The 48,088-nt window shown below is 70.2% G+C and carries 42 protein-coding genes; 24 read left to right on the top strand and 18 right to left on the bottom strand.

Annotated elements, in window-relative coordinates:
- Positions 1-391: 391 nt before the first annotated feature.
- Positions 392-3,193: a LuxR C-terminal-related transcriptional regulator gene (locus ACFW0G_RS13310; RefSeq protein ID WP_378325348.1), complete on the top strand. Its 2,802-nt coding sequence runs from the start codon at positions 392-394 to the stop codon at positions 3,191-3,193.
- 142 nt (positions 3,194-3,335) lie between these two features.
- Positions 3,336-4,805, top strand: a complete 1,470-nt coding sequence (locus ACFW0G_RS13315) for an alpha/beta hydrolase (protein WP_378325349.1) — start codon at positions 3,336-3,338, stop codon at positions 4,803-4,805.
- Between the two features lie 6 nt (positions 4,806-4,811).
- Here ACFW0G_RS13315 and ACFW0G_RS13320 read toward each other — a convergent pair whose 3' ends face one another.
- Together ACFW0G_RS13320 and ACFW0G_RS13325 are read right to left on the bottom strand one after the other, a co-directional pair.
- Positions 4,812-5,288: a nuclear transport factor 2 family protein gene (locus ACFW0G_RS13320; RefSeq protein ID WP_378325351.1), complete on the bottom strand. Its 477-nt coding sequence runs from the start codon at positions 5,286-5,288 to the stop codon at positions 4,812-4,814.
- A 162-nt stretch (positions 5,289-5,450) separates the two neighbouring features.
- Positions 5,451-6,212, bottom strand: coding sequence for a GntR family transcriptional regulator (locus ACFW0G_RS13325; protein ID WP_378325352.1), 762 nt, complete (start codon positions 6,210-6,212; stop codon positions 5,451-5,453).
- A 98-nt stretch (positions 6,213-6,310) separates the two neighbouring features.
- On the opposite strand from ACFW0G_RS13325, the gene ACFW0G_RS13330 reads away from it, so the two are divergent.
- Complete coding sequence (locus ACFW0G_RS13330; protein ID WP_378325353.1) at positions 6,311-6,583, top strand: hypothetical protein; 273 nt, start codon at positions 6,311-6,313, stop codon at positions 6,581-6,583.
- Entirely contained in the window at positions 6,580-6,837 is a 258-nt protein-coding gene (locus tag ACFW0G_RS13335) for a hypothetical protein (RefSeq protein WP_378325354.1), read from the top strand. Before ACFW0G_RS13330 ends, ACFW0G_RS13335 begins: the two co-directional genes overlap by 4 nt.
- Positions 6,838-6,873: 36 nt before the next feature.
- Here ACFW0G_RS13335 and ACFW0G_RS13340 read toward each other — a convergent pair whose 3' ends face one another.
- Both ACFW0G_RS13340 and ACFW0G_RS13345 read right to left on the bottom strand, forming a co-directional pair.
- Entirely contained in the window at positions 6,874-7,638 is a 765-nt protein-coding gene (locus ACFW0G_RS13340) for a crotonase/enoyl-CoA hydratase family protein (protein WP_378325355.1), read from the bottom strand.
- Positions 7,639-7,653: 15 nt separating this feature from the next.
- Positions 7,654-8,505 carry a hypothetical protein gene (locus tag ACFW0G_RS13345; RefSeq protein WP_378325356.1) on the bottom strand — a complete coding sequence of 284 codons (852 nt, stop codon included), beginning with the start codon at positions 8,503-8,505 and terminating at the stop codon, positions 7,654-7,656.
- Positions 8,506-8,557: 52 nt separating this feature from the next.
- Here ACFW0G_RS13345 and ACFW0G_RS13350 point away from each other — a divergent pair, with 52 nt between their 5' ends.
- A complete protein-coding gene (locus tag ACFW0G_RS13350) occupies positions 8,558-9,997 on the top strand; it encodes a PLP-dependent aminotransferase family protein (protein ID WP_378325357.1) in 1,440 nt (479 codons plus the stop codon).
- A 16-nt stretch (positions 9,998-10,013) separates the two neighbouring features.
- On the top strand, positions 10,014-10,997 hold the full coding sequence (locus tag ACFW0G_RS13355) for a zinc-binding alcohol dehydrogenase family protein (RefSeq protein ID WP_378325404.1): 984 nt from the start codon (positions 10,014-10,016) through the stop codon (positions 10,995-10,997).
- A 2-nt stretch (positions 10,998-10,999) separates the two neighbouring features.
- Here the strand turns inward: ACFW0G_RS13355 and ACFW0G_RS13360 are convergent, their stop codons facing one another.
- The 3 genes from ACFW0G_RS13360 to ACFW0G_RS13370 all read right to left on the bottom strand — a co-directional run bounded on the left by ACFW0G_RS13360 (position 11,000) and on the right by ACFW0G_RS13370 (position 13,476).
- Complete coding sequence (locus ACFW0G_RS13360; RefSeq protein WP_378325358.1) at positions 11,000-11,806, bottom strand: hypothetical protein; 807 nt, start codon at positions 11,804-11,806, stop codon at positions 11,000-11,002.
- A gap of 87 nt (positions 11,807-11,893) precedes the next feature.
- Positions 11,894-12,832, bottom strand: coding sequence for an NADP-dependent oxidoreductase (locus tag ACFW0G_RS13365; RefSeq protein WP_378325360.1), 939 nt, complete (start codon positions 12,830-12,832; stop codon positions 11,894-11,896).
- A 56-nt stretch (positions 12,833-12,888) separates the two neighbouring features.
- Positions 12,889-13,476, bottom strand: coding sequence for a TetR/AcrR family transcriptional regulator (locus ACFW0G_RS13370; protein WP_378325361.1), 588 nt, complete (start codon positions 13,474-13,476; stop codon positions 12,889-12,891).
- An 85-nt stretch (positions 13,477-13,561) separates the two neighbouring features.
- Here ACFW0G_RS13370 and ACFW0G_RS13375 point away from each other — a divergent pair, with 85 nt between their 5' ends.
- Both ACFW0G_RS13375 and ACFW0G_RS13380 read left to right on the top strand, forming a co-directional pair.
- Positions 13,562-14,494 carry an aldo/keto reductase gene (locus tag ACFW0G_RS13375; protein ID WP_378325362.1) on the top strand — a complete coding sequence of 311 codons (933 nt, stop codon included), beginning with the start codon at positions 13,562-13,564 and terminating at the stop codon, positions 14,492-14,494.
- 40 nt (positions 14,495-14,534) lie between these two features.
- Complete coding sequence (locus tag ACFW0G_RS13380; RefSeq protein ID WP_378325364.1) at positions 14,535-15,200, top strand: class I SAM-dependent methyltransferase; 666 nt, start codon at positions 14,535-14,537, stop codon at positions 15,198-15,200.
- On the opposite strand, the gene ACFW0G_RS13385 is transcribed toward ACFW0G_RS13380, so the two are convergent.
- A complete protein-coding gene (locus ACFW0G_RS13385; RefSeq protein WP_378325366.1) occupies positions 15,201-16,019 on the bottom strand; it encodes a maleylpyruvate isomerase family mycothiol-dependent enzyme in 819 nt (272 codons plus the stop codon).
- Between the two features lie 64 nt (positions 16,020-16,083).
- On the bottom strand, positions 16,084-16,797 hold the full coding sequence (locus ACFW0G_RS13390) for a TetR/AcrR family transcriptional regulator (protein WP_378325367.1): 714 nt from the start codon (positions 16,795-16,797) through the stop codon (positions 16,084-16,086).
- Positions 16,798-16,925: 128 nt separating this feature from the next.
- On the opposite strand from ACFW0G_RS13390, the gene ACFW0G_RS13395 reads away from it, so the two are divergent.
- The 4 genes from ACFW0G_RS13395 (at position 16,926) to fdhD (ending at position 21,350) form a co-directional block, all read left to right on the top strand.
- Complete coding sequence (locus tag ACFW0G_RS13395; protein WP_378325368.1) at positions 16,926-17,213, top strand: hypothetical protein; 288 nt, start codon at positions 16,926-16,928, stop codon at positions 17,211-17,213.
- Between the two features lie 72 nt (positions 17,214-17,285).
- Positions 17,286-19,010 (top strand): IlvD/Edd family dehydratase, encoded by a 1,725-nt coding sequence (locus ACFW0G_RS13400; RefSeq protein ID WP_378325369.1) that lies wholly within the window; start codon positions 17,286-17,288, stop codon positions 19,008-19,010.
- A gap of 107 nt (positions 19,011-19,117) precedes the next feature.
- Positions 19,118-20,470: an OFA family MFS transporter gene (locus tag ACFW0G_RS13405; RefSeq protein WP_378325371.1), complete on the top strand. Its 1,353-nt coding sequence runs from the start codon at positions 19,118-19,120 to the stop codon at positions 20,468-20,470.
- Between the two features lie 22 nt (positions 20,471-20,492).
- A complete protein-coding gene (gene fdhD / locus ACFW0G_RS13410; RefSeq protein ID WP_378325372.1) occupies positions 20,493-21,350 on the top strand; it encodes a formate dehydrogenase accessory sulfurtransferase FdhD in 858 nt (285 codons plus the stop codon).
- A 56-nt stretch (positions 21,351-21,406) separates the two neighbouring features.
- Here the strand turns inward: fdhD and ACFW0G_RS13415 are convergent, their stop codons facing one another.
- From ACFW0G_RS13415 to sucC, 5 genes are all read right to left on the bottom strand, one after another.
- Complete coding sequence (locus ACFW0G_RS13415; RefSeq protein ID WP_378325373.1) at positions 21,407-22,222, bottom strand: Asp23/Gls24 family envelope stress response protein; 816 nt, start codon at positions 22,220-22,222, stop codon at positions 21,407-21,409.
- 254 nt (positions 22,223-22,476) lie between these two features.
- Entirely contained in the window at positions 22,477-23,337 is an 861-nt protein-coding gene (locus ACFW0G_RS13420) for a LysR family transcriptional regulator (protein WP_378325374.1), read from the bottom strand.
- 94 nt (positions 23,338-23,431) lie between these two features.
- Entirely contained in the window at positions 23,432-23,926 is a 495-nt protein-coding gene (locus ACFW0G_RS13425) for a beta-class carbonic anhydrase (protein WP_378325375.1), read from the bottom strand.
- 4 nt (positions 23,927-23,930) lie between these two features.
- Positions 23,931-24,815 carry a succinate--CoA ligase subunit alpha gene (gene sucD, locus ACFW0G_RS13430; protein ID WP_378325377.1) on the bottom strand — a complete coding sequence of 295 codons (885 nt, stop codon included), beginning with the start codon at positions 24,813-24,815 and terminating at the stop codon, positions 23,931-23,933.
- A 3-nt stretch (positions 24,816-24,818) separates the two neighbouring features.
- Complete coding sequence (sucC, locus tag ACFW0G_RS13435; RefSeq protein WP_378325378.1) at positions 24,819-26,006, bottom strand: ADP-forming succinate--CoA ligase subunit beta; 1,188 nt, start codon at positions 26,004-26,006, stop codon at positions 24,819-24,821.
- A gap of 283 nt (positions 26,007-26,289) precedes the next feature.
- Here sucC and ACFW0G_RS13440 point away from each other — a divergent pair, with 283 nt between their 5' ends.
- From ACFW0G_RS13440 to ACFW0G_RS13455, 4 genes are all read left to right on the top strand, one after another.
- Positions 26,290-28,035 carry a thiamine pyrophosphate-binding protein gene (locus tag ACFW0G_RS13440; RefSeq protein ID WP_378325379.1) on the top strand — a complete coding sequence of 582 codons (1,746 nt, stop codon included), beginning with the start codon at positions 26,290-26,292 and terminating at the stop codon, positions 28,033-28,035.
- Positions 28,036-28,062: 27 nt separating this feature from the next.
- Positions 28,063-29,292 (top strand): formyl-CoA transferase, encoded by a 1,230-nt coding sequence (gene frc / locus ACFW0G_RS13445; RefSeq protein WP_378325381.1) that lies wholly within the window; start codon positions 28,063-28,065, stop codon positions 29,290-29,292.
- A gap of 13 nt (positions 29,293-29,305) precedes the next feature.
- Positions 29,306-31,444: an acetate--CoA ligase family protein gene (locus tag ACFW0G_RS13450; RefSeq protein ID WP_378325382.1), complete on the top strand. Its 2,139-nt coding sequence runs from the start codon at positions 29,306-29,308 to the stop codon at positions 31,442-31,444.
- 215 nt (positions 31,445-31,659) lie between these two features.
- A complete protein-coding gene (locus ACFW0G_RS13455; RefSeq protein ID WP_378325383.1) occupies positions 31,660-33,051 on the top strand; it encodes an OFA family MFS transporter in 1,392 nt (463 codons plus the stop codon).
- A 39-nt stretch (positions 33,052-33,090) separates the two neighbouring features.
- Here ACFW0G_RS13455 and ACFW0G_RS13460 read toward each other — a convergent pair whose 3' ends face one another.
- The gene (locus ACFW0G_RS13460; protein WP_378325384.1) at positions 33,091-33,831 is read right to left on the bottom strand and encodes a GntR family transcriptional regulator; all 741 of its coding nucleotides are present in this window, start codon (positions 33,829-33,831) and stop codon (positions 33,091-33,093) included.
- Positions 33,832-34,122: 291 nt separating this feature from the next.
- Here ACFW0G_RS13460 and ACFW0G_RS13465 point away from each other — a divergent pair, with 291 nt between their 5' ends.
- Both ACFW0G_RS13465 and ACFW0G_RS13470 read left to right on the top strand, forming a co-directional pair.
- Positions 34,123-35,121, top strand: coding sequence for a 2-dehydropantoate 2-reductase (locus tag ACFW0G_RS13465; RefSeq protein ID WP_378325386.1), 999 nt, complete (start codon positions 34,123-34,125; stop codon positions 35,119-35,121).
- A 24-nt stretch (positions 35,122-35,145) separates the two neighbouring features.
- Positions 35,146-36,366, top strand: coding sequence for an acyl-CoA dehydrogenase family protein (locus ACFW0G_RS13470; RefSeq protein ID WP_378325387.1), 1,221 nt, complete (start codon positions 35,146-35,148; stop codon positions 36,364-36,366).
- Between the two features lie 7 nt (positions 36,367-36,373).
- Here the strand turns inward: ACFW0G_RS13470 and ACFW0G_RS13475 are convergent, their stop codons facing one another.
- On the bottom strand, positions 36,374-36,832 hold the full coding sequence (locus ACFW0G_RS13475) for a DoxX family protein (RefSeq protein WP_378325388.1): 459 nt from the start codon (positions 36,830-36,832) through the stop codon (positions 36,374-36,376).
- 306 nt (positions 36,833-37,138) lie between these two features.
- On the opposite strand from ACFW0G_RS13475, the gene ACFW0G_RS13480 reads away from it, so the two are divergent.
- From ACFW0G_RS13480 to ACFW0G_RS13495, 4 genes are all read left to right on the top strand, one after another.
- A complete protein-coding gene (locus ACFW0G_RS13480) occupies positions 37,139-37,966 on the top strand; it encodes a hydroxypyruvate isomerase family protein (RefSeq protein WP_378325390.1) in 828 nt (275 codons plus the stop codon).
- Entirely contained in the window at positions 37,963-38,853 is an 891-nt protein-coding gene (locus ACFW0G_RS13485) for a 2-hydroxy-3-oxopropionate reductase (RefSeq protein ID WP_378325391.1), read from the top strand. The genes ACFW0G_RS13480 and ACFW0G_RS13485 overlap by 4 nt, the downstream gene beginning before the upstream one ends.
- A gap of 1 nt (position 38,854) precedes the next feature.
- Positions 38,855-40,546, top strand: a complete 1,692-nt coding sequence (gene gcl / locus ACFW0G_RS13490; RefSeq protein ID WP_378325393.1) for a glyoxylate carboligase — start codon at positions 38,855-38,857, stop codon at positions 40,544-40,546.
- A 169-nt stretch (positions 40,547-40,715) separates the two neighbouring features.
- Positions 40,716-42,380 (top strand): sulfatase, encoded by a 1,665-nt coding sequence (locus tag ACFW0G_RS13495; RefSeq protein ID WP_378325394.1) that lies wholly within the window; start codon positions 40,716-40,718, stop codon positions 42,378-42,380.
- A gap of 77 nt (positions 42,381-42,457) precedes the next feature.
- Here the strand turns inward: ACFW0G_RS13495 and ACFW0G_RS13500 are convergent, their stop codons facing one another.
- Positions 42,458-44,131, bottom strand: a complete 1,674-nt coding sequence (locus ACFW0G_RS13500; RefSeq protein ID WP_378325395.1) for a TIGR03086 family metal-binding protein — start codon at positions 44,129-44,131, stop codon at positions 42,458-42,460.
- An 85-nt stretch (positions 44,132-44,216) separates the two neighbouring features.
- On the opposite strand from ACFW0G_RS13500, the gene ACFW0G_RS13505 reads away from it, so the two are divergent.
- Positions 44,217-44,846 carry a TetR/AcrR family transcriptional regulator gene (locus ACFW0G_RS13505; protein WP_378325396.1) on the top strand — a complete coding sequence of 210 codons (630 nt, stop codon included), beginning with the start codon at positions 44,217-44,219 and terminating at the stop codon, positions 44,844-44,846.
- 266 nt (positions 44,847-45,112) lie between these two features.
- Here the strand turns inward: ACFW0G_RS13505 and ACFW0G_RS13510 are convergent, their stop codons facing one another.
- Positions 45,113-46,528, bottom strand: coding sequence for an amino acid permease (locus ACFW0G_RS13510; protein WP_378325397.1), 1,416 nt, complete (start codon positions 46,526-46,528; stop codon positions 45,113-45,115).
- Positions 46,529-46,855: 327 nt separating this feature from the next.
- On the opposite strand from ACFW0G_RS13510, the gene ACFW0G_RS13515 reads away from it, so the two are divergent.
- Complete coding sequence (locus tag ACFW0G_RS13515) at positions 46,856-48,058, top strand: cytochrome P450 (protein WP_378325398.1); 1,203 nt, start codon at positions 46,856-46,858, stop codon at positions 48,056-48,058.
- Positions 48,059-48,088: the final 30 nt, after the last annotated feature.

Consider the following 48,088-nt stretch of genomic DNA (forward strand, 5'->3'; position numbering starts at 1 on the left):
CACTGGCGGTGCTGTTGGTCGCGTTGGGATCACCCAACGCACCGAAGGCGTCCTTCAGCCGACACGTTTCATGGTCGGATGATCCTATCGGCCGCCCGAATTCATCCCCGCCTCACAAAAGGCCGCCACCGTCGTTCCGGTTTCCCGCCCTTTCGGCCGTAAGAGGTAAAAAGTGGCCGCCGCGGGAGTGGTCCGACTTCCAGGTCTTGACTTTTCCGCGTCGCTCCCGAGATCCTGCTCCGTGCACCTTCCGCCGGAACCCCGGATTGTCGCGGTGACCGGCGGATTTTTCTCGTTCGAGGCCGATACGGCCTGTGCGCTAGGGGAGGGTTCGGCTGGTTTCGGCTGCGCGTGAACGACGAGCGTCAGCAGCGATAACCGAAGGTTCATCATGGCGAACGCAGGGCGGGAATCGAATTCGTCGCGGCCGGTGCGCGGCCGCGCGGCGCAGCTGGCACAGATCACGGCGGCAGTGCGGGCCACGGCCCAGGACGCACGGGGCCGGATCCTCCTGATGGACTCCCCGGCGGGGAGCGGAAAAACCCGGCTGCTGCGCGAAGCGGTGCACCTCGCGGAGAGGCAAGGATTCTCCGTGGTCGACCGCATCGCTTACGAGCCGCCGAAGGGCGGGGCACCTCCGCGACCGGCGGAAACCCGCACGACGGCGCGGGAGATCGACCGGCTGGCCCGGCACAGCGCGCGGCTGCGTGGCCTCGTGCGGGACCGGGTGCGCCAGGGGCCGGTCGCGGTCGTCGTCGACGACCTCCACGAGCTGGACGCGCTCACGTTGTCGACGCTCGGGAGCGTGATCGGCGAACTCGCCACCAGCCCGGTCGTCTGGCTCCTCGCCGCCCGCCCCGGCGACGGGCGGTCGCCACACGGTCTGCTGCTCAAGGCGCTGGCACGGGCCGGGCACGCGGAATGGATCCAGCCACTCGACGCGCTGCCCATCGCTGTGGTGGCGGAGATCGCGGGCGATCTGCTCGGTGCCCGTCCCGACCCGGACCTGGTGGCGCTGAGTGCGTGCCTCGACGGCTCACCCGGCGCGGTGGTGGCGTTGTTCGAGGGACTGCGGGCGGATCGGGCCGTCGAGTTCGACGGCGGGGTCGCGCGGCTCGCGGCAGGGGAGCTGACCACGCCGTCCTCGGTCGCGGACGCGGGCACGCGGCTGCCGGACCGGTTCCTCGCGCTGATGCGTGAGCAGTTCGGCCGGTTGTCGATGGCGAGCAGGCAGTTGGTGCAGGTGGCGGCGGTGCTCGGCCGGTCGTTCACCACGCGGGACCTGGCGGAGATGCTCGACGAACCGCCGGCGGCCTTGCTGCGTCCGCTGTGGGAGGCGCAGGCCGAGGGGATCCTCACCGGCCGGGGCGCGGGATTCACCTTCCGCGCGGATCTGCTCTGGCGGGCCGCGGTGGCGATGGTGCCCGCGCAGCTGCTCGCACTGCTGCACCGGCAAGCGGCGACGATGCACCTGGCCCGCGGTGGCGAGTCCGCCGACGAAGCGGCGGCGGCCTGTCATCTGGTCCGCTGCGCCGAGCCCGGTGACACCGAGGCGATCGCGACCATCGCCGAGGCCGCGAACCGGCTGCTGGCCGCCGCACCCGAAACGGCGGCCACGCTGGCACTGCGCGGCATGGAGATCACCGAACGCGGGGCGCCGGAGCACTTCGCGCTGGCCACAACGGCGATGACGGCGCTGATGCGGTCGGGCAGTCTCGACCGGGCCGCCGAGGTCGCCGACCGGGTCGTCGGCGGTGTCCCCGCCGGAGTGCAGGAGCAGTCGGTGCGCGCGAACCTGGCCACGATCATGGTGCTGCGCGGGGAGACACGGAAGGCGTTGTCGCTCGCGCCGGAACCGCGCCGGGCCCCGGACGACGAGCACGACTGCGGGCGGCCCTGCCCGGACGTGGTCCGGCTGACCGCACTGTCCTTTTCGGACTCGGAGGTCGCGGAGCGGACGGCGGACAGGCTGCTCGCCGAGCCGGGCGGCCCGCGGTGCGACGATCTGGTGGCGACCGCGCTGGCGGTCCGGGCGACGGCGTGCTGGAACGAGGGCCGGATCGGGGACGCGTTCCGCGCGATGGAGCGGTCCGTCGAGCGCTGGCGGCGTCTTTCCGGCGCTCTGACGGCGTATCCGTTGTGGCAGAAGGCCTGGATGCTCGTGCGGGCGCACCAGCTCGACGAGGCCGACGCGGTGATCGCCGAGATGAACGACGTCATCTCGGCGGCGGGCGTGAAGGTGGTGGCGTCGGTGCCGCTGGTCCTGCGCGCCTGGGTCCGGCTGCTGCGCGGCGATCTGGACGGCGCGGAGTCCGCCGCCGCCGAAGCGGTGGCGCACTTCCACGAAACGCAGATGCTGCTGACCCTGCCCACGTTGCACGCCGTGCGGGTGCTGGTGGCGTTGCGGCGGGGCGATGTCGCCGTCGCGGGCAGGCGTGTCCGGTCGCTCGAGGAATCCGTGCCGAGGGAAGCGGTCCATCCACTGTGGACATTGCGCTGCCGCGTCGCGGCCCAGGTGCCCGCCGTCGGCGGTGACGCCGCGGCGGCGCTGGAAATCCTGCTCGGCGCGGGGGAACGTCGTGGGCTGATCCTGGCGGATCCGGCGGCCGCGGCGTGGTACGTCCGGACAGCGCTCACGGCGAACCGCCCCGACATCGGCCGCGAGTTCGCCGAAGCGGCCGAGCAGGTCAGCGCGGCCAATCCCGGGTATCCGGTGTTCGGCGTCGCCGCGAGCCATGCACGGGCGCTGCTGGCCAGGGACGCCGCGGCGATCGCGGAGGTCGCCGGGCAGTACCCGGACCCGTGGGTCCGCGCTTCCGCGATCGAGGACGCCGGTGTGCTCCGCTGCGGCACCGACCGCGCGGCGGGCATCGCCGAACTCGCCAGGGCGATGGCCGCCTACGAAACCGTCGGCGCGGCCTGGGACGCCGCGCGGGTCCGGCGGCGGCTGCGCGGCCTCGGGGTGCGGCGGCGGCACTGGAACCACGCGCCGCGACCCGAAACCGGCTGGGCGAGCCTGACCGACACCGAGGAGAAGGTGGCGCGGCTGGTGGCGCGGGGGTTGACCAACCGCCAAGTGGCCAGCGAGCTGTTCGTGTCCCCGCACACCGTGGGCTTCCATCTGCGGCAGATCTACCGCAAGCTCGGGATCCAGTCCCGGGTCGATCTCGCCAGGATCGCGCCCGGCCGCTGAAGTGCCGGACGCTACTCCGTTCGGCCTAAGCCGTGAGGATGAGGTGAACCGGCCTGATGGCCGATGAATCGCTCTCGCCGCTGTGGATAGTGTCGGTTTCTCCCTGACAGGCACCAAAGCCCGTCAGGGGGAAGGGAATCTCATGCGACGTTCTCTGCTTTCCGGTGCGGCCGCGCTGGCGCTCGCCGCACCACTGCTGATCGCCGCTCCGGCGTCGGCGAGTCCACCGGCCATCGACTGGAAACCCTGTGCCGACGCGCCCGGCGTGGACTGTGCGCGGCTCGCCGTCCCCCTCGACTGGGCCAGACCCGGTGGCGAGCAGATCGAGCTGTCCCTGGCCCGGCGCAAGGGGACCGGTGCCGGGGAGAAACTGGGCACGCTGATGTACGGGCCCGGCGGGCCCGGCGGAGCGGGCGCGAAGGGCCTGAAACACGGCAAGATCCTCGCCGATCCGGTCTACGACCATTACGACGTCGTCAGCTACGACTCGCGGGGGATCGGCGAGAGCAAGCCGATCGCCTGCCCGGACGGCCCCGAGCCACGGGAGTGGCCCACCACCGAGGAGCAGTTCCGGGACCTGACGGCCAAGAGCAAGCAGTACATCGCCGACTGCCGCAAGCTCAGTGGCCCGATCTACGACCACGTCGACACGCGCAGCGACGTCCGGGACATGGACGCCATCCGCGCGGCGATCGGCGAGCGCAAGCTCAACTACTACGGCGTCTCGTACGGGACTCTGCGGGGCCAGCAGTACGCGGAGTTCTTCCCCCGCAACGTCGGGCGCCTGGTCCTCGACTCGACGATGGACCACAGCATGACCAGCAACTGGGACTTCGTCCGCACCGAAAGCGTCGCGCGCGAAGAAGTCTTCCAGCAGTTCGTGCGGTGGTGCGCCGACAAGCCGGAGTGCGCGCTGCACGGCCAGGACGTCGAGAAGCTGGTGCGGGAGCTCTACGACCGGGCCGACGCGGGCACGTTGCCGGATCCGGATGATCCGGCGCAGAAGTACGACGGGCCCCGTCTGGCGGCGCACATCGAGAGTTACACGCTGTCCGAGGAGTTCGCCGTTCTCGGGACCTTCCTGAAGACCCTCCGTGACAGCGGGACCAAGCCGGAGCTGCTGGCCGCGGCGCCGACCGCGCCGAACCCGACCAGGGCCATCTGGTGCAACGACTGGGCATACCGGGTGTCCGGATACGAGGAGTTCAAGAAGCTGGACGACGGTCTGCGCAAGGTTTCGCCGAACATCCGCTTCAACGGCTACAACCCGTGGGCGCTGGTGTGCGCGGGCCAGCCCGCGCCGGTCAATCCGCCGCACAAGCTCACGCTGAGCCGGGATGTGCCGCCGCTGCTGATCACCAACGCGCGGCACGACCCCGCGACGGCCTACCCGTGGGCGAAGTCGATGGAGAAGCAGACCGGGATGACGCTGGTGACATACGACGGTGGCGGGCACGGGATGTACTTCGTGAGCAAGTGTGAGCGGGAGTACATCCATCAGTACCTGTTCACCGGCGCGGTACCGCCGCGCGGGACGCACTGCGCGGTCGAACCCCGTCCGTCGTCGGCGCGGGCGGAACTGCCGGTGCCGCCGGACGTGGCGACGTTCTGATCCTTGTCAGGCTGCTCGGCGCTCCCGCGATTCCGCGGGGGCGCCGAGTACGTGATCGCGGGCTTCGGGGCCACCGAAGGCGTCCAGCACGACCAGCGGATTCCAGAAGTCGCGAAGCAGGGTGATCCGGGACTTCCTGATATATGCCACGGAAAGGTAGGTCTGGGTGAACGCGCGCCGGGTCGTGACCGCGACGCCGCGGCTGTGGTATTCGGCGATCACCAGCTCGGGGTCCTCCGTGGCGTGGAACGTGGGCGGGGAGAAGCGAGCTTTGGCGTGTTGCCGGATGTACCGCGGATATTCGTGAAGGTCGCGGTGCCCGGCGTAGCGCCAGGGGATGCCAGGCGGGCAGAAGGCGAGTTCCAGGGCGCCGTCCTCGTCGAACAGCTCCACCCACTCACGGACCCGCCCGGCCGCGAGAAGCCGGAGGTGCCGGGTGAAGAGCGCTCTGGCGTTTTGGCGGACCTTGTGCGTGCTGCTCATGGCTGCGGTCTTCCTCGCGGGCGCGCCGGGCTGACCGTCGTGGGGCGGCCCCGGCCGGGATACGCACCAGTGTCCCGGGGCGGGGCGCGCGCGGACTACCTCCGGGCTGCGCACTGTCCCGCACCGTCCATAAGCGACGGACAGGGGAAAGCGCCGGACCGATCAGTCCGCGGGCCACTCGTATGACAGTTCGTATCGGTCAGCGGCGAGCACCATGTCGTTCATCTCCACCGGCTTGCCGTCCTCGGTGTAGGCCACCCTGGTCACGGTGATGACCGGAACTCCTTCCGCCACCTGCAACAGCGTCGCCTCATCCGGCGTCGGCATCCGAGCGCCGACGTGCTCCACGAACGAACCGAGCCGATGACCGGATTCCTCAAGGCGCGCGTACGCACCGCCGGGTCCGGTGTCGACGTCCTCGATCGCGGTGCCGCGCGTCAGCTCGCGCGGAAGGCGCGACACCGCCAGTTGGACCACCAGCCCGTCGGCTCGCATCACCCGATCTCTCACCGTGATCTCGGCGCCTTCGTCGATGGCGAGATGGGTGGCTGCGCGTTCGTCGGCCTGCTCGAAGCGGATCTTCACGGAGGTGGACGGCGTGAAGCCGCGCGCGGCGGCATCGGCGAGGAACGCGCCACGGTTCCGCTCGCGAGCGGCGCGGGAGAGCCTGGAGCGGGCGATCCGCTGGATGCTGGCCGGTGGTCGCACGAAGACACCTCGGCCGTGTTCGGAAGTGACGAGCCCTTCCGATCGCAGCATGTTGACGGCGTCTCGGACCGTCGGACGCGAGACGCCGTAGGTGTCGACGAGTTCGCGTTCGCTGGGTAGTTGCTCGCCGGGTGGATAGTCCCCGGCGACGATCTTCTGCCGGATGTCCGCTGCCACCTGGCGAAACGCGGGTACACCGCTTCTCCGATCGACCATGCGCGCCAGTATCGCACTTGTCAGCTTGTCTTGACCAGTTGGCCTTTTCGTGCCACGGTACTTGTCAGGACGTGCTGGCCAGTTGGGTGGGAGTGGACATGGCAGGACGCGGCTGGCGCAAAGAGTGCATCTCGCGGACCGTCGACATGACGGGCCGCGAAATCGAAATAACGACTGGTGTGACCCGAAGCCCTATCGACGGCCAGTTCGTCGCGGTGATCGCATTCGACGACCGCCCGACGCTCCTCCTTGATGAGCGGTTGCTCGACCTGCTGGATGCGAGCGGCAGGCATTCGATCCAGGACGCTTTGAACGAACGACTGAAGGAGGCCGTCGAGCGGCGGCGCGCACAACGCGGCGGCTCGCGATGAACGCGCTGATCTACGTCAATCTCGACGCGGTCCATCCGGTCGTCGACGGGATATGGCACCGCGCGCGGTTCAGCCACGTACCGCGGCCTGGCGAGGCGATCACGATGCTGTGTGGCGTGTCCGCCGTCGCTGAGTTCGACCAGGGTTGTCAGCGGGACACACACGGCGTGCCCCGCCAATGCTGGGATTGCGATCTCGTGTACCGCCGCGAGCATGGCATCGATCCGCCACCGAGGCACCTGCTGCCCCGATGACTCCTGGGCAGCACCGTCCACAAGCGACAGACGAACCTACCGGCGAGTGAGGAAGCGCTCGACGCCGCTGGGCACGCCGTGGTCCGGCAGGGTCGCGGCGAACCACGCGGCTTCGACGCCGAGGCCCTCGTCGATCGGCAGGTTGATCCCGCGCGTCACCGCGGCCAGGCATGCCCGGACGGCGGCGGGGGAGTGGCGGACGACGCGCCCGGCGAGTTCACGCGCGGCGGGCAGTAGGTCGTCGTGGGGGACGACGGTGTTGACGAGGCCGAGTTCCGCGGCGCGGTCGGCGTCGATCGGGTCGCCGGTGAGGATGAGTTCGAGGCCCCGCTTGCGCCCGACATGCCGGGGCAGCCGCTGCGTCCCGCCGAACGGAGGCGGAAAGCCCAGTGTGATCTCGGGTTTCGCGAAGGTGGCGCGTTCGCTGGCGATGGCCAGCGGAGCGGCTTCGGTGACCTCGCAGCCGCCACCGTAGGCCAGCCCGTTGACCGCCACGATGACCGGCTTGGGGAACTCCTCGATACGGCGGGTGAGTCCCTGTCCGCGGCGCACGATCTCTCGTAGTGCCGCCTCGGCGCCGCGCCCGATGCTGCCCGCGAGATCACCGATGTCGGCCCCCGCGCTGAACGCGCGATCCCCGGCGCCGGTCAGGATGACCGCGCGGATCGCGGCGTCCGATTCGAGTTCGTCGAGAGTGCGTACGAGGCGGTCGATCGTGGCGTAGTCGAGGGCGTTGAGCTTCGCGGGCCGGTCGATGGTGATCGTGGCGACGGCGTCGTCGCGGTCGAGTGCGATGGTCATGGCTTCCTGCCGGGGTCAGGGGCGCGGTGCGCCGATCGGGTTCGGGACGGGGATGACGCCGGTGTCGACGAGGTGGCGGCTCAGCGGCGCGGCCAGCCGGATGACTTCGTCCACACCGGACTCGCCGAGGGTGGCCACCGGATCGGCGGCGAGCCGGTCGGTGGTGTCCTCGACCTGCCTGCGCAGCACGCCACCGCTCTTGGTGAGCCTGCCGGTGCGGTCGAGCAGCCCGCGCGCCACGAGCCTGCGGCGGCTCTCGTCCCAGTCGGCGTCGCTCCAGCCACGGTTGGGCTGGATGATCTCGCGGGTGACGTTCCCGGTCGCGATGTGCGTGAGCGTCGCGTCGAGGCCACGCAGCCCGGCGTGCACCGCGGCGATGACGTGCCCGTCGCCGCGGTGTTCCCGCAGCACGGTCGCCGCGAGCCAGAGCCTGCCCGTCACACTCTCCGGGCGCCGGACCCGCGACCAGCCCGCCGCGAGCGGACGGCCCTCGTAGCGGCAGCCGTCGACGGCGCGTTCGAGGAGTTCGACGAGCCGGTCGTGACCACCTGGCGGCAAGAGCCGGTCGAGGGCTGCGGTGACGGCGTCGATCCGGCTCGCGAGCACGGCGTCCGGCGCCGCGTACGCCCACGCGTCGGGCAGCGCCCGCTCGACCATGCCCGGCGCGAAACCGAAGAACATCGACGTCACCGGGGCGGCGCCGAGCGGGCCGAGCGGGGCGATCCGGCCGGCGAAGTAGCCCATCCACCAGCCGCGGAGGCCGAGCGCCCTGGCGACTTCGGCGGGTTCGGGTGCGAAGTACACGGTCGCGTGCAGGGGTTCGAGCGCTTCCCAGAAGCGCCGGGCGAGGGTCGGGCTGGGGTCCATGTGCTCAGCGTGCCGGTTGCGGTGGCCGCCGAGACAGGGCCAATCTGAGAAAATGGACCAGGATCTGGGGTGGTGGGTGCGCGTCGCGCTCGACGGCTGGGACGCTCGTCCCGGTCCGCGCTATCGCCGGGTGGCCGAGGGCGTCGCCGCCGCGATCGAACGCGGGCTGCTCTCCGCGGGCGACCGGCTGCCCGCGGAACGGATCCTCGCCGAGGGCCTCGGGCTGGGCCGGGGCACGGTGGTCCGCTGTTTCGACGAACTCGCCGACGCCGGGCTGGTCGAGCGCAGGCAGGGCGCGGGAACCTACGTCCGCGCGCGGACGGCCTGGACCCAGGCGCCGAAGCAGAGCCCGGCTTCCGCACTGCTGCAACGAAGACTGGACGAGGATCGCGAGACGATCGACCTCTCGCTTTCCGTCCCCGCGGGCACCGAACACCTGCCCGAGGTCGCCGCCGGTGTTCAGGCGGACTGGCGGGGCCATGGCCTGCATCCGGCGGGGCTGCCGGCACTCCGGGCCGCGCTGGCCACGCACCTGACCCGGCGGCTCGGCCTGCCCACCACCGCCGATCAGCTCATCGTGACGTCGGGAGCGCAGCACGCGTTGACGCTCGTGGCCGCCGCGGCGGTGTCCCCGGACCGGACCGTCATCACCGCGTGCCCCACCTATCCCGGGCTCGCCGGGGCGCTCGCGGGCCGGGGCGGCAGGCTGCTCGGCGTCGGAGTGGACTCGCTCGGGATCGACGTCAACGCCGTACGCCGCGCGGCGGGCCGCCTCGCCGCGCCGGTGATCTACGTCGATCCGTGCGGGCACAACCCGACCGGTGCCGTGCTGACGCGGTCGCGGCATGAGCCGCTGCTCGCCGCGGCGCGTTCCAGCGACGGGCTCCTCGTCGAGGATCTCGCCCAAGCGGGCCTCGCCCTCGACGAGGACGCCGAACCGGTGCCGCCGCTCGCCGCGTCCGACGACTCCGTGGTCGCGATCGGCTCGCTGTCGAAGATGTTCTGGGCGGGACTGCGGATCGGCTGGATCCGCGCGCCCGCCGCGTTGCGCGGGCATCTGCTGCGCCTGCGATCGGCCAACGACCTCGCACCGGGTGTCCCGGGGCAACTGTTCGCCGCCCGGCTGCTGGACGCCGTCGACGACGCTTGGTACGGACAGCTCCGCGCCGCGCTGGCGGCACGCCGGGACCTGCTGGTGAACGCGATCAGGCAGCGGCTGCCCGCCTGGGCTGTCGAGCCGCCGGCGGCGGGCCTGTCGCTGTACGCGCGATTGCCGTTGGCGGACAGCGAAACCTACGCGCATCGGGCGGCGCGGTACGGCGTGCTGGTCACCCCGGGCGCCGCGTGCTGCGTCGACCGGCGGCACTTCGCCGGTGTCCGGCTTTCGATAGCGGAATCCCCGCACACCCTCGAAACCGCGGTGGACCGCCTCGCCGCGGCCTGGGAGGACCACAGCCGCGACGTCGCCGCCACCCGCCCGCCGGGCGGATAATGCCGGGATGGCGGAGATGACCGCGTGGCGTGTGGACCGTCCGGGGCCGATGGCGTCGGGGCCGCTGGTGCGGACTCGTGAGCCCGTACCAGCACCGGGCGAGGGCGAACTGCTGGTGCGGGTCCTGGCCAGCGGTGTCTGCCGGACGGATCTGCACGTGGCGGAGGGCGATCTGCCCGTGCGCCGCCGGGGCGTCGTACCGGGACATGAGGTCGTGGGCCAGGTCGTGCATGCTTCGGCGGGCTTCGCGGTGGGGGACCGGGTCGGCGTTGCGTGGCTGCGGGGGACCTGTGGCACCTGCCGGTTTTGCGCGCGGGGCGCGGAAAACCTGTGCCCCGGCTCGGTGTACACCGGCTGGGACGCCGATGGCGGGTACGCCGAGTACTGCGTGGTGTCCGCCGCCTACGCACATCAGCTGCCCGCCGGGTATTTCGACGTCGAACTCGCTCCGCTGCTGTGCGCGGGCATCATCGGCTACCGCGCGCTGGAACGCGCCGGGCTGCCCGAAGGCGGACGGCTCGGGATCTACGGCTTCGGCGGGAGCGCGCACCTCGCCGCGCAGGTGGCGCTCGCCCGCGGCGCGCGGGTGCACGTCATGACGCGGAGCCCGCGCGCCCAGGAACTCGCCCGCGACCTCGGCGTGGCCTCGGCACAGGCGGGCACGCCACCCGAACCACTGGACGCGGCGATCCTGTTCGCCCCGGCCGGTGATCTCGTGCCGCCCGCGCTCGCGGCGCTCGACCGCGGGGGAGTGCTGTCGATCGCCGGGATCCACCTCTCCGAAATCCCGGCACTCGACTACCAGCGGCATTTGTTCCAGGAGCGGGAAATTCGCAGCGTCACGGCCAACACACGGCAGGACGCGACAGATTTCCTGCGCTTGGCCGGCGAACACCGGCTGCGAGTCAGCACGATGCCGTATCCGCTCGCCGAAGCCGACCGGGCGCTCGCCGATCTCGCCGGAGGCCGGGTCACCGGTGCCGCGGTGCTGGTGCCGTAACGTCACGTGTTCCGGTCGTGGCGCCCCGCGATGAGCTCCTGGACCCAGATCTTCGCCTTGACCACCGGGATGCGCAGCCGCTGTTCGCGCCACAGCGCGCGTTTCGCCTTCGCGCCCGACGCGGGATAACGCCAGCGTGCCCAAGGCGAGTTCGGCCGGGCGAGCCGCACTGCCCCGACGAACAGCAGGACCGGCACGAAAAGGCCGATGAGCCCGCTCCAGATCTTGCCCTTCAGCAGGGTCACGATGGCCAGCCCGAGGTCGCCGGCGATCACCAGCGTCCGGGTCAGATTGCCCTCTTCGGGACCGATCTCGACGAAGATGTCCACCACGCCCGGCCGGAACCCGAGCAGCAGCAGCCCGGCCAGCGCGATCGCGACGAAGACGGCGTCGACCGAGACCCGGCCCTTCTCCGACCAGTAGACGTCCTTGAGGTGCAGGATCAAGGCGAACTCGTCGAGCACCAGTGCCGAGCCGACGCCGAACAGCCCCGCCATGACCGCGCGCCAGACCGTCGATTCGTCCGGGATCGCGTACCCGGCGACGCCGCCGATCAGCATGAAAACGACCCCGAACACGACGTGGTGCAGGTGCAGCCCGCCCGGGGTGATGTTCTTCGGCCACCACCGCACGTTCGCGCGGATGAGCCGGACCGAGAGCCGGATGAACCCGAACGCCAGCACCATGCTGACGAAGAAGCAGAGCAGCTGGAGCCGGTGGGAATCGACGATGGTGTGCTGGAACCACGTGCCCGCGGCGCTCGATTCGGCCGGGGTGCGGGCGGTGATCCGGAGGGCGGCGCTGTCCACACACCACGGTAGACCGGGCGGCTCCGCCGGTGCCAACCCGCCCCGCACCCCGCTCGATCAGTCCGGAGTGGACGGTCCGGCGCGCCGTCAGAACTCGAAGACGAGACGGCCGCGCAGCCCGCCACGTTCGAAGGCCCGATGGGCCTCGGCGGCTTCCTCCGGCCGGTACGTCCGTGCCACGCGCAGGCGCAGCACGCCTTGTTCGGCCAGGTCACGGAGCCGCTCGAGGGCCGCGGTGACCCGGACGTCGTCGCTCACCCGGACGCGGTGCACCGTGATCCCGCGTTCCGGCTCGCCCTCGAACGGGCGGACCACGGCAAGCACCCCGCCGTCGCGGATCGCGGGCAGGATCGACGGCCCGACCAGCGCCGCGTCGACCACCCCGGCCACGCCGCCGGGCGCCACCTCACGGATGCGCGCGGCGAGGTCGTCTCCGCGCGCGACGACCTCGTCCGCGCCGAACTCGCGCACGAGCGGTTCGTCCGCGGGAGAGGCCACCGCGATCACCCGGAGGCCCGCCTCCTTGGCCAATGGGATCACGTATCCGCCGACCGCGCCGGCGGCTCCCGTTACGGCCACCGTCCGCCCCGGCGCCGGTTTCAGCACGTCGATCGCCTGCCGTGCGGTGAGCCCGTTCATCAGCAGCGTCGACGCCGCGACGTCGTCCACTTCGGACGGTGCGCGGACGACCGATTCGGCCGGTACCACCACGTACTCGGCGTATCCGCCGCGACGTTCGCCTATCGGGACGACGACCGCGATGACCCGCTCACCGAGCGCGATCGGCGTCGTGACCCCCTCGCCGATTTCGTCGAGCACCCCCGCGACGTCCATTCCCGGCACGTACGGCGGCGCGAACTCGAACCGCTCGGCGAGTCCGCCCTCGCGCAGCACGATGTCGGCGGGATTGACCGCCGCGGCCCGCACCTGCACGCGGACCTCGCCCGGACCGGCGTGCGGCTCCGGGAGGTCGAGTACCCGCAACACCTCTGGCCCGCCGTAACGCGTGACCGCGATTGCCTTCATCCGTCCCCAGCTTTCGTCGGCGTTCGTCTTCAACGACGACAACGGAGGCGTCCCGGCTATTCCGCTCGCGGGCGGACCGCGTCGACGACGAGGTCGAGCAGGCGGCGGATCTGCTCCGGCGTGTTGGTGGCCGACGTGGAGAGGAACACGCCGAGCAGCATCGCCGTGACGTCGTCGGGTTCGACGTCCGGGCGGAAAACGCCGGTGGTCACCCCGGCCGCGAGGATCTTCCCGATCGCCCCGGTGATGCGCTCCCGGGTCGTCGGCGTCGGCGGGCCGGACAGGCCCCAGCCGGTGCGGAGCGTCGCGATCATCCCGCGCTTGGCCGCGCTGAACTCCGCGTACCGGTCCATCCACGCGCGGAGCGCGTCCTCGGGCGGGTGCCGGTCGAGGAGTGTGGAGGCGCTCGTGACGACGTCGTCGAGTTCGGCGGCGTACACGGCTTCGACGAGGGCTTCGCGGGTGGGGAAGTGGCGGTAGAGCGTGCCGATCCCGACACCGGCGTCGCGGGCGATGCCTTCCAGCGGGACGGAGTCGTCGGCCGCTGTGAAGGCAGCGCGGGCGACCGCTATGAGCTTCTCGCGGTTGCGCCGCGCGTCGGCGCGGACGGGCCGGCCGGCGTCCGGCGGTTCGGGTGGAGTCAAAGCGGAGGCACCTCCGGTTGTGTTACCGTCGACTGAGCGGAGGGTCCTCCGCTTTGCTCATTCTCGCACGAAGGACGGAGCGTCCATGTCTTCTTCCCCCGAGGTCACCGCCACCGGCGCACCACGCCCCGGTGGCGCGGGCCTGCTCGCGGGCCACATCGTCTCCCGCGTCGGCTATGGCGCGATGCAGCTCGAACGCCTGCGTGGCGACCGCACAGCCGCCGTCGCGCTCCTGCGCCGCGCGGTCGAACTCGGCGTCGATCACGTAGACACCGCCGAGTTCTACGGCGACGGCCTGGTCAACGGTCTCATCCGGGAGGCGATCCGCCCCGAGGACGGCGTCGTGGTCGTGAGCAAGGTCGGTGCCGATCCCCATCCGGGCGGTCCGATCCCGCTGCGTCCCGCGCAGCGGCCCGAACAGCTCCGGGCGAGTGTCGAGGCCAACCTGGAAAGCCTGGGGACGGAACAGATCCCGGTGGTGAACCTGCGCCGTCTCGACACCAGGCCGGGGCTGCTCGCCGAGGGCGACCAGGTCGTCGACGTCGACGACCAGCTCGCCGTGCTGACGGCGATGCGGGACGAAGGCAAGATCGGCGCGATCGGGCTGAGCGCGGTGACCCTCGACGTGCTGCGCCGCGCGCTTCCGGCGAGCATCGCCTGCGTGCAGAACTGCTACAGCCTGGTCACGCGTGAGGACGAGGAGATGCTGCGGCTGTGTGTCGCCGAGGGAATCGCGTGGGTGCCGTTCTTCCCGCTCGGCGGCGCGTTCCCCGGCGTCCCGAAGGTGAGTGACGAGCCCGCGGTTCTCGCCACGGCGCGGTCTCTCGACGTCACTGCCGCCCAGATCGGACTCGCCTGGCTGCTGCACCACGCCCCGAACGTGCTCCTCATGCCGGGCACGGCGGACGCCGGTCACCTCGAGGCGAACCTCGCGGCGGGCGCGATCCGGTTCGACGACGCCACGCTCGCGTCGCTGGACGCCGTCCCGTCGCGCTCGGCGGACGTGCTGCTCGGCTGACCCTCGTGTCCTCAGTGGACAGCCGTGCGACGATGGGACGATGTCCGAGCGACCAGGAATTCCCGCCGAGGATCCGTTCGGCGGCAGGGAACCGACGAGTCACGAGCGACAGGCGGGCCAGCCCTGGGACACTTCGTACCACGACGGCCCCGCGCCCTGGGACGTCGGCGAGCCGCAACCGGCGATCGTGCGCCTGGCCGCCGAAGGGGTCTTCACCGGCGCGGTTCTCGACGCCGGCTGCGGCACTGGCGAAAATGCCCTGCACATCGCCTCGCTCGGCTTGCCGGTTCTGGGCGTCGACGTGGCCGAAACCGCGCTGGCGATCGCGCGGGAAAAGGCCGGAGCCCGTGGTCTCGGGGCCGAGTTCCTGGCGGCCGACGCCTTCCGATTGAACCGCCTGGGCCGCGTATTCGACACAGTGGTGGATTGCGGCCTGTTCCACACCTGCGACGCCGACGAGAAGCGGGACTACGTGACAAGCCTGGCGTCGGTGACCGAGCCTGGTGCGACCCTGTATGTGCTGTGCTTCAGCGACGTCGGCCCCGCCGAGAGCCGCGGCCCGCATCCCGTCGGCAGGGAAGAGCTGACAGCGGCGTTCGGCCGGGACACCGGTTGGCACGTCACGGCGATCGAGCCGGAGCGGATCAAGACGCGGTTCGATCCGGACGGCCCACCGGCCTGGCTGGCGAGAATCGAGCGAAGCTAGCTACGCCACGATCGCGAGCCAGGTCGTCACGGCCGTCGTCAATTCGGCGTCGCCGCTCAGCTCGGCGCGACGCCGTGCTTCGGCGACCGTGATGCCCCGGGTCGCGAGCCGCCATGCCGTGTCCTGGTCCATGACCACGGTCGCGGCGGGGTCGCCGTCATCCGCGTCGGCCAGCTGCCACGCGGTGTCCTCGCGCAGACATACCCACAGGCCGCCCGCGGGGCCGGTGACCTCCACCAGGACGGTGGTGCCCGGCGGCCTGTCCTGAGCGCGCAGTGCGGTGGGAAGAGCGTGCGCGAACGCGGCGAGGACGGGGTGCAGCAGCGTGGGTTCGTCGGCGCCGGGCCGGGACACGGCGTCGCGGATCTGCTGCTGGTGCACCCAGAATTCGGTGTAGTCGCGGGCGATGTCCAGCCAGGCCGGGCTTTCGCCGGGCCCCGCCCACGAAACGTTGAGGTGGGCCGGGCCCCTGAGGTCGGTGTCGGCCCAGACGGCGTCGAGCTGCGGGCCGAGATGGGCGAGCAGGGCGATCATCGTCCGCGGGCTGCACTGCCGTGCGGCGCGGACGAATTCCTCGTTGGTGCGGGCGAGATAGGCGGGCAGCGTCTCGTCGTCGGCGAACACCGCGCCGGGGTGGCCGTCGCGGCTGCCCGAGATGCGCCGCAGGTAGTCGTTGAGGATGTGCGCGGTGACGTCGTGCACGTCCCAGCCGGGACATACGGTCGGCTTCGCCCAGTCGGCCGCGTCGAGCGAGGCCAGCAGGTCGAGCAGCGCCTGCCGTTCGAGCGGATACAGCGGCCGGATGTCCAGAACGGTCATGAGCACAGTGAACCGGCAGGGCCGGATCGGCGCCATTCGTTTTCCCGTATGTCCACTGTGGACGCTACGGCAGGGAAGCCGGGAAGATCCGGTCGAGGTGGTAGCCGAGCAGGTGCCGGACCTCCTCGACACTCCGCCGTTCGTGCAGGATGTCGATGCTCAGGCCGATGACACCGGATACGAGCAGATCCGCCTCGTAGCCGGGGTCGAGCTCGCGACCGGCCAGCCCGGTGCGCCGGCCCTGCCGGATGAGGCCGGCGACGAGGTCCTCCAGTGGATGCTGGTTGTGCAGGAACACCGCCGCCAGTGCGGGATCGGTGAGGCTGCGCGCGTAGTAGGCGCTCAGGACGCGCAACGACGTCCGGCGTTGTTCGTCGAGAGGCAGGAACTCGTCGAGGACGGCCGCCAGCAGGGCGCGCGGTCCGAGCGCCTCGGTACCGGCTCGCTCGCGGCCGCGGGCGTTGTTCTCTTCGTGCAGCATTTCCAGCGCCGACACGAGCAGCTGGTGCTTGCTCTCGAAGTGGTACTGGACCACGCGGAGGGAAACGCCCGCCTCGGCGGCGATCTCACGCATGCTCGCCGCTTCCAGCCCTCGTTCGGCGGCGATACGCCACACCGCTTCGGCGATCTGATGCCGTCGCGGCGATCGGGTGTCCCGTTCCGGAGGCGCCGGGACGGGCGGGTTCTTCCGCTGCCGGTACGCCTTGGCCTGACAGGAACGAGAGCAGTACGTGGGTGGCCTGCCGCGCTCCCCGGTCGGCAGCGGGGTCCGGCACACCGAGCAGCGCCGCCGCTTTTCGTCACGTGAAGGCCGGGAAGCCGTGACGGAAATTGTGTGACGTAAAGGCACTTTCACCTGCTTCTAATCCAGAATTCGCGATATCCGAATGATACGTTCGTAACGTAATGATCGACAACAGGGGAGCGGACGAAATGGACGAGGGCTGGTACCGGCTCGGGATGGCGGTGGTGGGCATCGCCGGGTTCTGGGAAGGCGTGATGGCGATCATCTTCCGGCTGTTCACCGACAAGGAGCCGTCGGTGATGTCGGCGGCCAACTACCTGCCCGCGCCGTGGTGCTACGTCGTGGCGGGCGGCATCGTGGTCGTCGCGTTCGCGATCGTCGCGGCACTGGACTCGGCGCACAAGAAGGTGTTGGCGCGCAAGGGTTCCCGGGAGAACAGCCAGGCCTGACGGGCGGTGCTGTCCCGGTGCCGATCTTCGTGGTTGACTGGCGGTGGTGTTCCCTTCGGGAGGAGAACGACAGTGCCGTCGCCGACGTCGCCACGCAGCGCCCAGTGGTTTGCCGCGGAAGGGCGCAACGGGTTCATCCACCGGTCCTGGATGCGCAACCAGGGTTTCGCCGACGACGTCTTCGACGGGCGGCCGGTGATCGGCATCGCGAACAGCTGGTCCGAGCTGACCCCGTGCAACGCCCATCTGCGCGAACTGGCCGAAGCGGTCAAACGCGGGGTGTGGGAGGCGGGCGGCCTGCCGCTCGAATTCCCCACGATGTCGCTCGGTGAGCCGCTGATGCGGCCCACCACGATGTTGTTCCGGAACCTGATGGCGATGGAGGTCGAGGAGACCATCCGGGCCAACCCGCTCGACGGCGTCGTGCTGCTTTCCGGCTGTGACAAGACGACGCCCGCCCAGCTGATGGGCGCCGCGAGCGTCGGCCTGCCCGCGATCATGCTGACCGGCGGCCCGATGCTGAACGGGAAGTTCCACGGCGCGGACATCGGCTCTGGCACCGACGTCTGGCGGTTCCACGAGGAGGCGAGGGCGGGCCGGATGAGCGGTGCCGACCTCGCCGAGGCCGAGTCGTGCATGTCCCGGAGCCGCGGGCACTGCATGACGATGGGCACCGCGTCGACGATGGCGTGTCTCGCCGAAGCGCTGGGTATGCAGCTCACCGGCGCGGCCGCGATCCCCGCGGTCGACTCCCGGCGGTTCGCGCTCGCCCAGGCCACCGGACGCCGCGCGGTCGGGCTCGTGGCCGAAGACCTCCGGCCGGCCACGATCCTGACGCGCGCGGCGTTCGAGAACGCGATCCGGGTGAACGCGGCGCTGGGCGGTTCGACCAACGCCGTCGTGCACCTGCTCGCGCTGGCTCGGCGGCTCGGCGTCGAACTCACCCTCGACGATTTCGACGCGCTCGCCCGCGACGTCCCGGTGCTCGTCGACCTGATGCCGTCGGGTCGCTTCCTGATGGAGGATTTCGCTTACGCGGGCGGGCTTCCAGCCGTGCTGGACCGGCTGCGGGACGTACTGCACACCGACGCGCAGACCGTGACCGGGCGCAGCCTCGGCGAGAACGTCGAAGGCGCGCGGTGCTGGAACGACGAGGTCATCCGCACCAGGGAGCAACCGTTCCGGCCCGCCGGTTCGGGCACGGTGGTGCTGCGCGGCAGCCTGTGCCCGCGCGGTGCGGTGCTCAAGATCTCCGCCGCGTCCCCGCGGCTGCTCCGGCACCGCGGGCAGGCGCTGGTGTTCGACCGCATCGAGGATTACGTCGCGGTGTGCGAGGACCCGGGCCTGCCGGTGGGCGAGTCCACCGTGCTGGTGGTCCGCAACGCAGGCCCGCGTGGCTATCCGGGTTTCCCCGAGGTCGGGAACATGCCGATGCCGCGGGTGCTGCTCGAGGCCGGGATCGACGACATGGTCCGGATTTCCGACGCGCGGATGAGCGGCACCGGCTACGGCACCTGCGTGCTGCACACCGCACCCGAGGCGGCGATCGGCGGGCCGCTGGCGCTGGTCCGGACCGGTGACTGGATCTCACTCGACGCCGAGGCGCGCAGGCTGGATCTCGAAGTCGGCGACGAGGAACTCGCGCGGCGGCGGGCGGAATGGCAACCGCCACCGCCCGCCGCCACCCGCGGCTGGGTCCGGCTCTATCTCGACCACGTGCTGCAGGCCGACGAGGGCGCGGACCTGGACTTCCTGGCAGGGAGCAGTGGGGACGCCGTCGGCCGTCACTCGCACTGAGCGGCCACGACGACTGTGGACAGGGCGCGGGCTGGGTGCTATAACCGGACTACTCCATACTGCATACAACATTCAATGCAGGACTTCCAGGTAGGGAAGTGATGGCCATGTCCGAGCCCCAGACCCGGCCGCCGGTGCGCGAACTCCTCGACGTCTACGGGCGGCGGTACCGGATCGGCGAGAGCGACCGCGCCCTGCTCGGCCGGTCGCGGACCTGGATGGGCTGGCTGGCCACCGCCGCGATGTTCGCCGCCGGGGTCCAGCAATACGGTTTCGGCGCCATCGCCCCGGTGCTGACGCGGGGCCACGGCTGGACGTTCACCGAGGTGGTCCTGGCGTTCGGGCTGTGGGCGGTGTGCCAGTCGAGCGTGGCGTTCCCGGTGGCGTGGCTACGCGACCGGCGGCTGCTGAGCCCGGCCGCGGCGGTCGTGCTCGGCGGTGTGCTGTGCACCGCCGGGCTCGTCACGCTCGGCCACGCGAGCAGTCTGCCCGCGGTGTTCCTCGGCTACTCCGTCGCGGGCGGGATCGGCACCGGCCTGGTCTACGCGACCTGCGTCGGCGCGGTGATGCGGTGGTTCCCCGATCGCACCGCCGCGCGGGCCGGCGTGGTCAGCGGTGCCTTCGCGTTCGGGAGCGTGCCGTTCCTGCTGATCGCCGGCTACGTGCTTTCGGTGGACAACCGCGCGATGCTGCTCGACGTGACCGCGGCGCTGGTGCTGGCGGTGATCATCGGATCCGGCCTGCTGCTGCGCTACCCGCCGGAACACTGGTGGCCGGAGCGTCCGGACCCGCGGGAGTGGGCGCTGGACAAGGCACACAACCGGAGTGTCGCGGCGAACCGCCCGGCGCTCCGGCATTTCCGGCCGGGTGAGGTGCTTCGCTGCCGGAAGGCGCTTCCGTTGTATCTCACCGTCGCGCTCGCGGGGGCCGTCCTGTTGTTCGACATCGGCTACCTCGCGACGTTCGTCGCCGCACGGGGCGGCGGCCCGGTGCTCGCCGCGTTCGCCCTCGCCGTCCTCGCACTGGTCACCGGTGGCGGCAGGGTGCTGCTGGGCTGGCTCTCGGACCGGCTGGGCAGGCGGCGGATCCTCCGGCTCGCGCTCGCGACGGGCGGCGTGGCGCAGTTCGTGTTGTTCTACTCCGGGGAACACCGTGACGCGGTGGGACTTCTGGTGGGTGTCGCGCTCGCCGGGCTCGGCAACGGGTGCTGCTACACGCTGCTGGTCAGCCTGGTCCGGGAGTACTTCGGGGAGGAATCGGCCTTGCAGAACTTCGGGGTGCTGTACGCCGCGAAGGCCGTCGGCGCGGTGCTCGGGATCGGGCTCGCCGCGTTCGTGGTGACCGCACACGGCTACTCCGGCGCGTTCGCCGCGGCGGGGATCCTGAGCCTGGCCGGCGCCGTGCTCGCCGGACGCGTCGCACAGCCCGGACGCCCGAAGTCGTTGCTGCCCACCGCGTAACGAGAAATCCGGAGGTGCCCGGATGGGCCGGACGACGAGCCGACGACGCGTGTTCCGGGTGGTGGAGGGCGCGCCGACAGTACGTCCGGACACCCTGACCGTCGAGGAGCCCCTGGAGATCAGGGTCGGCGGGAAGCCGCTCTCGGTCACCATGCGTACCCCGGGCAGCGACTTCGACCTGGCCGTCGGGTTCCTGGTCAGCGAGGGTGTGGTCCGGAATCCGGCGGACGTGTCCGGCATCCGGTACTGCGCGGGGGCCACTGTGGACAGTGGGAACACCTACAACGTCCTGGACGTCGCACTCGCGGACGGCGTGCCCCCGCCCGACCCTTCGGTGGAGCGCGCGTTCTACACGACCTCGTCCTGTGGGCTGTGCGGCAAGGCCGGCCTGGACGCGGTCCGGACCACGGCGACCTGGCCGATCGACGCCGACCCGCTCGCGCTCGGCCCGGCGACGCTGGCCGGGTTCCCGGACGAACTCCGCGCGGCGCAACGGGTTTTCGACCGCACCGGCGGCCTGCACGCGGCCGGGCTGTTCGACGAGTCCGGAGAACTGCTCTGCCCGCGGGAGGACGTGGGGCGGCACAACGCCGTGGACAAGGTGATCGGCTGGGCGACTCGTGCGGGGAAGCTGCCGCTGTCAGGGATGTCGCTCATGGTGAGCGGACGCGCGTCGTTCGAGCTCGTCCAGAAGGCCGTGATGGCCGGAATTCCCTTGCTGGCGGCGGTTTCCGCGCCCTCGTCACTCGCCGTGGACCTCGCCGCCGAGCTGGGCCTGACGCTGGTCGGATTCCTGCGCGGCGCGTCGATGAACGTCTACACCCGCGCCGATCGCCTCGGCCTGCGCGACCCCGCCGCACTGGCGGCCGCGTGCGACTGAGAACCTCGGTCCGGGGCGCGCGTCCGCACCCCGGACCGAAGGTCCCGGCGATTCGGTCAGGAAGCGTCCGGCAGGTGGATACCGGCGACGTGGACGTCCACCACCGCGACATCCAGGCCGAGGAACTCTTCGACGGCTTCGATCACGCTGACCCGGATCCGCTCGGCCAGCCCCTTGACCGCGTGCCCGAACTCGACCACCAAGCTGACCTTGATCGTGGCGACATCGCCGTCGAGCCCGGCCGAGACGCCCTCGGTGCCGAGGTCGTGCACGCCCTCGGTCCTGCGGGTCAGCATGGTGACGAGCTGCGCGACGACCTCGTCGCCGACGGTCGTGCTGCCGCGAACGCCCGCGGCGGGCCGAGCCTCGGCGGTGTCCGGCTCCACGTCCGTTTCGTCAGTCTCGCCGGTCTCCTCTGCGACCTCGGAAGCCACAGCTCCCGGCGCGTCGTCGGATTCGGCTTCCTCCGTGATCGCCTCGTCCTCGTCCTCGGTCGCTTCGTCGGAGTCCTCGTCGGTGGTCTCCTCCTCGACGGCCTCGTCGTCCTCGGGCTCGGCGTCGTCGGTGTCGTCTTCGTCGTCGCCGTCTTCAGCGTCGTCGTCCTCGGGCTCGGTTTCGTCGGGTTCGGCGACGACGTCCTCGGCCGGAGCGGCCTCGGCCGCCTCGTCCTCGTCGGTGGTCGAGGCGGCGACCTCCTCGGTCTCGGCGGCGCTGTCCGCCGGTGCTACCGGCTCGGCCTCGATCGCTGGGGTGTCAACGGTTTCGGGAGTGCTGGCGGGGGTGGCGGGCTGGTCGAGGGAGGAAGTGACACCGTACTCACCGGGTGTCTCGTTCTTGGAGCGGCCGAAGATGCTGTTGATGACGTCGGACATGGGGTCCCCTTTTCGGGAGCGACGACTTCGGGAGGAGGCGAGCAGCCGGCGCCATGATAGGGCCATGTCCATGATCCGGATCGCGTGCCCCGGACTTTGAAATCTTCTTGTGTCCCAACGAATACTTCGGTCGAGACCACGGCTTCGGGCGGTTGGCCGCACCTCGGCCGTCGCCGAGCCTTCCCGAGATGTTCGCCAAGGATTCACCGTGCGCCTCGGTCCTCAAGATCGAACCGCCGCACGGTGAGACGCTGTCAGCCGAGCTGCCGGAGGACGGCGGCGACGACGGGTGAGACGTCGCCGCCGGAGCGGGCGACCAACACCCGCCAGCTCGGCGCTTGCTCCGCGAAACGCCGCACCACGAGATCGGGGAACCACGCGGCGATCGACTCGGGAAGGACGCACCCGCCGAGGCCGTGCCGGACCAGTTCGGCGGCGGCGGCGATGTCGTCGACCTCGACGGTCACCGTGCGGTCCAGCAGCGCGGCGCGGAAGGCGTGATCGACCGCCTCGCGGATCGCCCAGCCCGCCGGAAAGTCCACAAGGGACAGGTCGGCCGCATCGGCGAGGCTCACAGGGCCGGGCTTCGGCGGGCTCGCCGACGGCGGCGCCACCAGCACCATGTCCTCGTGGGCGAGCAGCCGGGTGACCAGGCCGTACCGCTGCCGCTTGTCCAGTACCGCGAGCGCGAGGTCCACAGTGGACTCCCGAACGGCCTGGCAGAGCTGTCCGGCCGGTGCCTGCCGGACGCGGACGTCGATGCCGGGGTGTTCGCGGCGCAGACCGGCGAGGGCGTGGTGAAGCCGGGAACCGAGGCCCGGCATCGCGCCGATGGTGACTTCGCCCCGCAGCCGCCATCGGCTGAGATCGACGGTCGCCCGTGCCTCGTCGGCGGCCCGCAGCGCCGCGCGAGCCGCGGGGAGGAAGGCTTCTCCGGCGGGCGTGAGCGCGACCCGGTGGGTGGTGCGCTCGAACAGCGGCGTCCCGAGGTCCCGTTCGAGCGCCCGGACCGTGGTGGACACGGTGGACTGAACGGTGCGCAGCCGGCGCGCCGCGGCGGTGAAGCCGCCTTCCTCGGCGACGGCGACGACGATCTCCAGCTGACGCAGATCCATGGGTCCTCCTGGGCGCGGTCGCGTGGTCATCGGGAGAACCCGGGAGGTCCGGGCGGCTCGGCGACCGTCCACGATCCCGCGCCGAGAACCCGGTTCATCGCTCCACCTCCCGCATGAGGCCGGACCGCTCGTCGTAGACGAAGCCGCGTATCGCGTCGGTGTGTGGGAGGAACGGGCACACCCGCAAGCGGGCCATGCACTGGCGGACGTCCTGCACCGGATCGGCGAACGTCTCGGCCGCCCACGCGGGCCGGATCCCGGTGCTCGCCTCGATCCGGCGGGCGAAGTCCGTGTCGGTGAACATCCGCATCCCGCAGTCTTCGTGGTGTACCAGGACGATTTCCCGGGTGCCGAGCAGCCGCTGGCTGACGGTGAGCGAGCGGATCGCGTCCTCGGTGACGGCGCCGCCGGCGTTGCGGATGACGTGGGCGTCGCCCTCGCGGAGTCCGAGCAGCCGGTACACGCTGATCCGTGCGTCCATGCAGGCGACGACCGCCACCCGGCGGCGAGGGCGTTTGGTGAGCCGCTCGCCGTCGAGGAGCTGCCAGTAGGTGCGCGCGTGGGAGACCAGCGCGTCGGTCTGGTCCACGGCGCTACCCGGCGAGGATTTCCCGTGCCAGGGCGGCGGTTTCGCTGGGGGTGCGGCCCACACGGATACCCGCCGCTTCGAGCGCCGCCTTCTTCGCCGCGGCCGTCCCGGACGAGCCGGAGACGATCGCGCCCGCGTGGCCCATGGTCTTCCCTTCGGGCGCGGTGAATCCGGCGACGTAGCCGACGACGGGTTTGGTGACGTGCTCGGCGACGTGCCCGGCGGCGCGTTCCTCCGCGTCACCGCCGATTTCGCCGATGAGCACGATCAGTTCGGTTTCGGGGTCCTGCTCGAACGCTTCCAGCGCGTCGATGTGCGTGGTGCCGATGACCGGGTCGCCGCCGATGCCGACGCAGGTCGAGAACCCGATGTCGGACAGCTCGTGCATGAGCTGGTAGGTGAGCGTGCCCGATTTGGAGACCAGCCCGATCCGGCCGGGGCCGGTGATGTCGGCGGGGATGATGCCGGCGTTCGACTTGCCGGGGGAGATCACGCCGGGACAGTTCGGCCCGATGATCCGCGTCTTGGCGTTCTTTGCGGCGGCATGGGCCCAGAAGGCCGCGGCGTCGTGGACCGGGACGCCCTCGGTGATGACGACGGCGAGCGGGATCCCGGCGTCGACCGCTTCGATCACCGCGTCCTTGACGAACGGCGGCGGCACGAACAACACCGCGACGTCGGCACCCGCCTTCTCGACCGATTCGCCGATCGAGCCGAACACGGGGAGCGAAAGGTCGCCGATCTCGGCGCGCTGTCCCGCCTTGCGCGGGTTGACCCCGCCGACGACCGTGCTGCCCGCGGCGAGCATCCGGCCGGTGTGCTTGGTGCCTTCGGCGCCGGTCATCCCGGACACCACGATCCGGCTGGTCTTGTCGAGGAAGATCGCCATGCCTCACACCTCCGCGTTCGCCGCGGCGGGGACGGCCGCGAGTTTCGCCGCTTCGCGCGCGGCGTCGTCCATGGTGTCGACCACGGTGATCAGGGGATGCGCGGCGGCGGCGAGGATCCGCCTGCCCTCGGCGACGTTGTTGCCGTCCAGCCGGACGACGAGTGGCTTGGCCGCCTCGGCACCCAGGATTTCCAGCGCCCGCACGATCCCGGACGCCACCGCGTCGCAGGCGGTGATGCCGCCGAAGACATTGACGAACACGCTGCGCACGTCCGGATCGGCGAGGATCACGCCGAGCCCGGCGGCCATCACTTCGGCCGACGCGCCGCCGCCGATGTCGAGGAAGTCGGCGGGCCCGATGGCTCCCGCTTCGGCGGCCGCCGAAGCGACGACGTCCAAAGTGGACATGACGAGCCCGGCGCCGTTGCCGATGACGCCGATGTCGCCGTCCAGCTTGACGTAGTTGAGCCCCTTTTCCCGCGCCTGCCGTTCGAGCGGATCGCCCGCGGCGGGATCGGCCAGCTCCGCGTGGCCGGGATGCCGGAAGGTGGCGTTGTCGTCGAGCGTGATCTTGCCGTCCAGCGCGACGATCCTCCCGTCGCGGGTGCGGGCCAGGGGGTTCACCTCGACCAGCGTGGCGTCTTCGGTGGCGAAGACGGTCCACAGGCGGACGAGCACGTCCGCGACCTGTGCGGCGATCTCGGCGGGAAAACGCGCCGCGGCGACGATCCCGGCGGCCTCGGCATGGCCGACACCGGTGAGCGGATCGATCGGGATCTTCGCCAGCGCCCAGGGTTTCGTGGCGGCGACCTCTTCGATCTCCATCCCGCCCTCGACCGAGGCCATCGCGAGAAACGTGCGTTCGGCGCGGTCGAGGAGGAACGAGACGTAGTACTCCTCGGCGATCTCGCTCGCCTCGGTGACGAGGACCTTGTGGACGGTGTGGCCCTTGATGTCCATGCCGAGGATGTCGTCGGCGAGCTGCTCCGCGTCGTCGGCCGTAGTGGCCGGTTTCACGCCGCCCGCTTTGCCACGCCCGCCGGTCTTGACCTGAGCCTTGACCACGACCGGCCCGCCGATCGCCACGGCGGCGCGCCGGGCCTGGTCGGGGCTGACGGCGACCTCGCCGCGGGGGACCGGCACGGCATGCCGGGCGAAGAGCTCGCGCGCCTGATGTTCGAAGAGATCCATGGGGGAAGTCCTTCCTGCGGGGCCGTCCGGCACCCGCGGCGGCCGTGTTCCGGGCACGGCGGACCGGCTCGTCGCGCTCCGGGCCTCGGGGCTTAACCCCGGTGAATCACCGCTGGACAGCGAGCCGTTCGGAGAGTCAGTATATGGCTACCTCATACGGTATGCAATCTACAGTCTGCCGTGAAGGTGGCCTTGACCTCGGAGGACTCGCCCGGGGCGGGCAGGGAGACCGACAGCGAGCGCACGGATCAGAGAGGTCCGGCGTGAGACAAGAGGAGCGGACATGGCGCCAGCAACGACCGGAACGACGGCGGGCGAAGGGGTGGCGCGGGCAGCGCGGAGCGCCAATGGCGCCGAGCCTGCCCCGGAGACGATCTCCGGCGGGCACCTGGTGGCGAAGGCGCTCAAGGCGGAGGGCGTGGACACGATCTTCACCCTGTGCGGCGGGCACATCATCGACATCTACGACGGCTGTGTCGACGAGGGCATCGAGGTCATCGACGTCCGGCACGAGCAGGTCGCGGCACACGCGGCGGACGGGTACGCGCGGATCACCGGCCGCCCGGGGTGCGCGGTCGTGACGGCGGGCCCCGGCACGACCGACGCGGTGACCGGTGTCGCCAACGCGTTGCGGGCGGAAAGCCCGATGCTGCTGATCGGCGGCCAGGGCGCGCTGACGCAGCACAAGATGGGGTCCCTGCAGGACCTGCCGCACGTGGACATGATGACGCCGATCACCAAGTTCGCCGCCACCGTGCCGCACACCGCCCGCGCGGCCGACCTGGTCTCGATGGCGTTCCGCGAGTGCTTCCACGGCGCGCCCGGACCGTCCTTTTTGGAGATTCCCCGGGACGTGCTGGACGCGTCGGTGCCGCTGGAGCAGGCTCGGATCCCTTCGGCGGGCCGGTATCGTGCGTCCACCCGCAACGCCGGTGACCCCGCCGACGTCGAGAAGCTCGCGGACCTGCTGGTGAACGCGAAGAAGCCGGCGATCCTGCTGGGCAGCCAGGTCTGGACGACCCGGGCCACCGACCAGGCGACGGACCTGGTGCGCACCCTCAACATCCCGGCGTACATGAACGGCGCCGGCCGCGGGACGCTGCCGCCGGGCGACCCGCACCACTTCCAGCTCTCCCGCCGCTACGCGTTCACCAACGCCGACGTGATCGTCATCGTCGGGACCCCGTTCGACTTCCGGATGGGCTACGGCAAGCGGCTTTCCCCCGACGCGACGGTGGTGCAGATCGACCTGGACTACCGGACCGTCGGCAAGAACCGCGACATCGATCTGGGCATCGTCGGTGACGCCGGGCAGGTGCTGGCCGCCGTCGCCGAGGCCGCTTCGCGCCGGGACAACGGCGCGGTGTCGCGCAAGGCGTGGCTCGAAGAACTGCGGGCCGCGGAGGACAAGGCGTACCAGAAGCGCCTGCCGCTGCAGCACTCCGACGCCAACCCGATCCACCCGTACCGGCTGGTGCACGAGATCAACGAGTTCCTCACCGAGGACTCGATCTACATCGGCGACGGCGGCGACATCGTCACCTTCTCCGGGCAGGTCGTGCAGCCGAAGTCGCCGGGCCACTGGATGGACCCCGGTCCACTGGGGACACTCGGCGTCGGCATCCCGTTCGTGCTGGCGGCCAAGCACGCCCGTCCGGACAAGGAGGTCGTGGCGCTCTTCGGCGACGGCGCGTTCAGCCTCACCGGCTGGGACTTCGAGACGCTGGTGCGGTTCGACCTGCCGTTCGTCGGCATCGTCGGCAACAACTCGTCGATGAACCAGATCCGCTACGGCCAGGCCGCGAAGTACGGCCTGCCCCGCGAGCGCGTCGGCAACACGCTCGGCGACGTCCGCTACGACGAGTTCGCGCGGATGCTCGGCGGTTACGGCGAAGAAGTCCGCGACCCCCAGGACATCGCTCCGGCGCTGCGACGCGCGCGGGAGTCCGGGAAGCCGTCGCTGATCAACGTCTGGGTCGACCCCGACGTGTACGCGCCCGGAACCATGAACCAGACGATGTACAAGTGACCCGGCTCGCGAGTGGAGGAAAATCCCATGGGAAAAGCACTTGAGGGCATTCGTGTCCTGGACATGACGCACGTGCAGTCGGGTCCGTCGGCCACGCAGATGCTGGCCTGGCTCGGCGCGGACGTCGTCAAGCTGGAAACCCCCGGCCGCGGCGACATCACCCGCGGCCAGCTGCGTGACCTGCCCGGAGTGGACAGTCTCTACTTCACGATGCTCAATGGCAACAAGCGCAGCATCACGCTCAACATGAAGAGCGAGCAGGGCAAGAAGCTGTTCAGCGAGCTGGTGTCCCAAGTGGACGTCCTGGTGGAGAACTTCGGCCCCGGCGTCGTGGACCGGTTCGGCTTCTCGTGGGAGCGGCTGGAAGAGCTCAACCCGCGGCTGGTCTACGCCTCGATCAAGGGTTTCGGGCCCGGCCGGTACGCCGATTTCAAGGCCTACGAGGTGATCGCGCAGGCCATGGGCGGCGCGATGAGCACCACGGGGTTCGAGGAAGGCCCGCCGACCGCGACCGGCGCGCAGATCGGCGATTCCGGGACCGGGATGCACCTGGTGGCGGGCATTCTCGCCGCGCTGTACCAGCGCACCCACTCCGGGCGCGGGCAGCGCGTCCAGGTCGCCATGCAGGACGCCGTGCTGAACCTGTGCCGGGTCAAGCTGCGTGATCAGCAGCGGCTCGCGCACGGTCCGCTGAACGAGTACCCGAACGAGAACTTCGGCGACGAGGTGCCGCGCTCGGGCAACGCCTCGGGCGGCGGGCAGCCGGGCTGGGCGGTGCGCTGCGCGCCCGGCGGGCCGAACGACTACATCTACGTCATCATCCAGCCGGTCGGGTGGAAGCCGATCACCGAGCTGATCGGCAAACCGGAGCTGGCCGAGGACCCGGAATGGGCGACCCCGGAGGCACGGCTGTCCAAATTGGACAAGGCGTTCGCGTTGATCGAGGACTGGACCTCGCGGCACTCCAAGTGGGAAGTGATGGAGAAGCTCAACGCGCACAACGTCCCGTGTGGCCCGATCCTCTCCACCAAGGAACTGGCCGAGGACGAGACCCTGGCCGAACTGGGCACCGTCGTCGAGGTCCCGCATCCGGAACGCGGCAGTTACAAGACCGTCGGCTGCCCGCTGAAGCTGTCCGACTCGCCGGTCGAGATCGGCCGGTCCCCGTTGCTGGGCGAGCACAACGACCAGATCCTCGGCGAACTCGGCTACAGCCCCGAACAGCTCGAAGAACTCCGTACCGCAGGCGTGATCTAAAGGAGACTGGCAGATGGCAAGCGGTAAGGACCGCGCCGCGGTCGAGAAGATCCTCGAAGCCGTGGCGGCGGAAGGGCGCACGTCGTTGACGGCGCCCGAAGGCAGGCAGGTCTGCGAGGCCTACGGCATCCCGACCCCGCAGGAGCGTCTCGCGACGAGCGCCGACGAGGCCGTCGCCCAGGCACGGGAGATCGGCCTGCCGGTCGTGCTCAAGATCGTGTCACCGGACATCCTGCACAAGACGGACGCCGGCGGTGTGCTCGTCGGCCTCGACACCGCCGAGAAGGTGGCCGCGGGCTACGCGCGGATCATCGCGAACGCCAAGGCGTACCGGGCGGACGCGCACATCGTCGGCGTCCAGGTGCAGCAGATGCTCACCACCGGCCAGGAGGTGATCATCGGCTCGGTCACCGATCCGACGTTCGGCAAGGTCGTCGCGTTCGGCCTGGGCGGCGTGCTGGTGGAGGTGCTCAAGGATGTCACGTTCCGGCTGGCGCCGACCTCGACCGGGGAAGCGCTTTCGATGATCGACGGGATCGCGGCGGCCGAGGTGCTGCGGGGCGTGCGCGGTGCCGAGCCGGTCGACCGCGACGCGCTGGCCGGGGTGATCCACGCGCTCGGCGAGCTGGTCACCGACTTCCCGCAGCTGGCCGAGGTCGACCTGAACCCGGTGCTGGCGACCCCGGGCGGGGCCACCGCGGTGGACGTACGGATCCTGATCGACCCGGACGCGGCGAAGGAGCCGCCGCGGTTCTCGCAGGAGGAGATCCTCTCCGCGATGAACCGCATCATGAAGCCCACGTCGATCGCGGTGATCGGAGCTTCGGCCGAGACCGGGAAAATCGGCAACTCGGTGATGAAGAACCTGGTCAACGGCGGCTACGCGGGGGAGATCTTCCCGATCAACCCCAAGGCTTCGGAGATCCTGGATCGCAAGGCGTACGCGAGCATCGCCGACGTACCGTCCGATGTGGACGTCGCGGTGTTCGCCATCCCCGCCAGGTTCGTCCCCGCCGCGCTGGAAGAGGCGGGCGCGAAGGGGGTCGCGGGAGCGATCCTGATCCCGTCCGGATTCGGCGAGACCGGCAACATCGAGCTGCAGAACGAGGTCGTGGCGATCGCGCGCAAGCACGGTGTGCGGATCCTCGGCCCGAACATCTACGGCTACTACTACACGCCGGAGAACCTGTCCGCGACGTTCTGCACGCCGTACGACGTCAAGGGCGGTGTCGCGCTTTCCTCGCAGAGCGGCGGAATCGGGATGGCGATCCTCGGGTTCAGCCGCTCGGCGAAGATGGGCGTGTCGTCGATCGTCGGCGTGGGCAACAAGGCCGACATCGACGAGGACGATCTGCTCACCTTCTTCGAGCACGACGAGAACACCGAGCTCATCGCGATGCACCTCGAAGACCTCAAGGACGGCCGGTCGTTCGCGGAGACGGCCAAGCGGGTCTCCGTGCGCAAGCCGGTCGTGGTGCTCAAGGCGGGCCGGACCTCGCAGGGCGCCAAGGCCGCCAGCTCGCACACCGGCGCGCTCGCCGGGAACGACAAGGTCTACGACGACATCCTGCGCCAGAGCGGGGTGATCCGCGCACCCGGCCTGAACGACATGCTGGAGTACGCGCGGGGTATCCCGCTGCTGCCGGCACCGAAGGGCGAGAACGTCGTCATCATCACCGGCGCCGGCGGCTCGGGCGTGCTGCTCTCGGACGCCTGTGTGGACAACGGCCTGAAGCTGATGGAGATCCCGTCCGATTTGGACACGGCGTTCCGGAAGTTCATCCCGCCGTTCGGCGCGGCGGGGAACCCGGTGGACATCACCGGTGGTGAGCCCCCGTCGACGTACCGCAACACGATCGCGCTGGGACTGGCGGACGAGCGGATCCACGCGCTGATCCTCGGCTACTGGCACACCATCGTCACGCCGCCGATGGTGTTCGCGAAGCTGGTGTCCGAAGTGGTCGCGGAGTATCGCGAGAAGGGTATCGAAAAGCCCGTCGTCGCCTCGCTTTCCGGCGACGTCGAGGTCGAAGAGGCCAGCGACTACCTGTACCAGCACGGGGTCGTGGCCTACCCGTACACCACCGAGAAGCCGGTGGCGGTGCTCGGCGCGAAGTACCGGTGGGCGCGTTCGGCCGGGTTGCTCGGCTGAGTCCTCCGGCCGTGGGGCGGGCCGTCGAGGGCTCGCCCCACGGTTTCGCGGCCCGCTCGGGCCCTTCCCGGAGCAGGAAGGAGGAGGTATGTTGCCGGACATTTGACGCGCGCTGCGGAGAAAAGGAGTCGTGGTCGCACGCGGGCGGGGTGTGCGGCGGGCAGGACACGAAACGTAAGGGAATGAGTAGTCAACGGTGACGAAAGAGAACTCTTATGACCGCAGCCGCACCGACTTATCAGGAGATAGCCGACGATAACGGAAGGATCTACCGGGTGGGGGAGAGTCCCCACGACATCATGGGCCGTTCCCGCGGGTGGATGGTCTGGTTGCCCTGGGTCGCCATGATGGCGGTCAGTGTCTTCGAATACGGCTGGGGCGCAGTGGAAGACACCCTCGAACAGAAATACGGCTGGTCGCTGGCCGACGCGTTCTGGCTGGCCAGTATCTGGGCGGTGTTCCAGGCCGGGGTGGCGTTCCCGGCGGGACGCCTGCGTGAGAAGAACATCGTCTCGGCGAAGACGGCGATGCTCGCCGGCGCGGTCTGCAGCGGGATCGGCTATTTCACGATCGCGCACAGCGGGAACCTGGCACTCGCGTTCATCGGGTACTCGGTTCTCGGCGGTACCGGCGCGGGACTCGTGTACGCGACCTGTATCAACATGGTCGGCAAATGGTATCCGGAGAAACGCGGGGCGCGGACCGGTTTTGTCAACGGCGGATTCGCCTATGGCGCGGTTCCGTTCATCTATCTGTTCAGCGCGTTCCTGACCCACGACAACTACTCGGTGGTGCTCGACGTCATCGGCGGCTACATGCTGATCGTGGTCGCGCTGTGCGGATTCCTCTTCAAGGACCCGCCGAAGAGCTGGTGGCCGAAGGAGGTCGACCCGATCGCCTGGGCCAGGAACAGGAGCGGGGCCAAGGGACTGGCCAAGAACCCGCCCGCGGTCCGGCAGTACACCCCGATGGAGGCGATCCGGACCGGGATGCTGCCGCTCATGTGGCTCAGCCTGGTGATCATCGGCGGCGTCTCGTTGTTCGGGATCAACTTCCAGGTCGACTTCGCGAAGGAGAGCCATTTCGGCCCGTTCGTCGCGGCGTCTTCGGCCGGGGTGTTGTCCATTGTGAACGGTACCGGCCGCGCGGTGGTGGGCTGGGTCTCCGACCGGATCGGACGGCGGCAGACGCTGACCATCGTGCTGGTGATCGCGGCGGCCGCGCAGTTCGGCGTGCTCTACAGCGGCAACACGCATAACCTCCCGTTGTTCATGGTGTTCGCGTTCCTGACCGGGTTCGGCGGCGGTGCCTTCTATCCGCTGTTCGCCTCCCTGGTGCCGGATTACTTCGGCGAGAACAACAACGCCTCGAACTACGGTCTGGTGTACAGCGCGAAACTCGTCGGCGGTGTCGGCGGGGGCGGCTTGGCTGCCGCGGTGATCAGCGCGTGGGGCTACAACGGCGCGTACATCCTGGCGGGAGGTATCGCGTTGCTTTCCGCCGTGCTGACGCTGTTCCTGCGACAGCCAGGCCGCCCACGCCACGGAACGGATCCGGCGGGGCGTCCTGACTTCCTCGCTCGTCCGTCCGCGGCGGCGGGGTCCTGACCGGCCTGAACTCCATCCAGGACCCCACCCTTCGGTATCTCAGGACTGAGGTCCCTCCTGGGGCCTCTCGTGGAATGCCTGCCGGGTGCGCTCGGTGTGCCGGGTCATGATCTCCTCCGCGACGACAGCGTCCTTCGCCGCGATGGCCTCGATCAGCTGAGCGTGCTCGTGCCAGGCGTCCTGCCCCCGTGGCCGGGCGATGGGGGTGTAGTACCAGCGCACCCGCCGGTCCACGAGCCCGATCATCTCCGCCAGCACCGAGTTGCCGGACAGTTCGGTGATGAACGCGTGGAGGGCGGAGTTGGCGGCCACGACACCCTCGATGTCGTCGGCGTCCAGCGCCGCGAGCCCCTCCTTGTGCAGTTCCCACAGGCGTTTCACGTCGTCGGGGCCGGCTTCACCGGCGGCCAGCCGTGCGGAGTAGGCCTCCAGTACGGTACGTACGCCGAGCAGGTGGTCGGCCTCCTCGTCGGTGGGCAGGTGCACGAACGCGCCCTGCGCGGGACGGAGGTCCACCCAGCCCTCGGTCTGAAGCCGTTGCAGCGCCTCGCGAACCGGCTGCCTGCTGACTCCGAGGTACTCGGCGAGGTCGGCTTCGACGAGGTGCTGGCCCGGCTCGAGGGTGCGGTTGACGATCAGCTCCGCCAGCGCCTCGTACACGACCTGGCGCAGCGGGGCCGGACGCTCGACACGGCGGGCCGCGGACCCGCTGAGGGATCCTTTCGCCGTGCGGCGTCCGGTCGGCCCTCGGTCGGGCAGGGGCGAGACGGGCTGGGTCACGGTGCACCTCGTTCGGGAATGAAGAGCGGAATGCCCTCAGAATACAACCTTTGGTATGCAAAATCCCGGAAGTTGGTCCGGATCGTCCCGAGTCAACCAAAACGGACCAATCAGAAACGCGGTCCGTAATCGCCGGAAACGCCCGGGATGACCGGGCTGGTGGATCTCTGCCGCCGTGGTGGTTCCGCGCGGCCGCGGCCCGGCGACCTGGAGCGATTCCGCGTTCGGCGGTATGGAAAACGTAGCGTCGACGGGATACTGTATGCAATCACTTGTGACGGGAGGCTCATCATGAAGGTGGCTGTTCTCGGTGCCGGTGCGATCGGCGCGTACGTGGGTGCGGCACTGCACCGCGGTGGGGTCGAGGTCCATCTCATCGCGCGGGGACTCCATCTGGACGCGATGCGCAGGCACGGGGTACGCGTGCGCAGTCCACGTGGTGACTTCTCGGCCACGCCGCACGTCACCGACGATCCGGCGGAGGTCGGCCAGGCCGACTACGTCCTCCTTGGCCTGAAAGCACATTCCTACGCCACGGCGGGACCGCTGCTCGCCCCGCTCCTCGGCCCCGGGACGGCGCTGGTGGCCGCGCAGAACGGCATTCCGTGGTGGTACTTCCACGGCCTGGCCGGACATCCGCTGGAAGACCGCCGCGTCGAGACCGTCGATCCCGGCGGCGCGGTGAGCGCGGTCCTCGAACTCCGGCGCGCGATCGGCTGTGTCGTCTACTGCTCGACGGTGATCGAGCGTCCCGGCGTGATCCGGCATCTGGAGGGGACCCGGTTCTCGCTCGGGGAACCGGCCGGTGGCGTTTCCGAGCGCTGTACCGCCTTGAGCGAGGCGATGATCGCGGGCGGGCTGAAGGCCCCGGTAGAACCCCGCATCCGCGACGACATCTGGATCAAGCTCATGGGCAATGTCGCGTTCAACCCGCTGAGCGCGCTGACGAGGGCGACGATGGCGCAGATGTGCGAGCACGCCGACACCCGCGCGCTGGTCGCCACGATGATGACCGAAACGCTGGAGATCGCCCACGCCGCCGGGAGCGATCCGCGGGTCTCGGTGGAGAAACGCATCGACGGCGCGTGGCGCGTCGGGCACCACAAGACGTCGATGTTGCAGGACCTGGAGGCGGGAAAGCCACTCGAGATCGACGCGATCATCGGTGCCGTCGTCGAGCTGGCCGGGCTCACCGGCGTGCCCGCCCCTGCATTGCGTCACGTGCACGCGGCGATCGGACTGCTCAACCGGACCACGATCGCCGAGCCCGTCCCGGCCGGCTCGCACTGAACCGCTCTCCACAAGGAGTGTCCGATGTCCCTGTCCGAGGAGGTCGCCAGGATCGTCGCGAGCGCCGTCGACCCGGCGGCGGCGACCGCGGACCAGCTGGCCCGGTTCCCGCGCGGCGCCGTCACCACGTTGGGCCGTAAGGGAGTGCTCGGCATGCCCGCGGCCCGCAGGCTCGGTGGCGGCGGGCACGGCCTGGCCGAGACGGCGCGGGTGGTGGAGCGGGTCGCGGTGTCGTGCGCCGGGACCGCGACCGTGCTCCGGTCGCATTTCGCGGCGGCCGCGGTGCTCGACGTCCACGGCACCCCCGAGGTGCGTGCCGACCTCGCGGCGGGGCGGCATTTGTCCACTCTCGCCGTGTTCGACGCGGGGCCGGACCGGTTGTTCCTGAGCCCGGAGGGCACGGCCCGCGGGCACGGCGGTGTCGTCGACCTGTACGCGCGCAAGGCGTGGGTGATCTCCGCCGGCGAGGCGGACAGTTACGTCTGGTCGAGCCGCCCGTCCGGCGGGCGGGGCGCTTCGACGTTGTGGTTCGTGCCGGGCCAGGCGCCGGGGCTGTTGGTCCCCGCCGACCGCGGCGGGATCGGCTTGCGCGCGAGCGCGGCCACCACGGTGCGGGCCGATCCGGTGCGGGTGCCGGAGACGAACCGGCTCGGCGAGAGCGGGGCGGGCGCCGACCTCGTGCTCGATCTCGCGTTACCGTGGTTCCTCGGGCTCGGCTCGGCGGTCGCCCTCGGGATCATGGAAGGCGTGCTCGCGGCGGTGTCGGCCGAGTTGCGGGGGGGGCCCCCGCGGACCGCGGGCGGGCCCGCCGGGGGGGCCCCGGTTGGGGGGCGGGGGGCCGCCCGGCCCGGGCAGCACCGCGGGGGGGGGGGCACGGAGTCTTTTGTGGGGGTGCGGGGGGGGGGGGGGGGGGGGTGGGGGGTCGGCCCCGGGCCCGGGGGGCCCGCCCCCGCGGAGCTGACCCGGATGCGGCTGCGGGCGAACGCCGTCCGCGTCCTGCACGACGAGGCGCTGTCCACGTTCGGCTGGGATCCCGCGCGGGCCCTGCCGAAACTGTTCCACCTGTGCCTCGCCTCGGCGGAAGCGGTGATCGCGGTGACCGACCAGGCGATGAAACTGTGCGATCAGGCCGCGTTCCGGGGCGACGTCGGGATCGAGCGGCGGTTCCGCGACGCGCGGGCGCACTGTGCGGTCGAGCCCACGGTCGACACCGTGCTCGCGGTCGCGGCAGCGCTTTCCCGGTAGCGCTTCCTCAGCGAGGCCGCAGGAGCGGGGAGCGCTGGGCACCGGGCCCCGCCGCGTGGGCGTCGTTCTCGGATGCGCGGCGCGCGCCGAGGACATTGCCCAGTGCGAACCGGCCGGGGCCGAGGAACACCAGGAGCAAAAGCGTCCAGCAGAACATGGCCGACGCTTCGCCGCCGTTCTGGATGGGGAAGACGGCTTGGGGCAGGTGCACGGTGAAATACGCGTACGCCATCGAGCCGGAGCTGACGAACGCGGCGATCCGGGTACCGAGCCCGAGGCAGATCAGCGTGCCGCCGACGAGCTGGATCACCGCCGCCCACCAGCCCGGCCACTGGCCGATGGCGGCGGGAGCCTTGGCGCCCAGGACACCGAAGACGGTTTTCGCGCCGTGACAGGCGAACAGGAATCCGATGACGATGCGAAAGAGCCCGAGGACGTGTTCGCGGGCTGAATCGAGCCGGTGCATGGTTCCTCCACGGGGGACGAGACGGGTGTGGTCGATCCGTGCGGGTGGTGGGCGGCAGTACCGGGTCGGGCGATTGGTTCAGACCTTTTAGCCGTGTTGCGCAAGCGTATACCGGCGGCCGGGGCGTGCTGATACCTCCGAAAGTCCGGTCCTGGAAGCCGCTCTCGCTATGTGCGAGATGCCGCCGCCTGCTCCCGAGCGTTGACCCGCGCTCTCAAGGCGAGCTAGAATACCGATATACGAAAAAGAGTTTCCGCATTACGGAATACGAGCGGAACGCACTCCGAGTCTGCGACGAGGTAACCGATGGCCGAACTTGCCGGTGCACGTCATTCCCTGGCGTACGTCGCCAATCTGTCCACCCTGTTCAAGGAACTGCCGCTGCCGGAACGGCCGAAGGCGGCGCGTGACGCCGGCTTCACCGCGGTCGAGTTCTGGTGGCCGTTCGAGGTCGCCGTCCCGTCCCGGGACGAGGTGGACGCGTTCGTGGCGGCGATCGAGGGGGCGGGGGTCCGGCTGACCGGGTTGAACTTCTTCGCGGGCGACATGCCCGCCGGGGATCGTGGCGTGGTGTCCTGGCCAGGACGGGAAACCGAGTTCGCCGAGAGCCTCGTCGTCGCGCTCGGCATCGCCGAACGCCTCGGCTGCCGCAGCTTCAATGCGTTGTACGGCAACCGGATCGAGGGCGTCGAACCCGGACGGCAGGACGAACTGGCGCTCGTCAATCTGGCGACGGCCGCGGAGGCGGCGGCCAGGATCGGCGCGCAGCTCGTGCTCGAACCGCTGTCCGGGGCGGAGCGCTACCCGCTGAAGACGACGGCCGACGCCGTCAAGATCCTCGACGAGCTGGGCCGGGACAACGTCCGGCTGCTCGCCGATCTCTACCACCTCGCGACGAACGGCGATGATCTCGACGCGCTCGTCGCGGTGCACACCCCGCGGATCGGGCACGTCCAGATCGCCGACGTACCGGGCAGGCACGAGCCCGGCACCGGCTCGCTGGACATCGAGGGATACCTCGAAAAGCTCGAGGCCGCGGGCTATCGCGGCGAGGTCGGCGTCGAGTACCTGCCGACCGGCGAAACCGTCGCGTCACTGGAATGGCTGCCTATCGCGCAAAGGGGACGGGCATGACGAAGTTGGGATTCATCGGCCTGGGTGTCATGGGCACCCCGATGGCCGCGCACCTGGCCGCGGCCGGGCACGAGGTCAGCGGATACGACGTGCACGCGGCCGCCCTCGCGAAACTCGAGGCGGCGGGCGGGCGGGCCGCCACGAGCGTCGCCGACGCGGTCGCCGAGGCCGACGTCGTGATCACCATGCTGCCCAACCACCCGCAGGTGGAGGAGGTGGTCCTGGGTGCGGGCGGGGTGCTGGAGACGGCGAAGCCGGGCGCACTGCTCGCCGATATGAGCACGATCCGGCCCGAGACCTCGATCGAAATCGCGAACCGGGCCGCGGCCAAGGAGATCCGCGTGCTGGACGCGCCCGTCTCCGGCGGGCAAGCCGGGGCCGAGCAGGCCGCACTGTCCATTATGGTCGGTGGGGAGGCGGCGGACTTCACGGCCGCGCTGCCGGTGTTCGAGGTGGTCGGTAAGACGATCGTGCACGTCGGACCGCACGGCGCCGGCCAGGTGGTGAAGGCGGCCAACCAGCTTGTCGTCGGTGGTATCTACGGGTTGGTCGCGGAGGCCATCGTGCTGCTCGAAGCGTCCGGTGTGGACGCGGGGACCGGGCTGGACGTGCTGGCGGGCGGGCTCGCCGGCAGCCGCATCCTGGAGCTGAAGCGCAAGAGCATGGTGGAGCGGAGCTTCGAGCCCGGGTTCCGGATCGACCTGCACCACAAGGACATGGGCATCGCGCTGGCCGCCGCGCGGCAGGCCGACGTGGCGCTCCCGCTCACCGGGCTGGTCGCCCAGCTCGTCGCCGCGGGCCGGGCGATGGGCTACGGCTCGCTCGACCATTCGGCGTTGCTCAAGGTGGTCGAAGATCTTTCCGGCCGCACGAAAGCGGAGGCGTGACATGGGGAGAATTCCCGCGATGGAAGCGGTCGTCGACGTGCTGAAGAGCGAGGGCGTCGACGTCGCCTTCGGTTGCCCCGGCGCCGCGATTCTCCCGCTGTACCACGCGATGCAGGGCTCCGGCATCGACCATCTGGTGGTGCGCCACGAAGAGGGCGCGACCCATATGGCCGACGGCTGGGCGCGGACCACCGGCAAGGTCGGAGTGGCGATCGGGACCTCCGGCCCTGCCGGGACCAACATGATCACCGGGCTGTACACCGCGCACGCGGACTCGATCCCGATCCTGTGCATCACCGGGCAGGCGGATTCCCGCAAACTGCACACCGAGGCCTTCCAGGCGGTGGACATCGTCGAGATCGCCAAGCCGGTGACGAAATGGGCGGTGCAGGTCAAGGAGGCCGCGCAGCTGCCGTGGATCTTCCGCGAGGCTTTCCGGATCGCGCGGTCCGGAAGGCCGGGCCCCGTCCTGATCGACCTGCCGATCGACGTGCAGAAGCAGGAGATCGAATGGGACTCCAGCATCGACTCGCCGCTGCCGGTCACCTCGGTCATCCCGTCGCCGGCGCGGGTCGAGCGGGCGCTGGAGATGCTGCGCGCGGCCGAACGCCCGCTGATCCTGGCCGGCGGTGGGGTGGTCCTCGGTGAGGCGAGCGACCGGCTGCTCGCCGTCGCCGAGCGGCTCGGCGTCCCGGTGCAGGTCACCTTGATGGGTAAGGGAAGTTTCCCCGAGGATCACGAGCTGTTCGCCGGGATGGCCGGGATCCAGACGTCGCAGCGGTGGGCGAACGCGGCCTTCCTCGAAGCCGACCTCGTGCTCGCGCTGGGCGCCCGGTTCGGCGACCGGCACACCGGGAATCTCGACGTCTACCGGGGTGAACGGAAGTTCATCCATGTCGACATCGAGCCGACCCAGCTCGGCAAGGTGTTCGGCCCCGACCTCGGCGTCGTGTCGGACACCGGCATGTTTCTCGACGCGCTTCTGACCACAATGGATGGTCAGGACACGGCACGGGACCGGGGCTGGGTGAAGCGGATCGGCGAACTGAAGACCGCGCTGCCGCGGCGGGAGGACTTCGACGACCGGCCGATCAAGGCGCCGCGGGTGTTCAAGGAGATCAACGAGTTCTACGGCGAGGACACCTACTTCGTCACCGCGATCGGGCTGTACCAGATCTGGTCGGGCCAGTTCCAGCGGGCGCACAAGCCCCGGCACTACCAGGTGTGCGGCCAGGCGGGCCCGCTCGGCTGGGAGATCCCGGCGGCGATCGGCGTCAAGAAGGCCCGCCCGGAGGCCCAGGTCGTCGGCGTGGTCGGGGACTACTCGTTCCAGTTCCTGGTGGAGGAACTGGCCGTGGCGGCGCAGTACGACGTCGGGTTCGTGCTGATCATGCTGAACAACGAGTACCTCGGGCTGATCCGCCAGGCCTCGCGGGGATACGACATGAACTACCAGGTCGACATCCACTACGACACGAACGGCTCGGACAACGTCAAGATCATGGAGGCCTACGGCTGCTCGGGCACCCGCGTGCACGAGCCGGGCGAGATCCGCGAGGCGCTGGCGTGGGCGGGCAAGGAGGCCGAGCGCACCAGCCGCCCGGTGCTCGTGGAGATCATGATCGAACGCGAGGCGAACGCGGCGATGGGCGCCGCGCTCGACTCGGTGGTGGAGTTCGAGGCCACCGCCTAGATCATCGCGTTGCAGTGGATCGCGGAACCCGGTGGCGGATCGAGGCGGGCCGTCAACAGACAAGGACGAAGCCTGACTCGACCCCACCGGGTCCCGGTCCCGGCGAGCGTGGTGCGCCCACATCACCCGTCGATGGTCCGCCGCGCCCGGCCCGCAGTGTCACGATTCCTTGTGGCGAAAGGGGATCTTTTCCGCATCGCGGCAGTCCGCGAAGTCGCTTGATCGCGAACGACCGGTTGCGGATCTTCAGCAGACCTTCAGCCATTTTCGCATCGCAACCGCGGGTATGCCGCCTTACCGTACCGGCATGAGCTCACAACGGAAGCATGGACCGATTCGCCGGGGCGTGCTCGTTGCCCTGGCCGGCGCCGCCTGCCTGCTCGTCACCTCATGCGCCGCCGCGCAGGTACCCGCCGCCTCCACCCAGCCGGGTGCGGCCGACCGTCCGAACGTGGTCTTCGTCCTCACCGACGACCTGGCCATGAATTTGGTTCAGTACATGCCGAACGTGCAGAAGCTGGCACGTGACGGCACCACCTTCGCCAACTACACGGTGACCGACTCGCTCTGCTGCCCCTCGCGGTCGTCGATCTTCACGGGCAAGTTCCCGCACGACACCGGCGTGGTCACCAATGGCGGATCCGATGGCGGGTTCGACGTCTTCCACAAGCGTGGCAATGAAAAGGCCACCTCCGCCGTCGCGTTGCAGGCCGCCGGCTATCGCACCGGGATGATGGGCAAGTACCTGAACGGCTATAACCCCCGAGGCAAGGTGGACGGACAGGAAAACTACGTCCCGCCCGGCTGGGACGAGTGGGACGTCGCCGGGAATGGTTATCCGGAGTTCGACTACGACCTCAACGAGAACCACACCGTCAAGCACTACGGCTCCCAACCGGAGGACTACCTCACCGACGTGGTGTCCGGAAAGGCGAGCGGATTCATCAACTCGTCCGTATCCGCGCACAAACCCTTCCTTCTCGAGGTCGCGACCTTCGCTCCGCACGGTCCGTTCACCCCCGCGCCGCGGGACCAGGACGCGTTCCCCGGTCTCACCGCTCCGCGCGGCAAGGCTTTCGACCAGTTGCCGAGCAACCCTCCGCAGTGGCTCGCCGGCCGCACGCCGCTGACCGACAAGGAGAAGAGCGTCATCGACACCGGCTTCCGCAAACGGGCGCAGGCGGTGCAGGCGGTCGATCGCATGGTCGGCTCGCTGCGCGACACGCTCACCAAGGCCGGCGTCGCGGACGACACGCTGGTCGTATTCAGCTCCGACAACGGCTTCCACATGGGCGAATACCGGCTCAACCCCGGGAAGATGACCGCGTTCGACACCGACATCCACGTTCCGCTGATCGTCGCCGGAGGCGCGAAACTCGGCGTGGGCGCGAACAAAACCATATCCAACCCGGTGGAAAACATCGACCTGGCACCCACCTTCGAAAAACTGGCCGGGCTGACACCGGCGGCCGATGTCGACGGTCACGACCTCATGCCGCTGCTCACCGGGCAGCCGGTCCCGGACGGGCGCACCACGGCGTTGATCGAACACCACGGCCCGGACTTCGACGCCTCCGACCCCGACAAGCCGGGGAAGAACAGCGGCAACCCCGCCACGTATGAGGCCTTGCGCACGGTCGACTACACCTACGTGGAGTACACCACCGATGGCAGCGCCGAATTCTACGATCGCACCGCCGATCCCGACGAGCTGAACAACGCCGCGGGCAGCCTGCCTCCCGACCGGCGCGCCCAGCTGCACAACGCGCTGCAAGCATTGGCGAACTGCCACGGTCAACAGGCCTGTTCGGCCGCCGAACGCCTTCTGCGCTGACCCGACGCGCCGGAAGAGCGGTCGCCGGCATGCCACCGCGAGCGGATTCGCGATGCCGCTCGCGGTGGCTTCCGTGCTCAAGCCGTCCACTGTGGATTCCGGCCGAGGTACCGCAGGAGCGACGCGACGGCGTCGTCATCGGCGGCGCCGTCCAGCGCGGGGGCGTAGGCACCGAACGGGCGCAGCGGTTCGACGATCTCCTTGGCCACGGAGAGCAGGATTTCGGCGAGACCGGGGTCGAGCGGTGACTCCTGCCCGGTGGCGACGGCGATGTCCCACGCGTGCACGGCGGCGTCCAGCGCGCAGGCACCGACCGCGATCGGCGCCGGGAGTTCGCCCTGCGGCAGGGGAGTGGGGACGCTCGCGGCGACTCCGGCGAACGCCACCGCGGACGCGGTGAGCGCGGATTCGAGGTAGGCGCCGCGGTCGCCGTCGATCCGGCCCGACGGGGCGAACGGGTTCTCCGCGGGGCCGCCGCGCCCGGTGATGGCGGCCGCGTAGCCGTGCTGATCCCCGGCCGCGTGCTGCAGTACCTGCGTCACGGTCCAGTCGCTACACGGTGTCGGCGCTTCCCAGGCGACACCGTCGGGTACTCCCGCGACGGCGGTGCGCAGCGCTCGGTGGGCTTCGCGGAGCACCGGCCACCGGTGCGCCAGCCCGGCGAAGAACTGCCGGAGGTCGCCGACGAGGACGCCGGTCGCCTCGTGCGCGGCGTAGTGCCCGGCGCCGGTCTCGGGGTAGGAGTTCCAGCTGACGAGGTTGGCGTGGTCGCGCGCGGCGAAGCGCCGGATCGACTGGAAGTCGTTCGGGAACATGGCCAGCGCTGTCGGGGTGGTGGTCGGGCCGGCCGGGTGTTCGGTGGTGTGCTTTTCCTCGTAGTAGAAGCGGATCGAGGACCCCGCGGTGCCGGTCAGCCAGTAGAGCGCGACATTGGCGATGACGAACTCGGCGTCCAGCTTCTCGTCGAACAGCTGCGCGTTCCAGGCGAGCAGGCCGAGCGGGGAGTCCGCGAGCGCGAACGCGAGGGTGTGCGGCTGCTGGCTGTGCAGCGTGTTGAAGGAGAACTTCTCCTCGTAGAACCACTGCAGGGTCGCCAGCGCCGCCTGCTCCGTCTCGTCGAGGCCGGCCATTTCGGCCGGGTCGCCGGACGGGAACGAGAACAGCTGCGTGACGTGCACGCCGACGACGTTCTCCGGCGCGATGCGGCCGAGTTCGGGGGAGACCATCGAGCCGCCGTCGTTGCCGACGGCGCCGTAGCGCTCGTACCCGAGGCGGCGCATCAGCTCGGCCCACGCCCGCGCGGTGCGGTACCGGTCCCAGCCCGCCGACCGGGTCGGCCCGGAGAAGCCGAACCCGGGCAAGGACGGGATCACCAGGTGGAACGCGGGCTCGTCGGCCGAGGCCGGCTCGGCCAGCGGGCCGATGACGTCGAGGTATTCGACGATCGAGCCCGGCCAGCCGTGGGTCAGCACCAGCGGTGTCGCGTCCGGCCGCGACGAGCGGACGTGGAGAAAGTGGATGTCCTCGCCGTCGATCTCGGTGACGTACTGGGGAAAGGCGTTCAGCCGCGCTTCGAACGCGCGCCAGTCGAACTCGTCCAGCCAGTACTCGGCGAGCTTGCGGACCCGCTCGTTCGTGACGCCGTAGGCGGCGGGCAGGTCGTCGGGCCAGAGCGCCCTGCGCAGACGTGCCGAAAGCTCGTCGAGGTCGGCCTGGGGAACGTCGGCGCGGAAGGGGCGGATCTCGGTCACGGGGACTCCTCGGGGGATGGAACGGAATGGTTCGTTCCGAACTGTACCAGAGCGGAATGATCCGTTCCAGTGATAGTCTCGAAGCATGCCTCGAAACGTCGACACGCCCGCGCTGCCTGGCCGCCGCGGCCAGGCAGCGCGCAACGATGTGGTGATCCTGGATGCCGCGCGCACGGTGTTCATCGCCGATCCGAAGGCCCCGGTCTCGGCGGTCGCCGAGCGTGCCGGGGTCGGGATCAGTGCCCTGTATCGGCGCTACCCCGGTAAGGAGGCCCTGCTGTGCAAGCTGTGCCACGACGGTTTACGGCAGTACATCGCGGAAGCGGAGGCGGCGGCCGAAGAGCCAGACGGCTGGCGCGCGCTGAGCGAGTTCCTCGGGCGGGTCGTGGACGCCGACGTCCATTCGCTCACGATGCACCTCGCGGGCACCTTCACCCCGACGCTGGAGATGGGGGAGGACGCGCGGCGCGCCGGTGAGCTGACGGCGGCGATGGTGGCGCGGGCACACGAGGGCGGGCGGCTGCGGGAGGACGTCGTCGCCGAGGACGTCGGGCTGATCCTGGAATGCTGTGCGGCGGTCCGGACGGCGGATCCGGAGCGGACCAAGGTGCTGCGCCGCCGCTACCTCGCCCTGCTCGTCGAAGGCCTGTCCGGGGACGGACCGCCGCTGCCCGGCCCGCCACCCGCGCCGGGCGAACTGGGCCGCTGGAAGTAGCAGGCGCCCCGGCAGGGGAGGGCCGGGCGCTACGCCCCATCGTCGCGACGAGCCCTGTGAGCGACAAGCCTGCCGAACGCCCTGAAGGGGGCTTCGCAGCACTCGGCGCCCTCAAGGACCCTTCAGGGCACCACGCTCCACAAAGGACACCCTGGAAGGGCTGATGAACGGGGCGTGAGATGGCGTGTCCCGAACGACGCGCCGGAGACGGTGAACGTCCGCAACGCGTCGTTCGGGACACGGGGGGCCGGGCTATCGCCGGGTGATCAGTCCCGGGAACCGACGGCGACGGTGGTGCGCTCGCGGTCGCGTTCGCGGCGGCGGATGAAGCGCCAGCCGACCGCGAGGACGATCGCGACCACCGGGATCGAGTAGAACGCGATCTTCTCGGGTCCGTCGGAGAAGCCCATCAACGCGATCACCAGCACGAGGAAGGCCAGCGTCGCCCAGCCCGTGTACGGGGCGCCGGGCATCCGGTAGCTCGGCCGCTCCAGCTCGCCCCGCAGTGCCGCCTGACGCAGCTTCATCTGCGAGACGATCAACGTCGCCCAGGTCGCCACGACGCCGAGCGAGGCGATCGCGATGGCGATGTCGAACGCGTCCTTCGGCACCAGATAGTTCAGCACCACGCCCAGCAGATAGGCGACCGAGGTGAACAGGATGCCGCCGTAGGGCACGTGGCGGCTGCTCATCCGGCTGACGAACTTCGGTGCTTCGCCCTTTTCGGACAGTGCCCGCAGGATGCGCCCGGTCGAGTACAGGCCCGAGTTGACCGAAGACAGCGCCGCGGTCAGCACGACGGCGTTCATGACGTCGCCGATGCCGGGGATGCCGAGGCGGGTGAAGACCGTGACGAACGGGCTTTCGTCGCCGCTGTAGAACGGCCACGGCAGCAGCATCGCCAGCAGCAGCACGGAACCGACGTAGAACACGGCGATCCGCCACACCACGCTGTTGATCGCCTTGGGCAGGACCTTGCGCGCGTCCTTGGTCTCCCCGGCGGCGATGCCGACGAGTTCGATGGCCGAGTAGGCGAAGATGACCGCCTGCAGCGTCATTAGCGTGATGCCCAGGCCGGCGGGGAAGATCCCGTCGTGGTTGGTGAGGTTCTGCACCCCGGCGGACGTGCCGCCGATGTTCGCCCCGCTGAGCACCAGGCCGAGGCCGGTGATCAGGAAGACGACGATGGCGAGGACCTTGACGACCGAGAACCAGAACTCGAGTTCGCCGAACAGCTTGACGCTCAACAGGTTCACCGCGAGGAGCACGCCGAGGGCGATCAGCGCGGTGATCCACTGTGGAATGCCGGGCAGCCACTTGTGCACGTAGATCGCGACGGCGGTGATCTCAGCGATGCCGGTCATGGCCCAGTTGAGCCAGTACAGCCAGCCCGAGGCGAACCCGGCCCAGGGGCCGATGAACTTTCGCGCGTACGTGACGAAACTACCCGAACTGGGCTCGTGCAGCACGAGTTCGCCGAGTGCACGCATGACGAAATAGGCTGCCGCGCCGCAGAGGGCGTAGGAGAAGATCAGCGACGGCCCGACCTGATGCAGCTTTCCGCCCGCGCCGAGGAAGAGCCCGACGCCGATCGCGCCACCGATCGCGATCATCTGCACCTGGCGTTTGCCGAGTGCTTTCGTGTAGCTGCCGCCCTGTTCGGGGCGTGGAGAGGAATCCATGGTTGCCAGACCGTAGACGGGGAGTGGCGAGTGATCTAGCGCACCAAGGAAAGACTTAAGGTGTGCTTGCGGTCACACCCGCCCCGCGGCGTTCGCGCGGGTATCACGCGAAGACTTTCGGGAACGGATGGCGCCGAGTTGCGGCGTCCGGGCGGCCCGCGTGCGGTAATGGAAGGTTTCACTCGCACTCTCGGGGTTCATACGTTTTCTTGACTTCACAAAACAGTGAAACCTCTGTACCTTCTGAAGTGGGCCCAGCAGACAGCGCGGCGGCCGAGCGACCTGGGGCGGACGCCGCGACCTCCCACCACTTTTTCGGAGTCGGCGATGACGCAGACCGTTCCGCTCGCTCAGGGCTTGCCCACCACCCGTGGCCGCTGCCCGTTCGACCCGCCCGAGGCGCTGACCGACCTCAGTGCCCGTTCGCCGATCAGCCGCCTGGTCTACCCGGACGGTCACGAGGGCTGGCTGATCACCGGGTACGCCGCCGCGAGGGCGGTGCTCGCGGACGTCCGGTTCAGCTCCCGCGCCGAGCTGCGGCGGACACCGATCCCGCACGCGTTCGCCAAGGAGAAGCCACGTCCGGCCCAGCCGGGGGCGCTGACCTCGTTCGACCCGCCGGAGCACACCCGGCTGCGGAAGCAGCTCACCGGCCAGTTCACCGTGCGGCGGATGCAGATGCTGGAGCCCCGCGTCGCGCGGATCACCGAGGAGCACCTCGACCGGATGGAGGAGGCGGGGCCACCGTGTGATCTGGTGACCGCTTTCGCGATGCCGATCCCGTCACTGGTGATCTGCGAACTGCTCGGAGTCCCGCTCGGGGAGCGGGATGGCTTCCAGAAGAACGCCTCGGTGCTGTTCAACCTGAAGTCCAGCGCCGAGGAGATCACCACGGCCATGGGCGCGGTGATGGCGTACATGGGCGAACTGGTCGAACGCAAGCGCGCCGAGCCGGACGAGCACCTGCTCAGCGGGTTGATCGAGGCCGGGGAACTCACCGGCGAGGAGCTGGCGACGATCGCCATGACGCTGCTCATCGCGGGCTACGAGACGACCGCGAACATGCTCGCGCTCGGGACGTTCGCGCTGCTTCGCAATCCGGAGCAGTTCGCGGCGCTGCGGGCCGACCCGAGCCTGGTCACCAACGCGGTCGAGGAGCTGATGCGCTACCTGAGCGTCATCCACGTGGGGCCGGGACGGACCGCGGTCGAGGACGTCGAAGTGGCGGGCCAGCTGATCCGGGCAGGGGAGTCGGTGGTCGTTTCGGTCCCGGCGGCCAATCGCGACCCCGAACGTTTCCCCGATCCCGACCGGCTCGACATCACGCGCCCGGCGACCGGGCACATCGGCTTCGGGCACGGGGTGCACCAGTGCCTGGGCCAGCAGCTGGCCAGGGTCGAGATGCGCATCGGATATCCGGCGCTGGCCAGGCGGTTCCCCGAGCTGCGGCTGGCGGTGCCTGCCGAGGAGGTACGGATGCGGGCGGACATGGCGATCTACGGGGTGCACGAGCTGCCCGTGGCCTGGTGAGCCGCTGACCGGGGGTGCGTACGGCGTGCC

This window comes from Amycolatopsis sp. NPDC058986 (genome assembly GCF_042741125.1).
Lineage (GTDB): Bacteria > Actinomycetota > Actinomycetes > Mycobacteriales > Pseudonocardiaceae > Amycolatopsis.

Bases quoted from the DNA above. Each gene is read 5' to 3' on its own strand.
- ACFW0G_RS13310 (WP_378325348.1), top strand. From the start codon at position 392: ATGGCGAACGCAGGGCGGGAATCGAATTCGTCGCGGCCGGTGCGCGGC.
- ACFW0G_RS13315 (WP_378325349.1), top strand. From the start codon at position 3,336: ATGCGACGTTCTCTGCTTTCCGGTGCGGCCGCGCTGGCGCTCGCCGCA.
- ACFW0G_RS13320 (WP_378325351.1), bottom strand. From the start codon at position 5,288: ATGAGCAGCACGCACAAGGTCCGCCAAAACGCCAGAGCGCTCTTCACC.
- ACFW0G_RS13325 (WP_378325352.1), bottom strand. From the start codon at position 6,212: ATGGTCGATCGGAGAAGCGGTGTACCCGCGTTTCGCCAGGTGGCAGCG.
- ACFW0G_RS13330 (WP_378325353.1), top strand. From the start codon at position 6,311: ATGGCAGGACGCGGCTGGCGCAAAGAGTGCATCTCGCGGACCGTCGAC.
- ACFW0G_RS13335 (WP_378325354.1), top strand. From the start codon at position 6,580: ATGAACGCGCTGATCTACGTCAATCTCGACGCGGTCCATCCGGTCGTC.
- ACFW0G_RS13340 (WP_378325355.1), bottom strand. From the start codon at position 7,638: ATGACCATCGCACTCGACCGCGACGACGCCGTCGCCACGATCACCATC.
- ACFW0G_RS13345 (WP_378325356.1), bottom strand. From the start codon at position 8,505: ATGGACCCCAGCCCGACCCTCGCCCGGCGCTTCTGGGAAGCGCTCGAA.
- ACFW0G_RS13350 (WP_378325357.1), top strand. From the start codon at position 8,558: ATGGACCAGGATCTGGGGTGGTGGGTGCGCGTCGCGCTCGACGGCTGG.
- ACFW0G_RS13355 (WP_378325404.1), top strand. From the start codon at position 10,014: ATGACCGCGTGGCGTGTGGACCGTCCGGGGCCGATGGCGTCGGGGCCG.
- ACFW0G_RS13365 (WP_378325360.1), bottom strand. From the start codon at position 12,832: ATGAAGGCAATCGCGGTCACGCGTTACGGCGGGCCAGAGGTGTTGCGG.
- ACFW0G_RS13375 (WP_378325362.1), top strand. From the start codon at position 13,562: ATGTCTTCTTCCCCCGAGGTCACCGCCACCGGCGCACCACGCCCCGGT.
- ACFW0G_RS13380 (WP_378325364.1), top strand. From the start codon at position 14,535: ATGTCCGAGCGACCAGGAATTCCCGCCGAGGATCCGTTCGGCGGCAGG.
- ACFW0G_RS13385 (WP_378325366.1), bottom strand. From the start codon at position 16,019: ATGACCGTTCTGGACATCCGGCCGCTGTATCCGCTCGAACGGCAGGCG.
- ACFW0G_RS13395 (WP_378325368.1), top strand. From the start codon at position 16,926: ATGATCGACAACAGGGGAGCGGACGAAATGGACGAGGGCTGGTACCGG.
- ACFW0G_RS13405 (WP_378325371.1), top strand. From the start codon at position 19,118: ATGTCCGAGCCCCAGACCCGGCCGCCGGTGCGCGAACTCCTCGACGTC.
- fdhD (WP_378325372.1), top strand. From the start codon at position 20,493: ATGGGCCGGACGACGAGCCGACGACGCGTGTTCCGGGTGGTGGAGGGC.
- ACFW0G_RS13415 (WP_378325373.1), bottom strand. From the start codon at position 22,222: ATGTCCGACGTCATCAACAGCATCTTCGGCCGCTCCAAGAACGAGACA.
- ACFW0G_RS13420 (WP_378325374.1), bottom strand. From the start codon at position 23,337: ATGGATCTGCGTCAGCTGGAGATCGTCGTCGCCGTCGCCGAGGAAGGC.
- sucD (WP_378325377.1), bottom strand. From the start codon at position 24,815: ATGGCGATCTTCCTCGACAAGACCAGCCGGATCGTGGTGTCCGGGATG.
- sucC (WP_378325378.1), bottom strand. From the start codon at position 26,006: ATGGATCTCTTCGAACATCAGGCGCGCGAGCTCTTCGCCCGGCATGCC.
- ACFW0G_RS13440 (WP_378325379.1), top strand. From the start codon at position 26,290: ATGGCGCCAGCAACGACCGGAACGACGGCGGGCGAAGGGGTGGCGCGG.
- frc (WP_378325381.1), top strand. From the start codon at position 28,063: ATGGGAAAAGCACTTGAGGGCATTCGTGTCCTGGACATGACGCACGTG.
- ACFW0G_RS13450 (WP_378325382.1), top strand. From the start codon at position 29,306: ATGGCAAGCGGTAAGGACCGCGCCGCGGTCGAGAAGATCCTCGAAGCC.
- ACFW0G_RS13455 (WP_378325383.1), top strand. From the start codon at position 31,660: ATGACCGCAGCCGCACCGACTTATCAGGAGATAGCCGACGATAACGGA.
- ACFW0G_RS13465 (WP_378325386.1), top strand. From the start codon at position 34,123: ATGAAGGTGGCTGTTCTCGGTGCCGGTGCGATCGGCGCGTACGTGGGT.
- ACFW0G_RS13470 (WP_378325387.1), top strand. From the start codon at position 35,146: ATGTCCCTGTCCGAGGAGGTCGCCAGGATCGTCGCGAGCGCCGTCGAC.
- ACFW0G_RS13475 (WP_378325388.1), bottom strand. From the start codon at position 36,832: ATGCACCGGCTCGATTCAGCCCGCGAACACGTCCTCGGGCTCTTTCGC.
- ACFW0G_RS13480 (WP_378325390.1), top strand. From the start codon at position 37,139: ATGGCCGAACTTGCCGGTGCACGTCATTCCCTGGCGTACGTCGCCAAT.
- ACFW0G_RS13485 (WP_378325391.1), top strand. From the start codon at position 37,963: ATGACGAAGTTGGGATTCATCGGCCTGGGTGTCATGGGCACCCCGATG.
- gcl (WP_378325393.1), top strand. From the start codon at position 38,855: ATGGGGAGAATTCCCGCGATGGAAGCGGTCGTCGACGTGCTGAAGAGC.
- ACFW0G_RS13505 (WP_378325396.1), top strand. From the start codon at position 44,217: ATGCCTCGAAACGTCGACACGCCCGCGCTGCCTGGCCGCCGCGGCCAG.
- ACFW0G_RS13510 (WP_378325397.1), bottom strand. From the start codon at position 46,528: ATGGATTCCTCTCCACGCCCCGAACAGGGCGGCAGCTACACGAAAGCA.
- ACFW0G_RS13515 (WP_378325398.1), top strand. From the start codon at position 46,856: ATGACGCAGACCGTTCCGCTCGCTCAGGGCTTGCCCACCACCCGTGGC.